The 53863-nt window shown below is 68.2% G+C and carries 62 protein-coding genes, 6 pseudogenes and 1 CRISPR repeat array (1 of these 69 running past the window's edge); of the genes and pseudogenes, 30 read left to right on the top strand and 38 right to left on the bottom strand.

What is annotated here, in order from left to right:
• Nucleotides 1–18 precede the first annotated feature (18 nt).
• The 3 genes from AB0L45_RS19965 to AB0L45_RS19955 all read left to right on the top strand — a co-directional run bounded on the left by AB0L45_RS19965 (nucleotide 19) and on the right by AB0L45_RS19955 (nucleotide 2795).
• Nucleotides 19–720 carry a TVP38/TMEM64 family protein gene (locus AB0L45_RS19965; protein WP_365841604.1) on the top strand — a complete coding sequence of 234 codons (702 nt, stop codon included), beginning with the start codon at nucleotides 19–21 and terminating at the stop codon, nucleotides 718–720.
• Between the two features lie 182 nt (nucleotides 721–902).
• Nucleotides 903–1790 carry an undecaprenyl-diphosphate phosphatase gene (locus AB0L45_RS19960; protein WP_365841602.1) on the top strand — a complete coding sequence of 296 codons (888 nt, stop codon included), beginning with the start codon at nucleotides 903–905 and terminating at the stop codon, nucleotides 1788–1790.
• Between the two features lie 612 nt (nucleotides 1791–2402).
• Nucleotides 2403–2795 carry a VOC family protein gene (locus AB0L45_RS19955; protein WP_365841600.1) on the top strand — a complete coding sequence of 131 codons (393 nt, stop codon included), beginning with the start codon at nucleotides 2403–2405 and terminating at the stop codon, nucleotides 2793–2795.
• Between the two features lie 68 nt (nucleotides 2796–2863).
• Here the strand turns inward: AB0L45_RS19955 and AB0L45_RS19950 are convergent, their stop codons facing one another.
• From AB0L45_RS19950 to AB0L45_RS19925, 6 genes are all read right to left on the bottom strand, one after another.
• Nucleotides 2864–3649, bottom strand: a complete 786-nt coding sequence (locus tag AB0L45_RS19950) for a class I SAM-dependent methyltransferase (RefSeq protein WP_365841598.1) — start codon at nucleotides 3647–3649, stop codon at nucleotides 2864–2866.
• Entirely contained in the window at nucleotides 3646–4206 is a 561-nt protein-coding gene (locus tag AB0L45_RS19945; protein ID WP_365841840.1) for an adenylyl-sulfate kinase, read from the bottom strand. The genes AB0L45_RS19950 and AB0L45_RS19945 overlap by 4 nt, the downstream gene beginning before the upstream one ends.
• 79 nt (nucleotides 4207–4285) lie before the next feature.
• Entirely contained in the window at nucleotides 4286–5719 is a 1434-nt protein-coding gene (locus tag AB0L45_RS19940) for an MFS transporter (RefSeq protein ID WP_365841596.1), read from the bottom strand.
• Nucleotides 5720–5729: 10 nt separating this feature from the next.
• Nucleotides 5730–6617, bottom strand: coding sequence for a sulfotransferase domain-containing protein (locus AB0L45_RS19935; protein ID WP_365841594.1), 888 nt, complete (start codon nucleotides 6615–6617; stop codon nucleotides 5730–5732).
• Nucleotides 6618–6929: 312 nt separating this feature from the next.
• The gene (locus AB0L45_RS19930; protein WP_365841592.1) at nucleotides 6930–7193 is read right to left on the bottom strand and encodes a hypothetical protein; all 264 of its coding nucleotides are present in this window, start codon (nucleotides 7191–7193) and stop codon (nucleotides 6930–6932) included.
• Nucleotides 7194–7285: 92 nt separating this feature from the next.
• On the bottom strand, nucleotides 7286–7660 hold the full coding sequence (locus AB0L45_RS19925; protein ID WP_365841590.1) for a MerR family transcriptional regulator: 375 nt from the start codon (nucleotides 7658–7660) through the stop codon (nucleotides 7286–7288).
• An 801-nt stretch (nucleotides 7661–8461) separates the two neighbouring features.
• On the opposite strand from AB0L45_RS19925, the gene AB0L45_RS19920 reads away from it, so the two are divergent.
• From AB0L45_RS19920 to AB0L45_RS19910, 3 genes are all read left to right on the top strand, one after another.
• Nucleotides 8462–8848, top strand: a complete 387-nt coding sequence (locus AB0L45_RS19920; protein WP_365841588.1) for an ATP-binding protein — start codon at nucleotides 8462–8464, stop codon at nucleotides 8846–8848.
• A 286-nt stretch (nucleotides 8849–9134) separates the two neighbouring features.
• Nucleotides 9135–9281, top strand: coding sequence for a hypothetical protein (locus tag AB0L45_RS19915; RefSeq protein ID WP_365841586.1), 147 nt, complete (start codon nucleotides 9135–9137; stop codon nucleotides 9279–9281).
• A gap of 119 nt (nucleotides 9282–9400) precedes the next feature.
• Nucleotides 9401–10027, top strand: coding sequence for a flavodoxin family protein (locus tag AB0L45_RS19910; protein ID WP_365841584.1), 627 nt, complete (start codon nucleotides 9401–9403; stop codon nucleotides 10025–10027).
• Nucleotides 10028–10740: 713 nt separating this feature from the next.
• Here the strand turns inward: AB0L45_RS19910 and AB0L45_RS19905 are convergent.
• Nucleotides 10741–10980: pseudogene (locus AB0L45_RS19905) on the bottom strand (helix-turn-helix transcriptional regulator); the annotation flags it as partial.
• 91 nt (nucleotides 10981–11071) lie between these two features.
• Here AB0L45_RS19905 and AB0L45_RS19900 point away from each other — a divergent pair.
• A pseudogene (locus AB0L45_RS19900) lies at nucleotides 11072–11380 on the top strand (zeta toxin family protein); the annotation flags it as partial.
• Nucleotides 11343–12407 (top strand): zeta toxin family protein, encoded by a 1065-nt coding sequence (locus AB0L45_RS19895; protein ID WP_365841582.1) that lies wholly within the window; start codon nucleotides 11343–11345, stop codon nucleotides 12405–12407. The pseudogene AB0L45_RS19900 and the gene AB0L45_RS19895, both read left to right, overlap by 38 nt.
• A 93-nt stretch (nucleotides 12408–12500) precedes the next feature.
• Here the strand turns inward: AB0L45_RS19895 and AB0L45_RS19890 are convergent, their stop codons facing one another.
• On the bottom strand, nucleotides 12501–13820 hold the full coding sequence (locus AB0L45_RS19890) for a lanthionine synthetase LanC family protein (RefSeq protein ID WP_365841580.1): 1320 nt from the start codon (nucleotides 13818–13820) through the stop codon (nucleotides 12501–12503).
• Nucleotides 13821–14097: 277 nt separating this feature from the next.
• On the opposite strand from AB0L45_RS19890, the pseudogene AB0L45_RS19885 reads away from it, so the two are divergent.
• A pseudogene (locus AB0L45_RS19885) lies at nucleotides 14098–15365 on the top strand (IS701 family transposase).
• Between the two features lie 551 nt (nucleotides 15366–15916).
• The gene (locus AB0L45_RS19880) at nucleotides 15917–16666 is read left to right on the top strand and encodes an SDR family oxidoreductase (protein ID WP_365841578.1); all 750 of its coding nucleotides are present in this window, start codon (nucleotides 15917–15919) and stop codon (nucleotides 16664–16666) included.
• Nucleotides 16667–16808: 142 nt separating this feature from the next.
• Here the strand turns inward: AB0L45_RS19880 and AB0L45_RS19875 are convergent, their stop codons facing one another.
• From AB0L45_RS19875 to AB0L45_RS19865, 3 genes are all read right to left on the bottom strand, one after another.
• Nucleotides 16809–17117 (bottom strand): hypothetical protein, encoded by a 309-nt coding sequence (locus tag AB0L45_RS19875; RefSeq protein WP_365841576.1) that lies wholly within the window; start codon nucleotides 17115–17117, stop codon nucleotides 16809–16811.
• Between the two features lie 959 nt (nucleotides 17118–18076).
• Nucleotides 18077–18214, bottom strand: coding sequence for a hypothetical protein (locus AB0L45_RS19870; protein WP_365841574.1), 138 nt, complete (start codon nucleotides 18212–18214; stop codon nucleotides 18077–18079).
• A 353-nt stretch (nucleotides 18215–18567) separates the two neighbouring features.
• Complete coding sequence (locus AB0L45_RS19865; protein ID WP_365841572.1) at nucleotides 18568–18735, bottom strand: DUF6233 domain-containing protein; 168 nt, start codon at nucleotides 18733–18735, stop codon at nucleotides 18568–18570.
• A gap of 424 nt (nucleotides 18736–19159) precedes the next feature.
• Here AB0L45_RS19865 and AB0L45_RS19860 point away from each other — a divergent pair.
• From AB0L45_RS19860 to AB0L45_RS19830, 7 genes and pseudogenes are all read left to right on the top strand, one after another.
• Nucleotides 19160–19920, top strand: a pseudogene (locus tag AB0L45_RS19860) (IS5 family transposase).
• A gap of 40 nt (nucleotides 19921–19960) precedes the next feature.
• Nucleotides 19961–20731: a transposase family protein gene (locus AB0L45_RS19855; protein ID WP_365841570.1), complete on the top strand. Its 771-nt coding sequence runs from the start codon at nucleotides 19961–19963 to the stop codon at nucleotides 20729–20731.
• 339 nt (nucleotides 20732–21070) lie between these two features.
• Nucleotides 21071–22078, top strand: coding sequence for an ATP-binding cassette domain-containing protein (locus AB0L45_RS19850; protein ID WP_365841568.1), 1008 nt, complete (start codon nucleotides 21071–21073; stop codon nucleotides 22076–22078).
• Nucleotides 22075–22893: an ABC transporter permease gene (locus tag AB0L45_RS19845; protein ID WP_365841566.1), complete on the top strand. Its 819-nt coding sequence runs from the start codon at nucleotides 22075–22077 to the stop codon at nucleotides 22891–22893. The genes AB0L45_RS19850 and AB0L45_RS19845 overlap by 4 nt, the downstream gene beginning before the upstream one ends.
• Before the next feature lie 102 nt (nucleotides 22894–22995).
• A pseudogene (locus AB0L45_RS19840) lies at nucleotides 22996–23908 on the top strand (IS982 family transposase).
• Between the two features lie 484 nt (nucleotides 23909–24392).
• Nucleotides 24393–25049: a DUF6879 family protein gene (locus AB0L45_RS19835; protein ID WP_365841564.1), complete on the top strand. Its 657-nt coding sequence runs from the start codon at nucleotides 24393–24395 to the stop codon at nucleotides 25047–25049.
• An 11-nt stretch (nucleotides 25050–25060) separates the two neighbouring features.
• Nucleotides 25061–25915, top strand: coding sequence for a helix-turn-helix transcriptional regulator (locus AB0L45_RS19830; protein WP_365841562.1), 855 nt, complete (start codon nucleotides 25061–25063; stop codon nucleotides 25913–25915).
• A 57-nt stretch (nucleotides 25916–25972) separates the two neighbouring features.
• On the opposite strand, the gene AB0L45_RS19825 is transcribed toward AB0L45_RS19830, so the two are convergent.
• Nucleotides 25973–26725: a GntR family transcriptional regulator gene (locus tag AB0L45_RS19825; RefSeq protein ID WP_365841560.1), complete on the bottom strand. Its 753-nt coding sequence runs from the start codon at nucleotides 26723–26725 to the stop codon at nucleotides 25973–25975.
• Between the two features lie 177 nt (nucleotides 26726–26902).
• Between AB0L45_RS19825 and AB0L45_RS19820 the strand changes: the two genes are divergently transcribed.
• The 5 genes from AB0L45_RS19820 (at nucleotide 26903) to AB0L45_RS19800 (ending at nucleotide 30315) form a co-directional block, all read left to right on the top strand.
• Nucleotides 26903–27358, top strand: a complete 456-nt coding sequence (locus AB0L45_RS19820) for an NUDIX domain-containing protein (RefSeq protein ID WP_365841558.1) — start codon at nucleotides 26903–26905, stop codon at nucleotides 27356–27358.
• Nucleotides 27283–28365, top strand: coding sequence for a hypothetical protein (locus tag AB0L45_RS19815; protein ID WP_365841556.1), 1083 nt, complete (start codon nucleotides 27283–27285; stop codon nucleotides 28363–28365). The genes AB0L45_RS19820 and AB0L45_RS19815 overlap by 76 nt, the downstream gene beginning before the upstream one ends.
• 386 nt (nucleotides 28366–28751) lie before the next feature.
• Nucleotides 28752–29378, top strand: coding sequence for a hypothetical protein (locus AB0L45_RS19810; protein WP_365841554.1), 627 nt, complete (start codon nucleotides 28752–28754; stop codon nucleotides 29376–29378).
• 66 nt (nucleotides 29379–29444) lie between these two features.
• Nucleotides 29445–29639: a hypothetical protein gene (locus tag AB0L45_RS19805; RefSeq protein ID WP_365841552.1), complete on the top strand. Its 195-nt coding sequence runs from the start codon at nucleotides 29445–29447 to the stop codon at nucleotides 29637–29639.
• A 475-nt stretch (nucleotides 29640–30114) separates the two neighbouring features.
• Nucleotides 30115–30315: a hypothetical protein gene (locus tag AB0L45_RS19800; RefSeq protein ID WP_365841550.1), complete on the top strand. Its 201-nt coding sequence runs from the start codon at nucleotides 30115–30117 to the stop codon at nucleotides 30313–30315.
• 51 nt (nucleotides 30316–30366) lie between these two features.
• Here AB0L45_RS19800 and AB0L45_RS19795 read toward each other — a convergent pair whose 3' ends face one another.
• Nucleotides 30367–30726, bottom strand: a complete 360-nt coding sequence (locus tag AB0L45_RS19795; protein ID WP_365841548.1) for a hypothetical protein — start codon at nucleotides 30724–30726, stop codon at nucleotides 30367–30369.
• Nucleotides 30726–31463, bottom strand: a complete 738-nt coding sequence (locus tag AB0L45_RS19790) for an N-acetylmuramoyl-L-alanine amidase (RefSeq protein ID WP_365841546.1) — start codon at nucleotides 31461–31463, stop codon at nucleotides 30726–30728. Before AB0L45_RS19790 ends, AB0L45_RS19795 begins: the two co-directional genes overlap by 1 nt.
• Before the next feature lie 149 nt (nucleotides 31464–31612).
• Here AB0L45_RS19790 and AB0L45_RS19785 point away from each other — a divergent pair, with 149 nt between their 5' ends.
• Genes AB0L45_RS19785 through AB0L45_RS19775 form a run of 3 tightly spaced genes read left to right on the top strand, consistent with a single transcriptional unit; the run spans nucleotide 31613 to nucleotide 33760 of the window.
• Nucleotides 31613–31933, top strand: a complete 321-nt coding sequence (locus tag AB0L45_RS19785; RefSeq protein WP_365841544.1) for a WXG100 family type VII secretion target — start codon at nucleotides 31613–31615, stop codon at nucleotides 31931–31933.
• Nucleotides 31933–33222, top strand: a complete 1290-nt coding sequence (locus AB0L45_RS19780; protein WP_365841542.1) for a DNA/RNA non-specific endonuclease — start codon at nucleotides 31933–31935, stop codon at nucleotides 33220–33222. Before AB0L45_RS19785 ends, AB0L45_RS19780 begins: the two co-directional genes overlap by 1 nt.
• A gap of 7 nt (nucleotides 33223–33229) precedes the next feature.
• Nucleotides 33230–33760, top strand: coding sequence for a hypothetical protein (locus tag AB0L45_RS19775; RefSeq protein WP_365841540.1), 531 nt, complete (start codon nucleotides 33230–33232; stop codon nucleotides 33758–33760).
• A gap of 75 nt (nucleotides 33761–33835) precedes the next feature.
• On the opposite strand, the gene AB0L45_RS19770 is transcribed toward AB0L45_RS19775, so the two are convergent.
• The 9 genes from AB0L45_RS19770 to AB0L45_RS19730 form a co-directional block, all read right to left on the bottom strand.
• The gene (locus AB0L45_RS19770) at nucleotides 33836–34870 is read right to left on the bottom strand and encodes a hypothetical protein (protein WP_365841538.1); all 1035 of its coding nucleotides are present in this window, start codon (nucleotides 34868–34870) and stop codon (nucleotides 33836–33838) included.
• Nucleotides 34870–35997 (bottom strand): DUF5047 domain-containing protein, encoded by a 1128-nt coding sequence (locus tag AB0L45_RS19765; RefSeq protein ID WP_365841536.1) that lies wholly within the window; start codon nucleotides 35995–35997, stop codon nucleotides 34870–34872. Before AB0L45_RS19765 ends, AB0L45_RS19770 begins: the two co-directional genes overlap by 1 nt.
• Before the next feature lie 56 nt (nucleotides 35998–36053).
• Complete coding sequence (locus AB0L45_RS19760) at nucleotides 36054–36329, bottom strand: hypothetical protein (protein WP_365841533.1); 276 nt, start codon at nucleotides 36327–36329, stop codon at nucleotides 36054–36056.
• Nucleotides 36268–37083, bottom strand: coding sequence for a hypothetical protein (locus tag AB0L45_RS19755; protein WP_365841531.1), 816 nt, complete (start codon nucleotides 37081–37083; stop codon nucleotides 36268–36270). Before AB0L45_RS19755 ends, AB0L45_RS19760 begins: the two co-directional genes overlap by 62 nt.
• Before the next feature lie 28 nt (nucleotides 37084–37111).
• Entirely contained in the window at nucleotides 37112–37612 is a 501-nt protein-coding gene (locus tag AB0L45_RS19750; protein WP_365841529.1) for a hypothetical protein, read from the bottom strand.
• 10 nt (nucleotides 37613–37622) lie between these two features.
• Nucleotides 37623–38177: a hypothetical protein gene (locus AB0L45_RS19745; protein ID WP_365841527.1), complete on the bottom strand. Its 555-nt coding sequence runs from the start codon at nucleotides 38175–38177 to the stop codon at nucleotides 37623–37625.
• On the bottom strand, nucleotides 38177–38446 hold the full coding sequence (locus AB0L45_RS19740) for a hypothetical protein (protein WP_365841525.1): 270 nt from the start codon (nucleotides 38444–38446) through the stop codon (nucleotides 38177–38179). The genes AB0L45_RS19745 and AB0L45_RS19740 overlap by 1 nt, the downstream gene beginning before the upstream one ends.
• A 7-nt stretch (nucleotides 38447–38453) precedes the next feature.
• On the bottom strand, nucleotides 38454–38849 hold the full coding sequence (locus AB0L45_RS19735; protein ID WP_365841523.1) for a hypothetical protein: 396 nt from the start codon (nucleotides 38847–38849) through the stop codon (nucleotides 38454–38456).
• A 68-nt stretch (nucleotides 38850–38917) separates the two neighbouring features.
• A complete protein-coding gene (locus AB0L45_RS19730; protein WP_365841521.1) occupies nucleotides 38918–39472 on the bottom strand; it encodes a hypothetical protein in 555 nt (184 codons plus the stop codon).
• A gap of 248 nt (nucleotides 39473–39720) precedes the next feature.
• Here AB0L45_RS19730 and AB0L45_RS19725 point away from each other — a divergent pair, with 248 nt between their 5' ends.
• Nucleotides 39721–40242 carry a hypothetical protein gene (locus tag AB0L45_RS19725; RefSeq protein WP_365841519.1) on the top strand — a complete coding sequence of 174 codons (522 nt, stop codon included), beginning with the start codon at nucleotides 39721–39723 and terminating at the stop codon, nucleotides 40240–40242.
• A 176-nt stretch (nucleotides 40243–40418) separates the two neighbouring features.
• Here AB0L45_RS19725 and AB0L45_RS19720 read toward each other — a convergent pair whose 3' ends face one another.
• The 12 genes from AB0L45_RS19720 to AB0L45_RS19665 all read right to left on the bottom strand — a co-directional run bounded on the left by AB0L45_RS19720 (nucleotide 40419) and on the right by AB0L45_RS19665 (nucleotide 47873).
• On the bottom strand, nucleotides 40419–40712 hold the full coding sequence (locus AB0L45_RS19720; RefSeq protein WP_365841517.1) for a hypothetical protein: 294 nt from the start codon (nucleotides 40710–40712) through the stop codon (nucleotides 40419–40421).
• Nucleotides 40709–40981 carry a hypothetical protein gene (locus AB0L45_RS19715; RefSeq protein ID WP_365841515.1) on the bottom strand — a complete coding sequence of 91 codons (273 nt, stop codon included), beginning with the start codon at nucleotides 40979–40981 and terminating at the stop codon, nucleotides 40709–40711. Before AB0L45_RS19715 ends, AB0L45_RS19720 begins: the two co-directional genes overlap by 4 nt.
• 904 nt (nucleotides 40982–41885) lie before the next feature.
• The gene (locus AB0L45_RS19710) at nucleotides 41886–42872 is read right to left on the bottom strand and encodes a transglycosylase family protein (protein WP_365841513.1); all 987 of its coding nucleotides are present in this window, start codon (nucleotides 42870–42872) and stop codon (nucleotides 41886–41888) included.
• A gap of 501 nt (nucleotides 42873–43373) precedes the next feature.
• Nucleotides 43374–43595, bottom strand: coding sequence for a hypothetical protein (locus AB0L45_RS19705; RefSeq protein WP_365841511.1), 222 nt, complete (start codon nucleotides 43593–43595; stop codon nucleotides 43374–43376).
• A 401-nt stretch (nucleotides 43596–43996) separates the two neighbouring features.
• Nucleotides 43997–44452: a CRISPR direct-repeat array (repeat unit 29 nt; unit sequence GTGGTCCCCGCGCGTGCGGGGGTGATCCC).
• A gap of 160 nt (nucleotides 44453–44612) precedes the next feature.
• On the bottom strand, nucleotides 44613–44867 hold the full coding sequence (locus AB0L45_RS19700) for a hypothetical protein (protein ID WP_365841509.1): 255 nt from the start codon (nucleotides 44865–44867) through the stop codon (nucleotides 44613–44615).
• A gap of 79 nt (nucleotides 44868–44946) precedes the next feature.
• The gene (locus tag AB0L45_RS19695) at nucleotides 44947–45342 is read right to left on the bottom strand and encodes a DUF6221 family protein (protein ID WP_365841507.1); all 396 of its coding nucleotides are present in this window, start codon (nucleotides 45340–45342) and stop codon (nucleotides 44947–44949) included.
• Nucleotides 45339–45701 carry a DUF6221 family protein gene (locus AB0L45_RS19690; RefSeq protein ID WP_365841505.1) on the bottom strand — a complete coding sequence of 121 codons (363 nt, stop codon included), beginning with the start codon at nucleotides 45699–45701 and terminating at the stop codon, nucleotides 45339–45341. Before AB0L45_RS19690 ends, AB0L45_RS19695 begins: the two co-directional genes overlap by 4 nt.
• Nucleotides 45698–45877 carry a hypothetical protein gene (locus AB0L45_RS19685; RefSeq protein WP_365841503.1) on the bottom strand — a complete coding sequence of 60 codons (180 nt, stop codon included), beginning with the start codon at nucleotides 45875–45877 and terminating at the stop codon, nucleotides 45698–45700. Before AB0L45_RS19685 ends, AB0L45_RS19690 begins: the two co-directional genes overlap by 4 nt.
• Complete coding sequence (locus AB0L45_RS19680) at nucleotides 45874–46590, bottom strand: hypothetical protein (RefSeq protein ID WP_365841501.1); 717 nt, start codon at nucleotides 46588–46590, stop codon at nucleotides 45874–45876. The genes AB0L45_RS19685 and AB0L45_RS19680 overlap by 4 nt, the downstream gene beginning before the upstream one ends.
• 475 nt (nucleotides 46591–47065) lie before the next feature.
• The gene (locus AB0L45_RS19675) at nucleotides 47066–47329 is read right to left on the bottom strand and encodes a hypothetical protein (protein ID WP_365841499.1); all 264 of its coding nucleotides are present in this window, start codon (nucleotides 47327–47329) and stop codon (nucleotides 47066–47068) included.
• Nucleotides 47326–47532: a hypothetical protein gene (locus tag AB0L45_RS19670; protein ID WP_365841497.1), complete on the bottom strand. Its 207-nt coding sequence runs from the start codon at nucleotides 47530–47532 to the stop codon at nucleotides 47326–47328. The genes AB0L45_RS19675 and AB0L45_RS19670 overlap by 4 nt, the downstream gene beginning before the upstream one ends.
• Before the next feature lie 134 nt (nucleotides 47533–47666).
• Nucleotides 47667–47873: a hypothetical protein gene (locus AB0L45_RS19665; RefSeq protein ID WP_365841495.1), complete on the bottom strand. Its 207-nt coding sequence runs from the start codon at nucleotides 47871–47873 to the stop codon at nucleotides 47667–47669.
• Nucleotides 47874–48242: 369 nt separating this feature from the next.
• Here AB0L45_RS19665 and AB0L45_RS19660 point away from each other — a divergent pair, with 369 nt between their 5' ends.
• From AB0L45_RS19660 to AB0L45_RS19650, 3 genes and pseudogenes are all read left to right on the top strand, one after another.
• Nucleotides 48243–48434 (top strand): hypothetical protein, encoded by a 192-nt coding sequence (locus AB0L45_RS19660; protein WP_365841493.1) that lies wholly within the window; start codon nucleotides 48243–48245, stop codon nucleotides 48432–48434.
• Nucleotides 48435–48592: 158 nt separating this feature from the next.
• Nucleotides 48593–48877, top strand: a complete 285-nt coding sequence (locus tag AB0L45_RS19655; protein ID WP_365841491.1) for a hypothetical protein — start codon at nucleotides 48593–48595, stop codon at nucleotides 48875–48877.
• 236 nt (nucleotides 48878–49113) lie between these two features.
• Nucleotides 49114–49230, top strand: a pseudogene (locus AB0L45_RS19650) (glutathione peroxidase); the annotation flags it as partial.
• Nucleotides 49231–49569: 339 nt separating this feature from the next.
• On the opposite strand, the gene AB0L45_RS19645 reads toward AB0L45_RS19650, so the two are convergent.
• The 3 genes from AB0L45_RS19645 to AB0L45_RS19635 all read right to left on the bottom strand — a co-directional run bounded on the left by AB0L45_RS19645 (nucleotide 49570) and on the right by AB0L45_RS19635 (nucleotide 52709).
• Entirely contained in the window at nucleotides 49570–49947 is a 378-nt protein-coding gene (locus AB0L45_RS19645; RefSeq protein ID WP_365841489.1) for a hypothetical protein, read from the bottom strand.
• A gap of 670 nt (nucleotides 49948–50617) precedes the next feature.
• Entirely contained in the window at nucleotides 50618–51643 is a 1026-nt protein-coding gene (locus AB0L45_RS19640; RefSeq protein WP_365841487.1) for a Mu transposase C-terminal domain-containing protein, read from the bottom strand.
• A gap of 139 nt (nucleotides 51644–51782) precedes the next feature.
• Nucleotides 51783–52709: a hypothetical protein gene (locus AB0L45_RS19635; RefSeq protein ID WP_365841485.1), complete on the bottom strand. Its 927-nt coding sequence runs from the start codon at nucleotides 52707–52709 to the stop codon at nucleotides 51783–51785.
• A gap of 909 nt (nucleotides 52710–53618) precedes the next feature.
• Between AB0L45_RS19635 and AB0L45_RS19630 the strand changes: the two genes are divergently transcribed.
• Nucleotides 53619–53863 carry the 5' portion of a hypothetical protein gene (locus AB0L45_RS19630; protein ID WP_365841483.1) on the top strand. The gene runs 1375 nt beyond the window's last position, so the window shows 245 of its 1620 coding nt (coding positions 1–245); its start codon is at nucleotides 53619–53621; the stop codon falls past the right edge of the window.

Raw genomic sequence — 53863 nt, 5'->3', positions numbered from 1 at the left:
GTCGGTTACGCTCCCGGGATGCTCGAACCCGCCGCAACGCCCGACGGCCTCGCCGCGCGCTGCACGCGTGTGCTCTTCTCCCCCTGGGCCCGCCTCGCCGTACTCCTCGTCCTGCTCGCAGGCGCCGCCGCCGCCATGCTCGTCTGGCAGCCGCAGCGGCTGCTGGCACACGGCTGGCCGCCCGAGTGGGCCGGCGGCGGCGCCGTGGTGCTCTTCGGACTCGCGTACGGGGTGTGCACCACCGCGTTCGTCCCCCGCCCGGTTCTCAACCTCGCCGCCGGGGCCATCTTCGGCAGCCTGTCCGGCTTCCTGTCCGCCCTGGCCGGCACGGTCCTCGGCGCTGGCCTGGCCTTCGGGCTCGGCCGGCTGCTGGGCCAGGACGCCCTGCGCCCCTTCCTGCGCGCCCGCTGGCTGACCGCCGCCGACCGGCAGCTCAGCGACCACGGTTTCCGCTCGATGCTGGCGATCCGGCTCTTCCCCGGCCTGCCGTTCTGCGCCACCAACTACTGCGCGGCGGTCTCCCGCATGGGCTGGGGCGCGTTCCTGCTGGCCACCACCCTCGGCAGCGTGCCGAACACCGCCGCATACGTCATCGCCGGCGCCCGGGCCTCGACGCCCACCTCGCCCGCCTTCCTGATCTCCACCGGCTTCATCGCGGTCTCCGGTCTGGCCGCGGTGCTCGTGGCCTGGCGCAAGCGCGCGTCACTCCGGGGGCGTTGACCGGCAGGCGTCCGGAAAGAGCCCTTTGACCCCTCGGACACTTCCGGGCGCTACGCTGCCCCTCGACCGGTCCCTGATCCCGCCGACCGCACGTTGCCCTTCCGCCCTTTCCGCCCTCGTGCCGCCCGTCCCGCGTCTTCGCTGGGTAAGCGCTTGATCACCCTCTGGATAGCGTAGCTTCGATGCACTGGTTTGAATCCTTCATCCTCGGCCTGGTCCAAGGGTTGACCGAGTTCCTGCCCATCTCCTCCAGCGCGCATCTGCGCCTGACCGCGGCATTCGCGGGCTGGCACGACCCCGGCGCCGCCTTCACCGCGATCACGCAGATCGGCACCGAGGCCGCCGTACTGATCTACTTCCGCAAGGACATCGCACGGATCGTCTCGACCTGGGCGCGCTCCCTCGTCAACCGCGACCTGCGACACGACCACGACGCCCAGATGGGGTGGCTGGTCATCGTCGGCTCCATCCCGATCGGCGTCCTGGGCATCACCCTCAAGGACGCCATCGAGGGCCCCTTCCGCGATCTGCGCCTGATCGCGACGACCCTCATCGTCATGGGCGTCGTCCTGGGCATCGCGGACCGCCTGGCCGCCCGCGACGAGTCCGGCGGCCGCCACCGCGCCGTCAAACAGCGCAAGACCCTCACCGACCTGAACGTCAAGGACGGCCTCATCTACGGCGTCTGCCAGGCCATGGCCCTGATCCCCGGCGTCTCCCGCTCCGGCGCCACCATCAGCGGCGGCCTCCTGATGGGCTACACCCGCGAGGCGGCGGCCCGCTACTCCTTCCTCCTCGCCATCCCCGCCGTTCTGGCCTCCGGCGTCTACGAACTCAAGGACGCCTTCGGCAACAACGCCACCACAAGCCACGTCTCCTGGGGCCCGACCATCTTCGCCACGGTCATCGCCTTCGTCGTCGGCTACGCCGTCATCGCCTGGTTCATGAAGTTCATCACCACCAAGAGCTTCATGCCCTTCGTCATCTACCGCATCCTCCTGGGCATCGCCCTGTTCGCCCTGGTCAGCGCGGGCGTCCTGAGCCCCCACGCCGGCGAATCGGCAGGCTGAGACGACCGTTCCGGGCCCCTGGATCTACCAGTTCCTGCTCGCACCAACACGCAGGAACCAGCAGATCCCGGCACCTCCGCGCGGGCGATTTCCATGGTCGACTCCCATTCGGCTCCCAGTTGACCTTGCCCGTCGGCGGCCGGTGTGTCACCGGACCGCCGCTGCGAGGCGGCCAGCCGCACCCTGAGCCCCCCCGACCCGGACGCGATGAGGACACAGGGGTGAAGGAGGCGCATCCGCCGGCCCGGTAACTACGGCGAGCACGCCCACGGCGATGCGCACCACTGCCGCGCCCGCCGCCGACGAACACCGCAAGACCCCGGTCTGACCAGGCCGCATCCAAGATGCGGCCCAGCCCCAAGCCCCCGGGCTCACCGCCTCCTACCTCCCCTTCATCCAGCGGCCCCTGGACACGCCCGCCGCACCCTGCGCGAGCACGCCCAGGCGCAGTGAACGCCGACTTCGTCCCTGCGTCCGGCCCCCGTGCGGTCGCTGCACCGGCTTCAACTCGGCAGGGCACCCAAGACCCCCGACAGAGTCACTCACTTAGCGAACCGCCTGTCCGTACTGCCGGACCTGCATGTCTGACGATCGGCAGGGTACTTCGCTCAGATGACAGAATCGCAATCTCCTGCACCGTATGCGCGCATACGGACCACTGTTCTCGACTGCCCTGACACGCTGACCTTGGCCCGCTTCTACCAGGGCCTCCTGGGAGGACGCATCTCGGGCCGCAGTGAGCAGTGGACCGAGTTGCATGTGGAAGGAGCCCCTCACCTGTCCTTCCAGCAAGCTCCTGGCTACAAGCCTCCGGCCTGGCCGGACCCGGACCGGTCGCAGCAGTTGCATCTCGACTTCGACGTCGAAGACATCGAGGCGGCTGAGAGGCACGCATTGGCGCTGGGGGCAGTGCCGCTGGACGTGGACGACGACGGAGGCGCCCGGCGTTTCCGTGTCTACGCCGACCCGGCGGGACATCCTTTCTGTCTGATCCGCCCGGCCTGAGGGTTGAGGCGAGCCTGCGGCGTACGGTCCGGCACCGCCCTCGCGGGGGTGCCGGACCGTACGCCGGTTTAGTCGGCGCGGCGGGCGGCCCAGGCCCGTGTCAGATAGGTGGTCTCGACGGTCTCCAAGTCGACGAGCCGTTCTTTTACGTAGTCCAAGAACTTGCGGAAGTTCTCCTCGCCGAGCTGAACCTGGACATCGTTGACGGACTTCCACACGCCCAGGTAGTGCTCAACGCTTTGCTGAACGGTGTGCCGGCCTTCGAGGAAGACGACGTCCTCGAAATGGGGGCAGGCTGTCAAGCGGTCGGTGAGGGTTTCGTTGAGTCCCGTTCGAGCCGATGAGACGCGCCGCAGGTCGGGCTTGAGGCGGGTCAGTTCTGCCTCTATGTCCACGAGCAGCGGATTGTCGTCGATGTGCCGGGGGTTCCACAGAGCGACGAACCACCCACCGGGCCGCAGGAGGCGACGGAATTCTGCCGTCCCAAGGTCGAAGTCGACCCAGTGGAAGGATGAAGCCATGCTGACCAGGTCGGCGCAGGCATCCGGCAGTCCGGTGTCTTCTCCCTTTCCCGCTCGCCACTGGATGGGAAACTGCTTGGAGTCGCGCATGCCGGTGGTGCGCATTTCTTCGTTCGGGTCGACTGCGGTGACGGAGCGAAATCCTCCTTCCGCGAGCATGCGTGCCCATATTCCGGTGCCAGCGCCGACGTCTACGGCGTCGCATTGGTCGGCCGACCGATCCAGTAACCCGATGAGAGCCGACCTGACTGTGGGTGCGTACCCTTCCCGGTACTTGCTGTAGTTTTCAGCCAGACCGGTGAAGTCGCCGTGCTTAAGGCTTCCTGTGTTCACTTCTTCCTCCTGCTCACAGTGGTCGGGTGGGCGGTGCGCCAGGCGTCGCGCTGCGCGCAGAACTCGATGATTTCGCGTGCGGCCCGGTCGGGGCTGGTGTCGTCATGGTTGGCGATCACGAGGTCCGGATTTCTCGGAAATTCAGGGGTGACGCCGAGGCCGACGATTTTGTGACGGTCCCCGTGGCGGTAAATACCTTTGCTGTCGCGTTGGCGAAGGACGTCCAGGGGTACGTCGAGCAGGACTTCGATGTAACCGTCAATGTTTTGGCGGTTCCACTCCTGCACGTCGTGGAAGAGGGAGATGGTGGAGCAGACGACTGTGTGACCCTGGAGAGCGAACGTGCGGCATAACCGGGCATAGGTGAATGCCATACGGTGACGGCTTTCCCGGTCGTAGCCCCCGTGTACGTCCAGGGCTTCGCGCACGATGTCCCCGTCCAGGATGACCGGTGACATGCCTTGGGTGCGCAATCGGTCGACCAGGGTTCGGGACACCGTCGTTTTCCCCGCACCGGACAGGCCGGTTATCCATATGACCGGTCCGCCTAGCGTCACCTGCTGCTTTTGTTCCAATGTTGTTGGGGACGCCAAAATGTCCTCCGATTCCTTTTATGCCGTAGGGCGGCGGTGGTGTTCAGTGGGAACGGGACGGGATCTGGACGGAGTTTCTGCCGAGCCAAAGGCAGAGTATGGTCCCGAAAGCCGCTGCTGCCGCAATAATGGCAAAGGCGGTCTGGTATCCCAAAACAGCGGACTGCTCAGCACCGCCGAAAGCCGCGATCACCGTTGCCAGCATCGCTACGGACATCGCTCCGGCGACATGGGTGCTGGTTTCGAACAAGCCGTACGCGGTTGATTTCTCCCGGTCGTGCACATGCTCTCCTGCCGCAGCGTTCAGGGTTACTGCGGCGATTGCGATACCGAAGCCGACCAGCAGCTGCGCGGGCAAGAGGGTGAAAGCGTAAGGGCCTGAGTGTGCTGCCAGCGCGATGCTGGTCATGCCGAGGGCACAGGCTGTCAGTGCTCCGGCGGACACCGACCACCGCGACCTGGAGCCGCTCAACAGGCGTGAAGCGACCGGCGATCCGGCGAAGGCGGCCAGTCCCAGCGGGACGAAAGCAGCTCCGGCTTCCAGTGTCGAATAGTGCCTGACTTTTTGAAAGTACAGCAGCGCAACGTAGACGGTGCCGTTGTAGGCGAACACCTGGGCAGGCATGACCAGCATGGCGATACGCAGGGTGCGTACGCGCAAGACCGCGAGTGGTACGAGCGGTATGCGCGCACGCCGCTCCCTGAACACAAAACTGGTGAACACCAATCCGGCACCTGCCAGCGCAAGCAGGGTCGAGGGTGCCACCAGAGAAGATCTCTCCACATTGGTGACAGCGAAGACCAGGAGCATGAACGCGGTGGCGAGTAGGGCCGCTGCCGGCACATCCATCTGGTGGGAGCGCTTGGGCTCCGGTTTGCTGTCGGCCACGGACCAGGGCACCGCGGCGGCGGCACACAGCGCTACGCATGCCGAGAGCAGAAAGACGAACCGCCAGCCCAGAGTCTGCTCGACGAGGCCGCCCACTATTGCTCCGCACGCACTGCCGCTGCTGCCTGCCACACCGGAGACAGCGAAGAGGCGGTTTCGCGCAGATCGGTCGGGGACACTACTGATGAGGGCGAAAGCGTTCGGGACGGCCAGGGCAGCTCCCAGCCCTTGGACGGCTCTCCCCGTCAGCATCCACGCCAGGTTTGAAGCCGCGCCAGATACGAGTAGCCCGCAGGCCAGCAGGCCAAGGCCCGTCGCCAGCATGCGCCGACGGCCGAACCGGTCACCGCTGCGCCCTCCCAGCAGCAGGCATCCCCCCAGCGCCACGGTGTACACCGTGATGATCCACTGGGCATCGAGGTTCCGCAGCCCGAGGCCGGTCTCGATGGCGGGCAAGGCCACGGTCACCACGGTTCCGTCGAAGACCACCAGGAAATTGGTGGCGGCCAGCACTCCTGCTGCCATGACCCCGGTGCCCTGGCGCCGGCTGCGCACCGCAACGTCCACCCCGTGATTCGCCTGTGTCATCGGCGTCGCATCAAGTCGAAGTTTCGAGGTCGTAACCGAAGCGACGAGCCAAACGGCGTAGCTCGGGGACAGCAAAGTGGTTGCCGAGTTCTGGTGTCATCCAGTCCCGCCAGCCGCCGACTTTTCCACTGCGCATGACCCGGGCTTCAGGCTGCCCAGGACCACTCACTGCTTCCTGTCGCTCAGTTTGCCGGGCGACTACGGCGTCCTCACGGGCCCGCATCGCCTCGTAAGAGCTGTGGTCGGCCGCCCGGCGCAATTCCGTCTCGTCCACGGCTATGGATAAGGCCGCGAATGCTTCTCGCATGGCCCTGGCCGCGTCTGCCTTCAGGTCCTCGAAGCGCAGGACGTGGCAGGCAGACGCCCGTTGAGCCGCGCTCAGCCAGTCGCGGTAGTAGATGGCCCACGCTTCAGCCGGCGGGCGGCCGGTGAAGAACGGCATCCTCAGGAACTCGGTGAAGGTGTCGGGTACCTTCTCCCACTCCAGCTGAGCGAATCCGCGGTGGTACCGGTACCAGGAGTACAACGCGTCCCTCGGATCGCGTACCAGGAGAAGGACGGAACCGAAGTTGTACCCGTCGAATTCCTCGGACGGCAAGTGTGTCTTCATCAAGCGTGGCCGTGGGCAATGAACGGCGTGGAGAGAGGGCTCGTGCGAACTCTGAACGGAGCCTTCAGCGGATGGTGGATAGCCCCTGATGCGGCGGCTGATGGCGTCGTCGGCCAAGTGGACAGTTGTGTCATCTATCAGCCGGTCACGGTTCAGGTCGATATACCCGAGTCCCAGTTCCAATATGATGTTCCCCAGCAGGGACGATCCCGCTCCGCCGATACTGGGCATGATGACATCGTCAGTCTGGAGAAAGGCCATGTTGTGGTAGTGCAGGCCGAATCCCATCTTGGTGAAGCGCCGTGCCCCAGAGGAATGAGGGTTACCTAAATCCCACACGCAGAGCTCCCACCTACGTATAGGCCCACGGTCGACGCCGGACACCTCGCTGGCCGTTTACCTCAGCTACATCCATGGTTCACCGTGGGCTCAGGCCTTGTTTCCTGTCCCAGCGGGTGCCCTGTCCACTCCCGGACAAACATGCCCAGCACAACAAGCTCGCGCCAACGGCCTGGCGCAAGGCGGTGTTCGCCCAGCCAGCCGGGATACTGCTCAGGGTTTGCGTCCCGAGCGGTCAAAGCGTCGTCCACGGCGGGGTGTTCAGGAACGCAGGTGGTGCTGCCGTGCGGTGACCGGGGCGCGCCAGCGGGCTCGTACGGTGGTTTCGCTGTCGAGCCACTGGACGGCAGGGGCCGTGGGTTGTGGCAGGTCGCCCATGGTGGCGGCGATGTTGACGTAGCAGGCGAAGTCACCGTTCGCGGCGGCTTCGCGGAGCCGGTCGAGGGTGGCGGTCAGGTCGTCGTGTGCGCCGCGTACGGCGTGGTGGAAGGCGAGGGCGGTTTCCGGCAGCGGGCTGCTCGGCACTCCCCTGCTGGCCTGACCGGAGAAAACAGCGGCGTGTCCTTTGTGGTGTGAGGCGGCTCCCGGCCCGGGCGAAGGAGCGCCGCGGGCAGCAATCACGAAGCTTGTGAAGACCGCCCGGCCTCACCGGTCTCAGGCATCGTCGGCGAGCTCGGCCGTTCGGTAGCGTGGCGGTATTCGGCGTTGATCCGCTGAGCTTCTTCGAGCTGGTCTTCGAGGATGATGATGCGGCAGGCGGCCTCGATGGGAGTGCCCTGGTCGACGAGCTCGCGGGCGCGGGCGGCGATGCGCAGCTGATAGCGGGAGTAGCGGCGGTGGCCGCCGGCGGAGCGCAGCGGGGTGACCAGGCGGGCCTCGCCGATGGCGCGCAGGAAGCCCTGGGTGGTGCCGAGCATCTCGGCGGCCCTGCCTATGGTGTAGGCGGGGTAGTCCTCGTCGTCGAGCCGGCCGTACGAGTCGTCTGCTGTCATCGAACCTCTTTCATGGAACGCGTCGAGGGGCCCGGATGCCGTACTGGCACCCGGACCCCGAAGGAACTGCTACACCATCTGCCGACCGTGATACCGCGTCGGCCTTCTGTATCCGCCGACCCAGCCGAAGAGCTGCCGGGACTGCGGGGATCGCGGTTGCTTGACCGGAGACCACCTCACTGTCGATGTCCTGCGGTACCCGGACCTCATACGTGCGCCCGGGCGATCCTGATGGCGACCGTTCCTCCGTTCTTCCCTCAGTGATCAACTGCTGTACTGCTGGTGATGCGAACTGCTCAGCGGCCTGTGACAGCGCCGCCTTCCGGCAGCCGGCCCCGTTGCCCGTCCTGCTCTGGCGTGGAACCTGCCGCCTTGCTTCTTGCTTCCCGGTGCGTGCGCTTGCAGCTGGCGCCTTCACCAGGGTTCTGCTCACGGCGGCCCCTGATACTGCGGGTCGCCCGGTGCGGCCGTCAGCCCCGTCGCCGTCCTGCTCAGCTATGGCTTCGGAACTCCACCGCCGCACCGTCCTGCGTGCTGCATGTGCGGGTCCTGCTGCCCGGCAGTTCGTCTCTGCCGGGCCCTTCGGTCTCTCTGGGTTACGAGAGAAACCATAACTACCCCACCATCCAATGTCTACTGCGGCCGACATAGATTTTCGGTCGGACGGTGGGGAGGTATTCGGCTCTGACTGGCGATGGGGCAGGGGTGCGGCCCGCACCGCCGGAGTAGCGGGCCGCAAGCCGGGCACACGCACCGGACGGGCAGAACCGGGCATTGACGATCCAGAGACCAGGTGAGCTGATGGACACGGTGAGCGCCAGCGGTGCCCCTGTCCGCTCCGGGAGATCCGCCGCCGCCCGCCTGGATGCTCGGGCCTTCCTGGACGGCCTCCTGCCTCCGGTCGCGTCCGAGGCCGCGGACACCGTGCTCCTGGTCGTCTCCGAACTCGTCACCAACGCCCTGCGCCACGCGGGCGGCACCTGGGCCCTGGAGCTGACCGCGCACCCGGACGGCATCGAGGTGGCCGTGCACGATCCCAGCCCGCGGACGCCGCGCCTGCGCACCCCCGATCTGAACGGCGGCACCGGAGGGTTCGGCTGGCCCTTGGTCAACCGCCTCGCCCGCACCACCGCGGTCACCCCCGGGCCGTTCGGCGGCAAAACCGTCAGCGCCCTCCTCCCCCGGTAGCTGCGGAAAAAATATTCTGCTGCCGGGTGGTGGCTGAGAGTGCCCGCTGGCTGGGCCGCCGTTCCGGCAGGGCGGCTCCTACGGGTTCGAAACGGCAGCCGTAGGAGCCGCCCCTGCCGGCCCCGGACGCGGGACAGCGGCCGGCCGGACAGGGGAGCCCGCATCAGCTGATGTCCAGCCTTGCCTGCGACAGGCATAAGACCTGTCTGGCGACCTTCACCACTACGTCCACTCCGCTCACCCCGGCCTGCGCTGGTTCAGCCCGCGTCGCACCAGGACGCGGTGGATGGTGGCCGGCACCGCAGCGGCCGCCAAGGCCCTCGGACGCATCGGCATCAGTGCCGATGTCTCACCCGCGTACACCCAGCTCGCCACTTGGCGCAGTCAGACCCTCCCCGACACCGTCCGCCGCCGCGCCGCCACCCGGCGCTGAGGCGGCACCAGCCTCCCGAGGCAGCGCATCTAAATAAGGTTCTTAGATTTTAGTGCTCCCCTTTGGCTAGTTGACCGCCTCGCCCCGCGCTACGCGGCACGATTCTGAGGAGCTCCGCCATGATCACGCCCGCCCCGACTGCTTCTTTCGCCGCTGTCGTCCCGCCCGTCGTCGCCGTCGCCTACCACTCGGGGTTCGGCCACACCGCGGTGCTCGCCGAGGCGGTGCGCGACGGTGCCGCCGGCGCCGGGGCGACCGTCCACCTGGTCAAGGTCGACGAGATCACCGAGGAGCAGTGGGACCTGCTCGACGCTGCCGACGCGATCGTTTTCGGCTCGCCGACCTACATGGGCACCGCGTCCGGCGCCTTCCACGTCTTCGCCGAGGCCACCTCGAAGCGCTACACGACCCGCGCCTGGCAGGACAAGCTCGCGGCGGGCTTCACCAACTCCGGCTCCAAGAGCGGCGACAAGCTGCACACCCTGCAGTTCTTCTCCGTGCTGGCCGCCCAGCACGGCATGCACTGGGTCAACCTCGGCCTGCTGCCCGGCTGGCACTCCACCACCGCCTCCGAGAACGACCTCAACCGCCTCGGCTTCTACCTGGGCGCCGCCGCGCAGACCGACACCGACCGGGGCCCGGACGGCGTCCACAAGGCCGACATAGCCACCGCCGACCACCTCGGCCGCCGCGTCGCCGCCCAGGCCGCGGTCTACGCCGCCGGCCGCGCCGCGGTCGCCGCCTGATCCGCTTGTTCCAGAGGCCGGTCGACGGCGGGAGGCCGGTTGCGCAGAGGCTGTGCGCGGCGGTGTCCTGCCGCCCGCCTGGCTCCTGCTGAGGCTGCCTGGCGCAACCAGCCCGCTCCCTCTTGCCGTCGCCCTTGCCACGGTGGCAGCAGCTGCGGTCGGCGCCGGGGCCTACATCCGGGACAACATCGACATCCGCCGCTAACCCAACCACGCCGGGGGCAGGCACCGCGGTGCCTGCCCCTGGCTACCAGGCCAGCATCGAACCGTACTTCCCGGCCCCGGCCTCCGGCCGTGCGCTCTCCCACGTACGGTGCGCACTATTCGCACACCCCGTTGGCCGTGACGGATAGCGCCGGGTGCCCACATCCCAGTCGGCGACCTTCAACGCGGTGGCCACCAGCGGCTGGGCGTCTCCTGCGCGAACGCCGACGGCATCGTCATCGCTTGCAGTCACACGGATCAGCCGGTCTCGGATGGCCCTTCGAGCTGCTCCATGATCTGGTCCACGATCGTCTCGCACAGAGCAGGGGCCTGGAGTGCGGCCTCGACGCTCCGCCTGATGAACTCACGCACTTCGATCTCCTGCATTGCTGTGATGAGGAGCCCCCGCAGGCCGGATCCGTGACCGAACCCCCTTCAGCAGCCGGGTCAAGGGCGGAGACCAGGGCCTCCACCACTCTCCGGGGGGCGAGGTGGGCCGGCGCATCCGTTGCGGGGTAGAGGAGCGCGAGCTGGCTCAGCAGCCGGGCGTAGGCCTCGCGCTGCGGCGGCCGCGGTTCGGTCTGCCCCTTTTCGCAGCTGACGACCGTGGCGCGGCGGACGTTCAGCACAGTGGTCACCTGGTCCTGGCTCAGGCCATGTGCTTTGCGCAGCCGTTCGCGTTCGGCTGGCGGGGGCAGGGCGGGCTGGCCCGTGACCAGGGCGTCAACCGCGTCGAACAGCTCGGACAAAGGGCGCCTCCTGCCCTGCAGCCTACCTCGATCGATTCTGGATCGTACTTATGCCGTACTTTTAGCGTGCAGTTCTGGTGATCGTTACTGGATGTGTGGAGGGTCGGGAGGGCCGGTGCGGGACAGGGACGTGGCACCGGCTGTGCTGGCGGAGACGGAGCACCAGGACATCCTGGAGACGCTCATCGCGCCGACGTGGACGAAGGACGCCGTCGTCCAGGAGCGGGCGGTGGTGGTCTTCGTGGCCGGTCCGCCGGGGGCCGGCAAGTCCGCCGTCGCCGACCTGGTGCACGAGGTGCTGGCCCGGCGCGGTGGTGCAGTACGCATCGGCAGTGACCTGTACAAATCGCTGCACCCGGCCTATGCGGCGCTGCTGGCCGCCGACGACCGGCGGGCCGGGGTCGCGGTGCGTAACGGACACCCGCCGGTGGCAGGAAGGTGTGGAGGCGTACGTACGTCGCCGCCGACTGGACGCCGTGGTGGAAACTGCGCTGGCCGATGCGGACACCTTCCGTGCCGCGGCCGCGGCCTACCGAGCGGCGGGGCACCGCATCGAGGTCGCGGTGCTGGCCGTGCCGGAGGCGGTCAGCCAGCTCAGCGTGCTGGAGCGCTACCTCGGCCAGGTTGAAGCCGCTGGCGCGGGACGCTACGTCTCCTTCGGCAACCACGACCTGTGCAGCCGCGCCCTGCTGGGCACCCTTCGCGTCATCGAGGCCGAGGACCTGGCGGACCGCATCCCCGTCTTCCGCCGCGACCGTGAAGTGCTGGCCAGCACCGAGCTGAACGGTGCGATACGCGGTGGTGAAGGGGCCGCGGCGGCGGTGGCCGCGGAGCGGTTACGGCCCTGGACCGCGCGCGAAACGCAGCGCTTTCGCCAGGCGATGTCCGGAGCCCAGCAGCGGGTGCATCCCGAGCGGATCTCCCGCGAGCGCCTGGCCTGGCACTTCGACACCAGCGTGCTGAAGGCCGAATCTGCTGTCGACGGCTGGTACCCACTGCTGACGTCCGTCCCCGCCGACCAGGCGGATGCCGGGCAGGCCCTGATCCACTACAAGGGCCAGGGCACGGTCGAACGCAGATACCACGACTTCAAGGGCCCGCTCGCGGTTGCGCCGGTCTTCGTCCAGCACAACCGGCGCGTCGCCGCCCTCATCCAGGTCATCTGCCTGGTCCTGCTGGTCTTCTGTCTGATCGAACGCCAGGTCAGACGGGCGCTCGGCCCCGAGCAGACCATGAGCGGTCTCTACCCCGACAACCGCCGCGTCCGCCCCACGGGCCGCATGATCTTCTACCACTTCGGCGAACTCACCCTGCAGGTCGGCAACATCACCGAGCCGCCCACCGCCCAGATCACCCGCAGCGTCCAACTCCACCTCCTCGACCTGCTCGACACCGACATCGGACAGACCCGCTGGCCGCAGACCTGAAACGGTGACCGCGAAGTCCGGGGCTAGAGGGAACCACGCCTCACACAAGGCCGAGATCGTTATGGATTACTTGTCTCGAATGGGACTGGTCGCTCATGCACCCGTACGTGTAATGCGCAGGTGTGCCGGCACGGCCCACCACTGGTCCGGGCGGTCGACGACCTGGGCGTCGGGGCCGGTCTCACCGTACCGGGCGAGGCGCAGAAGGTAGGCCGCGATGCCTGCCGCGCCCTGCATCCACGTCGTGCCGGGCGGCAGCAGCGGCGGGTCCTCGCGGTGTTCCAGAAAGCGCCAACGAGCGCCCGCGTCATCCCTGATGACCCGGGCGACCAACGCGTCACCCATCCTGTGCGCGGCCCGCAGCAGGGTCTGTCTCCTCTCCGGCACCCGGCAGTCCTGGGCCGCGTCCAGCAGGACGTCTCCGACGCCCGCCGTTCCGCAGCAGCGGCCGTCGTTGTCCCAGAAGCCGGGACGCAGGCGTTCCGGCACACCCGAGGTGAGAATCGAGGTCAGACAGCGCTGCCGCAGTTCGTCGACGTCGTGGCCAGCCACCTCGGTGACCCCTGCGTGCGCCAGCGCGGTGAACAGGTGCGAGGTGCCCGCCGGGCCGTGGCACCACGTGTACGTCACCGGTTCCACCTCCCGGCGCGACGGCGGGATCGTGTGCGGGACGACGAAGCCCGCATCCTCCAACGACCCCACCGAGAGGACGTGCCGGGCGCCCGCGACCGCTGCCTCGACGAAATCCTCGCGGCCCAGGGCAGCGCCCGCGACCGCCAAAGCGGCCGCGACCCCGGACGTTCCGTGCGAGTAGTTCGGCGCCCTCGACGCCGCCCCCGGTGTCGTACCCCAGTCGAGGCCCGCCTCCGTGCGGTCCGCCGCCCGCAGCAGGGCCTCGCCTCCCGTCGTCGCGATCACCTCGGTGAACTCGCTCTTCGCCCAGACCGCCGTCATCACCACGCCCGCGGTCCCCATGACGACGTCGGTGAGGGGCGCGTCGGAACCCGGCTCGAAGTCGAGCGTGGTCTTCCATCCGTCGCCGGTCGCCAGGGCGGCCAGCCGCCGCAGCGCCACCACTTCCTCACCCGGGGCGAGCAGTCTGAGCGCCGTCGCGTCGCCCGCGAGGCCGTCGTACAGCGAGGGCTCCGTTCGCTGCTCGGCCTGGGCCGACAGCCTGGTCACGATGCCGGTCACCAGCGCCGTTTCCCGCACGCCCAGCTCCCGGTACTGCGCGATCTCGGCCAGCACCGGGGCCAGGCCGGCGATCCCCGCGTACAGCGAGTCGCGGTCCTGGGCAGGTGACGCGGCATCAGAACCGCCCTCCACCAGCCACGGACCCTCGTCCTCGCACACGTGGTCCAGCACCCACGACCACGCGGCCTCGCCCACATCCCGATATACGTCGCTTCTCACCAAGCCACGCCCCAACCGCCGGATCACCGGCCCGTGCGGTGCGGTGTTGCCGCTCCGTCAGTTCCGGCGGTCGCGGAGGGCCACTTCAAGACGCTGACGCTGAGCCCGTGGCCGCGGAGGCCGGGAAGCCATCGACACACCCGATCCAACGCCACACCACCGGCCCAGGACACCACCGAACCGGTCACACCAAACGAATCAACGACCCACGAAGTACGGGGCTAGTAGTGCTTCGTTAGCTCTGCCGATCTTGCCTGTTCAGGGGCATGGTGGAGTGATGAGACTCGGGGAGGTGGAGCGGCTCCGGGGTGAGTCGGCGGACTTCGTTGCCGAGGTTTTCGGTTCGCTGCCGCGGCGGGACCAGCGGCGGTGGGGTGAGTGTTATCTGCGGGGTCTGATGCTGGACGGGTGGCGCAAGTCGATCCAGCCGATGGCCGCGCGGCTGCCGGACGGGAACATGCAGGCCCTGCAGCAGTTCGTGAATCAGTCGCCGTGGGAGTGGGAGCCAGTACGGCAGCGGATCGCCCAGCGGTTGTGCGAGGTGGTCCGGCCCGAGGTGTGGGTGGTCGACGATGTCTCCTTTCCCAAGTGCGGCAAGGCCTCGGTCGGGGTGGCCCGGCAGTACTGCGGGGCCTTGGCAAGCGGGCCAGCTGCCAGGTCGCTATCAGCGTGCACGCGGCCACCGACAGTGCGTCCTGCCCGCTGGAGTGGGAGCTGTTCCTGCCCCAGGAATGGGCCAAGGATGCCCGGCGGCGCCGGGCATCGGGGGTGCCCGGCGAGGTCGGCCACGTGGCCAAGTCACAGTTGGCCCTGGCGCTGCTGGACCGGCTAGCGACCTGGCTGCCGGCCGTGCCGGTGATCGTGGCTGATGCCGGCTACGGCCGCAGCGTCGCCTTCCGCCTCGCCCTGGAGAGGCGGGGCTGGTCCTATGTGGTGGCGGTCGACCCCAAGGAGGTCGCCCGGCCGGCCGAGGCGGAGCCGTACCTGCCGGCCTATGGCGGGCTGGGGCCGCCGGCTCTGCCGCGCTATCGAACCCCGGCCCGCCCCCTGCCCGACCTCATCGAGGAGGCCACCGCGTTCACCGAGGTGGCCTGGCGTGAGGGCAGCAAAGGGATACTGACCTCGCACTTCGCGGTGCTGGAGGTGCGTCCCTCGGGCAAGGAGGCCAGCCGCACCGCGCAGGAGCAAGGCGGCGGCCGCAACCGCTGGGACGGGGTGCTGCCCGCGCGGACGCTACTGGTCGAACGGCCCGAGGGCGCCCCGGAACCGACCGGCTACTGGATCTCCGATCTGCCTCCCACCGCCTCCCCGAAGGAGCTGGTGCGGTGGGCGAAGATGCGCTGGCGCATTGAGCACGACTACCGCGAGCTGAAGCACGGCCTGGGCCTGGACCACTTCGAGGGCCGCACCTGGCGCGGCCGGCACCACCATGTCACCCTCGTCACCGCCTCCCAGGCCTTCCTCACCCTCCGGCGCTTGGACCCAAAAGCCCACACACCGGCCTCACCCTCTACCAGGTCCTCAACGGCCTGCAGAACGTCCTGAGGTGTTGGACCGGCACCTGCACCACCTGCGGCCGCCCCCTGACCAGAGCCAGAACCTAACGAAGCACTACTAGGTCGTGACTTTTGGATCAGCTTGCGGATCAGATGAAGATGCCCGCGATGTGGAGTGCGGCCAGGGAGTCGGTGGCGGTCCGACCGGCGGGCCCTGCCCCGCGGCTCTGGCCCCACGTGAACCCGTACGGCCGGTTCGAGCTCGACAGGAACAGCCGCCCGGGCCTGTCCGTCCGGTCGACGGTGCCCGGCCCGCGCACCCCGCGGGGAGACGCAGTCGCAGCCCCACTGTGAGCATCAGGGCTGGCCGGACATATCCGCAGGTGGCGGCCGTGCAGGTGGCAGGAGCGCTTGGGGCGCCACTGTCGAGGAAGGCGGGAGTCAGCCGCTGGCCGGCGCTCCAGTGCGCTGGCTGGGGTACCGATGATGCCTGTGGGGCGATCCGACGCTTCTGTCACCCCATGCCCGGAATGTCCGCCTAGGCTCGTCCGTACTACGTGATCAAATCGATCGCCAGCAGGGACTGAGGGAGTGCGGAGCATGCCTGAGAACACGCTGCGGGACAAGGTCGCCGTCGTCGGCGGTGGCGAGAAGAATTTGGGCGGGCTGGTGAGCAGGACATTCGCGGAGGCCGGGGCGAGGGTGGTCGTGCATTACCACAGCTCCGAGAACGAGGCCGAGCAGACGGTGAAGGCGATCCAGGAGGGCGGAGGACAGGCCGTCCGCGTCCAGGGGGACCTGACGAAGGTCGCCGACGTACGGCGGCTCTTCGACACGGCGGTGGACACCTACGGCGGCGCCGACATCGCGGTCAACACCACCGGGATGGTGCTGCGCAAGCCGATCCTGGAGACCACCGAGGAAGAGTACGACCGCATGTTCGGCATCAATGCCAAGGCGGCGTACTTCTTCATCCAGGAGGCCGGGCGCCGGCTGAACGACCACGGCAAGATCATCAGCCTGGGCACGTCTTTGCTGGCCGCCTTCACCGACGGCTACTCCACCTACGCCGGCGGCAAAGCCCCGCTTGAGCACTTCACCCGGGCGGCCGCCAAGGAGTTCGCGGACCGCGGGATCTCCGTGAACACGGTGGCTCCGGGGCCGATGGACACGCCGTTCTTCTACCCGCAGGAGACCCCGGAGCGGGTGGAGTTCCACAAGTCGCAGGCGATGGGCAACCAGCTCACCCACATCGAGGACATCGTCCCGATCATCAGGTTCCTGGCCACCGAAGGATGGTGGTTCACCGGTCAGACGATGTTCCCCAACGGCGGCTACACCACCCGCTGACCCCGTGGTCTCCCGGCGTGGGTGCACCGGCCGGGTCAGTCCCGCCGGCGTCGGCGCCCTGCCTCCAAGACCGGGAGGTGGGGCCCGTTCCATGCCGGGCCGTGCCGTAGGTGTGCGCCACCACCCGTCGGGCGGTGGCGCACTACCTGTTCGTCAGCGGTGTCCCGCGGACGTCACCGGGGGGGCAGCGGCGTCCCCAGCTTTCGGTGTCGATGGCGTGGCGGTGCTGGTCGCGCAAGGTGGCGACATCGCGCTTGCTGTCCCACACGTGATCGCGGCGGTTCTGGAAGACGCGCTGGAGGTTGTCGTGGCCCCGGCCGGTGTGCACCCGCACCGTCTTGTGGCCGCCCAGGCGCAGGTGGTTGAAGCGGTAGGCCTGTGGCGGCTGTTGGACAGCGTCCAGCCCTTGAGGTTGACCGGGTGCCGGCCAGTGTTCTGGACCGTGATCCACTCCCCGTTCAGGCTGCGGTTGGCGCGGGTGTCCCGCTCGGGGCTGTCGGCCTGAACGGCGCCGATCACGATGGGCGAGCGGTGCCTGGCCGGAACGTGGTGGACGGTGGCCGACGCGGGCAGTGCCATGGTGGCGGCCAGGGCTGCCGAGACGAGGACGGTGGTGGCGAGACGTGGTGCGAAGCGGATCACGTAGACCTCCCGCGAACAGCCCCAGAGGGGGATGGTGAAAGCCGATGCCCGGGCCATCGCCGGACGAGGACCACAGGGAGGTCGCCGCGCCCATCACCTCGTTGAAAATGTGACTGGCCATTACAGAACACGGACATTGGCACACCAGATCCGCGACCAGCGCACACGCCCCCGCACCCGGCACCCCGCACGCGCCCCTTCCCCCGTCCCGCCCGCAACCGTGCTGACCAGCACAGCAGCACGGCTCCTGATCGTGCGGGGGATACTCCGCCATCACGTTCGAGAAGCCTCCCGTCCCCGTTCGCCGACGCCGCGAAGAAGGGGGACGCGAAAGCACAGCAGCCACGGCTGCTGCGCAGCCCGCGGAACACGTTCACAGGGGTGCGCCTCCCGGGCCGTTTTTCGGAGTACCCAGGGTGCTTCCGGATCGTCGGCGAGAGTGTGGTGCCCCGCTGGAGCACCGCCAAGAAGAGGAGTCCCTGTGCTTCCTGGTCACATTCACCGGATGAAGGGTGCCGTCGTGCTGGGCGCCAGCCGCCCCGGCGAGCACGGGCCCTTCGGAACCTGGGCGAACGACGAAGCCCAGCTCGACGACACCCCCAGGAGGACCCGGACGACGAGGGGCAACCCGCGCCTTCACGGCCCGTTGAAGCAGGTGCGCGACAGGCGCCGGGTGTGCGGCCATGGTTAGGCCCGGTGTACGGCCCGGCGCCCCGGACCATGAGCGCGCGGCGGCCGGATGCCGGTGACGACACCAGAGCGGCCCGCCTACGCCTCCGGGCGCTCTCTTCGCCGTCCTGGTCGTAGTTCGTAGTCCGACATCGGCAAGGGCTCGGCCTCCCGCATCAGCTCCGCCGTCCAGAACCGCTCCACCGCGGCGGGATCCTGCGCCGCCAGCGAGGTCACGGTGGGCCCGTCGGCCGCTGCATCCTCCGCCGGCCTGCCGAAGCTCGTCTTCGATGTGCTCGGTCCACTCGGTGTGGCCGGACTTGCGCAGCAGTTCGCGGCGCGGTCCAGTTCGAGGTCAGCGCCGCCGGTCAGCTGATGGAAGCGTACAGGTGGCCGCGGACCTGCTCGGGTGGTCTCCAGCGCCTTCGACAGGGAGCCGAGGGCTTCGACCGATTCGTCGCCGACACCGTCGGGACGCTGGTGGGCTGCGTCGAAGCCGTCGGTGCCCCCTGGGCACCGAGGCGTATCACGCCGAGTGCGGGCGCGGCGCCGATGGTGGCCTGCGTGCCCGCGCGGCCGCCGTTCGGCCGTCAGAACGCATCGTCCGCAGGCGGCAGCAGCGTACGCAGCACCGCCTTCGGGCGGCAGATCGCGCACGTGATGGCCACCTCCGGGCCCTGGGCCAGGAGCCGCAGGGCCTCCGCGTCGGTGGCCAGGGAGCCGCCTTCGGACCCGGCGGCGCAGTCCAGGCGATGCACCAGATGCCACCCGTTCCCCGTTACATCGACACGCCAACGGGTGCGCTTCTCCTGTGGCGGAGGATCCAGGACGGTGTAGTCCTCGCCCTCGAGGGGCCGCACAATCGGATACGGCGTGCAGCCACCGACAACGTGGGCTGCTGGATCGGGCCCCGCGGAGTATCCACCCGGCCGGGCAGCGTGAGCTCGTAGTCGTACCATCAGGGCGCCCGAGCGGTCGCGGCGTCAACGGGTGACGACCACCTGGACCGTCTGCCCGTCCGGCAGCGTCACCTTCACCAGGGGCCGTCGCCCAGTGCGCCGCCGTCTCGTTGTACTCCTCCACATCTCTGCCCCTAAGAGGAGCTAACAGAAAGCGTCAGTGTGGCCATGTCGTTGGCCGTGGCGGCTCGTTGCATGTGTTACGGGTAAGGGACCGCCGTGGCTGGTGTCGGACGACTTGTGGCTGAGGGTTGAGCCGCTGCTTCCGGTCCGAGCCCGGCGCAGGGAGCATCCGGGCCGGCTGCCGCTGGATGAGCGCAAGTGCCTGCAGGGCGTTTTGTTTGTTCTGCATACCGGCATCCAGTGGCAGTGGCTGCCGCAGGAACTCGGCTTCGGCTCGGGGATGACCTGCTGGCGCCGGCTGCGGGACTGGCACGAGGCCGGGGTGTGGGACCAGCGTCGCGGCGGCCCAAAACGGGGCCGAGCCCGGTCGACCGCGCCAGACCGGGCTCGAAACACCATGTGATCACCGATGCGCGCGGCACTCCGCCGGCCATCACGCTCACCGGCGGCAACCGGCACGATGTCACCCAGTTGCTGCCCCTGCTCGATGCGGTACCCCACCTCAAAGGCCGCACCGGCAGGCCCCGTCACCGGCCGCGGCAGGTTTTCGCTGACCGCGGTTACGACTTCGACAAGTACCGCCGCCTGCTGTGGCGGCGCGGGATCAAGCCGGTCATCGCCCGCCGCGGCGTGCCGCACGGCTCCGGACTCGGCACGGTCCGCTGGGTGGTCGAGCGTACGAACGCGTGGATTCACGGCTTTCGCCGTCTGCGCATCCGATGGGAGGTCCGCGACGACATCCACGAAGCGTTCCTGAAACTGGCCTGCTGCCTGATCACCTACCGACAAGCCCAAGCATTCTGTCAACTCCTCCAAATGGTCATCGACGTGCATATACAGTGCGGTCAAGAGGGCGTCTAAAGCGTGTTGCAGAAGGCTGTGATGCGGGCATTTTCTTGGTATGGCCGGTGTGTTGAGGGCTGATCGGGTGTGGGTGGAGACGTTCACGGGCCTGCGGCTGCGGCAGTTTGAGGGGCTGTTGCGGGCGGTGCGTGAGCGGGGCGGCAACGGTCCTGGTGGCGGCCGTCCGTGGTGCCTGCCGCTGGCTAACCGGGTCCTGCTGGTGGCCGTCTACTACCGCACGAACCTCACGATGCGGCAGCTCGCGCCGCTGTTCGGGATCTCGTCGGCGACCGTGTGCCGGGTCATCCAGCGGCTGCGGCCTTCGCTGGCACTCGAGCCGGCCGCCCGGCCCACCGATGCCGCGGACCGGCTGTGGATCGTGGACGGCACCCTGGTTCCGGTGCGCGACCGGACGGTCGGCGCATCGAGCCGTAATTACCGGTTCTCGGCGAACGTGCAGGTCATCATCGATGCCGACACAAAGCTGGTAGTCGCCGCCGCCCGGCCGGCTCCGGGCAACAAGGCCGACTCCCACATCTGGCGGAACTCCGGCCTGCCCGCCCAGTGCCAGGGCGTGCCCGTGCTCGGTGACGGTGCCTACCTCAACACCGGGCTCATCGTCCCGCACCGCAAACGCCAGGGGCGGCCCCTCCTGCCGGGCGAGGAGGAGGACAATGCCGAACACCGCAAGGTCCGCGCTCGCGTGGAACATGCCTTCGCGAGGATGAAGAACGACAAGATCCTCCGTGACTGCCGGCAGCGCGGCGACGGCCTCCACCACGCGGTCCAAGCGGTCGCCCCCATGCACAACCTCGCCCTGGCAACATGACCACAACCGCCGGAACCGGGCCCTGACCTGCCAGATCACAGCCTTCTGCAACACGCTTTAGTTCGGTCGTCACAACCCGATGCGGGACACCCTCCCCGCCTCCGTGAATCCCGCAATCGGAACTACTCGTCTAGACGATTGCTTCCGAGGGGGCTTTGGTCGTAGGTGTTCAGGATGCGGAGCGCAGGGGTCGGCACCGGGACTGGGTCTGGTGCACTCGTGTGCTAGCCTCTCGGGCGACTACTCGCCGTAGGGTCCAGCCCTCGCCATCAAGCCTCCTCGTGTCCGGTGACACCAGGAAGGCGGGAGTCACACCAAGTCCTGGCAAGGGGTGTGACGATGCGTGCCGTCTGTATAGCAGATCCGGCTGTGGAAGCCGTCGATCTGGTCAAGAGTTATCCGGCCGGCAGGAACAAGCCGCCCATCACGGCATTGCGGGGGTTGAGCTTCGCAGCGGCGAAGGGAACCGTATTCGGACTGCTCGGGCCGAACGGAGCCGGCAAGTCGACCACGGTGAAGATCCTCTCGACGCTCTCGGCTGCCGACTCGGGATCGGCTCGCGTGGCCGGGGTCGAGGCGGCGACGAGGCCCGAGCAGGTGCGCCGGGCGATCGGGTTCGTGTCGCAGAAGTCCGGCACGGACCCGATGGGCACCGCGACCGAGAACCTGCTGCTCGCCGGACGCCTGCACGGGATGTCCCGTCGGGATGCCATGGCCCGCGCCCGCGAGCTCCTGGACAGGTTCGGCCTGGCCGACGCCGCGAACCGGCTGGTGCAGACCTACTCCGGCGGTATGGCGCGCAAGCTCGACGTCGCGCTCGGCTTGATGCACCGCCCCCAGGTGCTCTTCCTCGACGAACCGACGACCGGGCTCGACCCCCACGCCCGCAGCGAAATGTGGGCCGAGATCGCGCGGATGGCCGGGGACGAGCAGATGACGGTGCTGTTGACCACGCACTATCTGGAGGAGGCCGATCACCTCGCCGACCGGCTCGCAATCGTCGACCAAGGCAGGGTGGTCGCTGCCGGCACCCCGAACGAACTCAAGAGCGGCCTGCGCGGCGACGCAGTGCACATCGAGTTGCCCCAGGCCGACCACAGGGCGCTCGCGGTCCTGCAGACGGTGCCCGAGCTGCGGGACATCACCATGGACGGGAGCACCGTCCATGGCCGAACCGATGACGGTGCCCGGGCGTTGCCACCCGTACTGGCCGCACTCGAGGAAGCGGGCATGGCCGTGACCTCCGCGACTCTCGCCCGGCCCTCACTCGATGACGTCTACCTGCGACACACCGGACACAGCCTCGACGCCGACGCAGACCCGAAGGCCCTGGAGGTGACGAAGTGACCACCGCACACCAGCACTTCACCGGCGCGCGACCACTAACCGTGCTCACGCACGCCGCGCTCCTGACCGGTCGGCTACTGCGCGCCCTTCGGCGGATGCCGACCTTCCTCCTCATCGGCCTGGTGCAGCCGGTGATCTGGCTGCTGCTGTTCGGACAACTGTTCCGCTCGGTGGTGGACCTTCCCGGGTTCACGCATGCAGGCGGTGGCTTCCTGCAGTTCCTCACGCCGGGCGTGGTGATGATGACCGCGCTGTTTCAAAGCGCGTGGGCAGGAACAACCTACCTGCAGGACATCGACCGCGGCGTGATGGACCGGATGCTCACCTCCCCCGCCAGCCGAGGCGCCATGGTGATCGCGACCATGGCCTACCAGGCGATCCAGACGCTCATCCAAAGCCTGATCATCGTCGCCATCGCCCTGGCCGTCGGCGCCCGGTTCCCCGGGGGCGTCGCCGGCGTCGGCGTCACACTGCTTGCCGCGGTGCTGCTGACCCTGACCTTCTCGGCGTTGTCCGACGCCGTGGCGCTGCTGACTCGCCAGCAGGCGACACTCATCGCGATCTCCCAATTCACCACGCTGCCAATGATGTTCCTCAGCTCGGCCGTGATGGACCTCGGCCTCGCCCCGGGCTGGGTCGGTGTCGTTGCCGACCACAACCCCATGGAATGGGCGGTCGTCGCGGCCCGAGAGGCGATGGGCTCCCACACCGACTGGGGCACAGTCTGGGAGCACCTGTGTCTGCTCGCAGCTGTGGCCCTCCTCATGGGCCTGCTGTCCACGCGTGCCTTCCGCGCCTACTGGAAGCAGGCGTGACGCAACCGGTCGGGCCCAGTGAGGGCGCGGCGGGCCTGCCGGGCATGGGCGAGGTGTCCGGGGTCAGTGTTGCGGGATGCTGAATCGTGGAGGATTCGGGTGCTGGAGGCAGATCTCGACATCCTCACGACCGCGCTCTACGGGCGGACCGCCGACCTGCTGCTGGAATTCCCGGACCTTACGCCGTGCCGTCCAGCGGTGGGGATCACGCCCAGGCTGTCCGACGCCGAGCTGGTCATGCCGTCGGTGATGCAGGCGCTGCTCGGGTTCACCTCCGAGCGGCGCTTCATCCGCCATGCTCACGCCCGGCTGCAGCGCCTGTTCCCGTATCTGCCCAAGGCACCGGGCTACAACGAGCGGCTGCGCAAAGCGGCCGGGATGATCCAGCGGGTCATCCGGCTGCTCGCGGTCGACACCACACTGTGGAGCGATGATGTGTGGGTGATGGACTCCACCCCGGTGAAGTGCGGTCGCTCCCGCGAGACCGTCAAGCGCTCCGAGTTGGCCGGCTGGGCCGAGTACGGCTACTGCGCCTCCCACTCCCGCTTCTTCTGGGGCCTGCCGCTCCACCTCGTGTGCACCCTGCATGGCCCCGGTGGCGTTCGCGCTGACCGGAGCCAAGGCCGACGAGCGCGAGACTCTGCTGGCGATGTTCGAGGCCGAGCCCGGCCTGCTCGCCGACCGCGCGGGACAGACACTGATCGGAGACAAGAACTACTTCGGGCGAGGCTTCGAGCAATGGCTGGGCGATCTGGGCCTACGTCTGTTGCGCCCGGCCCGCAAGGGCGAGGCCGAGCGGGCCGGTGCGGCGCTGTTCAAGCCGCTCCGGCAGGTGATCGAGTCGATCAATGAAACCTTCACGGGCCTACTCGGCCTGGAACGACACTGCGGCCGCACCCCCGCAGGCGTGATCGCCCGGGTTCAGCAACGCGTACTGGCGCTGACCGCAGCGATCTGGCACAACGACCACACAGGCCAGCCCCTGAAGCGCGCCCTGACCGCTTACGATCACTGACCCGCCTCGGAAGCAATCATCTAGTTCGGGCCGTACGCGTCCGTCATCGCGTACCGCCTGCCAGCCCGCTTCAACGGTGGCAGCGCCCGCTGCATGCTTGTCCATGAGCTCACCATGCACGAGGGGATATGAGTGGCTGAGGCTGCTTATTTGATCGAACAGTCCCGCGAAATTGATCGGTTGGCGTGGAAACCGCCGGACGTCGAGGCGGCCTTCGTCTGATCATGTACTCCGACCCAGATGCACCGATCAAGACGAAGGCCGTAAACGTGAGCCTGCCGCCTGGTCCCGCTTCCGGGGAAGCGTTCGCGCGAGCGTCGCCCCGCTCCCGGGAGGACCTGTCCGACTCCCTGACCGCGCGCGGGGACGCGCTGTTCGAGCTCGTGGACGCGTTGCTGTGTGCGGACGGGCCAGTGAGGGCGCCGGTGGACCTGACGCTGGTGGCCGAGCACCGGGCCGCTCTGGGATCGGGCCGGACGCCCTGGTGCCAGCTCCTGACTCCGTCCGCCTGGGCCCTGCCGACGACGTCGCCGAGATCACCGCCGCCCAGGTCCGCCGGGTGGCCACCGATCTGATTGAGATGGGCCGCCGGCACGTGGGTGACCGCGACATCCTCATCGTCTTCGACCTGGCAGGCATTCCTGCGGAGATCCGACCTGGAACACACCTTCCGCAGGATCAAACAGACCCTCGGCTGGGCCCGCCCGAAACCGCAGCCCCAGGGGCGGCGATCGCCGCCCCTGGCTCGTCATCGTCGCACACGCAACTCCGCCCCCTGCGGACGGCCTTGCCGGCGTTGTCCTGCACAGCAATCAAGTCGCGTATCCCAATGAGCGGCTGTGACCGTCACGGGCTCCGGGCGGCCAAGTCTTTCTGCCATCAGACGGCGACAAGCTCACTGCGCTACCCGGAGTCTTCCGGCGCGAACGCAGAGCGGCTGCGGCTGCCCGCAGAGGACTTCTGGATCTTCGACTCGCGAATGGTCGCGCTGCTGCACTTCGATGACGGGGACACCCTGACCGGCGTCGAGCTGATCACTGATCCGGCGCGGGTCGTCCTGTACGCACAGGTGCGTGACGCCGAATGGCATCACGCCGTTCCCTACGAGGAGTTCGCGGTGCAGGTGGCCGAGGCAGAGTAGAGAGTGAGCCGGTGAGCACGGACTACCAGCAGGCACGGGCAGCCCTCGGGGTAAGACTCCGTGAGCTGCGCCTCGCCTGCCCTGACGGCCGGCTCACCGGCACGCAGCTGGCTGAACTTCTCGGCTGGCCGCGGACGAAGGTCAGCAAGCTGGAGAACGGCAGACAGGCCGCGACCCCGGAAGACCTGAGGGCCTGGGCCGGGGCGACCGGCCAGCCGGAGCTGGAGGGCGAACTCCAGGCGCGGCTCAAGGGATTCGAGTCCCACATCAGATCGTTCCGTCGGCAGCTCACCGCGGGCTACCGGCCGGTGCAGGAGACATGGAACAGCGAGATCGCCAAGAGCAGGGCCGTCCAGGCCTGGGAGGGCACGGTCGTCGCCGGGATGCTCCAGACCGCCGACTACGCCCGGCACGTCCTGATCCGTTACGCAGACCTCCACCAGAACCCCCACCGCGACATCGATGACGCAGTCCGCGCGAGGATCCAGCGCCAGCAGTGGCTGTACCAGCCCGGCAAGGCGTTCCACATCATTCTGTGGGAAGCGGCGCTGCACGCTCTGGTCTGTCCTCCGTCGGTTCTCGCTGCGCAGCTCGACCGGCTCGCCGGCGCGATCGGCCTCGACACACTGACGCTGGGGATCATCCCCTTCGGGGCCTCGCTGAAAATTTCGTGCGCGGACGGCTTCCTGATCCTGGACGACCGGGTGGCGATCACCGAGGACTGGCACGCTGAACTGTGGCTCGATGACGCGGACACCGTCGCCACTTATCGCAGGGTGTGGGACATGCTGGGCGAGTCCGCCGTCTACGGAGCCGACGCCCACAACGTGATCAACAATGCACGGCGGTCGCTCGCCGCCGGATGACCGCGTGAAGCGGCGGCGCCTGCCGGTGCGGACGCCGCCTTGGTGAACTCCTGCCCGTCAGTCCCGCGGGCGCTGGTAGGTGTAGCGGGTGAGCCGGTCGCCCGAGCTGAGGTACTCGCCGTACTCGATCACATTGCCCTCGGCGTCGGACAGCGTGTTGTACCCGACGAGCAGCGCCGCCGGCCGCTCGGTCAGGCCCAGCAGCTCAGCTTCTTCGTCCGTCGCGACCCGGGCCCCGAGCAGGTCCACGCCGTCGTCCCAGGTGCGGCCGGTCGCCGCTTCGATCGCTCCCGGCGTACCATCGGGGATGCGCTCGGTCTCCAGCAGCGCCGGTACAGCGTCAGCGAGGTCAGCCGCGAACCACGACGTCGACACGGACACCGGCCCCGACTCGTTGCACGTCACCCGTCGGCGGCAGACGACCTGCGCGCCCTCTTCGACACCCAGGGCGAGGGCGACGTGTTCCGGCGCGGACACCAGGCCGGCCGACAGAATCTTCGCGTACTGACCAGGCGGGTAGATCCGTCCCGTGACGTCCGCCGACCGGAAGCGGTCGGACGGCGAGTGGTGCTGGGTACGGCGGGCGGTGACCACGGTGCCGACACCCTGCCGCGGTTCGACCAGGTTCTCATGGCGCAGTTCGTTCAGGACCTTGGTTGCGGTGGCCCGGGAGATGGACCAGTCCGTGGCGAGCTGACGTTCGGACGGCACGACGTCACCGTCGGCCAGTTCCCCGGAAAGGATCTGTTCACGCAGGTGGTTGACAACCTGCCGGTAGGGAGGAAGAGACCTCTCGATTTCAGGAGCCATGCTGACTGACACCCCTTCAGGAGTGGTGGGCTAGGCCACCAGCCTACTCGGGGCGGGGTGGTTTGTGGCCTAGGCCACAGGATATAACGTCAATACGCAGTGCATTTGGCCGATTACCCGCGATGCGCCAGAGTGATCCGCCTGACCGAGGCCCATCTCCCGGAAAGCAGGCCGACGTTGAAGAAGATCATTGCCAAGCTGTGGCGCATCATCCGTGGCCCGATGCAGTGGCGTGTCCTGTGGCTGGCCCACGCGAAATTCATGGTCGGCGTCACCGGCGTCATCCGCGACGACCAGGGGCGTGTACTCCTGCTCAAGCACCGGATGTGGCCGCCGGAACGGCCCTGGGGGCTGCCCACCGGATACGCGGTCAAGGGTGAGGAGTTCCCGCTCACCATCGTCCGCGAAGTCAGGGAGGAGACCGGCCTGGAGGTCAAGCCCGGCCGTCTCGTCCAGCTCACCAGCGGCTACAAACTCCGGGTAGAGGTGGCGTACGAGGCCGTCTGCACCGGAGGCACCCTCAAGATCGATACCTTCGAGATCCTGGAGGCACAGTGGTGCTCCCCGGACTCCCTTCCCGACGGGATGCAGGAGTCACACCGAGCACTGATTCACGGCACCACCACGCCCTGACCGGGCATCTGCTCGCCCCCGGCGAGCACCTGACGGGCACGGACACCGCGCCGCTGCTCCAGGCGCTGACCCGCCTGCGCACCGCCGACACCCTCACGCCGGAACATCCGGACCACACCTTCACCCCTCTGTCGCTCCTGCTCGACCAGTGGGAGGCGCAGGGGGTCAACACGGCCCCGTTCCACGACGGCCTCACCGTGGTGCAGACCAGGTATGCGGCCCTGGGCCTGCGTCAGCTCCTCCCGCTGGACCGCATGCTGGTCGCTGTCCGGTCCGTACGGGCCGGGGCCCGGGGTGGCTTCCACCACCCCAACCAGGGATACCGGCACTTGCAGATGAGGGCCCTGGTCACCGCGTACGGGGATCTCGCAGCACCCGAGCCGCACGCCGACGAGCTGACGGTCCTGGACCTGCTGCGCTCCTACGCCCACGACTGCCTGCACTTCGGCTCCTACCGCGCGTACCGGCTGGTCGGCGAACAAGCGGTCCGCAGCCAGTACGGCGTCAACTTCCGCCGTGCCGACGGGCGCAGCTACTCCGCCCCGGACCGCGCAGGTTCCCGCAGCACCCGCAACATCGGCACGGTGATGGAGGGGGCGTGCGACCGGGAGGCCCGTTCGGTCACCCGGCAGATCGCCTGCGGACACGGCATCCTGGCCTCCGGCGGCACCGACGGGTACGCCTTCCGGGACGTGACCGGACAGCTTGACAGCGCAGACGTGGCCGAACTGACAGGGCTGCCGGACACGGGCTCGGAGACCAGGGCGTACCTCGCGTCGATGGGCGGCTACGAGGCCAACATCAACGCGAGGTACCGGACGTTCCTGAAAGAGATCGGCGGAGACGAAGCCGAAGATCTGCACTCCGTGATCCTGGCTGCAATGATCAGCGGTGACGTTGCCGCGCTGAGCACATGGCTTGACCAGCGGCACGGTCCCAGCACGTTCGCCGCGCTGTTCATGTCACAGGTGTACATGGGGCAGATGGAACTGGTCCTCGCCAGCTAGACCGGCCCATGACGAAGCCCGGCACCTGGCCGGTGCCGGGCTTCGTCATGGGCCGGGATGCGGATCACGCCGTCCTGCCTGATCATCGGTTCATGGCAGTGCGCGTGGTGGTGCACCCGCCCTCCCCTACCGGAGGGCGGCGCGTCCATGCTGACTCCGTGATCCCGGGAACGGCGTACGGCGTAGCCGACCTGCTGGAATTCCTGCGACGCGCGGGGCTGGACCCGGACGACGTCGACCTGGACGATGCCTCCCTGATCGAGTAGCGAGCGGGCGGTTCCGGCGTGTGGTCACCCGACGACGCGGCTCCCGCCGGCTGATCCAGCGCTACGCTTTCCGGTTACCGCGCCGCGGGCCGGCCGCAGCGCAGGCTCCAGGGGGCAGCCATGCGCGTCACCCGAATGCTCGCCGTCCTCGCTGCTGCCGCGCTCCCGCTGACCGCCTGCTCGGACAGCGGTGAACCGGCGGGCAAGATGTCGTCCAGCAGCGCTGCGGTCCTGCCGACAGCACCGGAGATCGAAACCCCGAAGGTCGCCGGGCTCGGTACGACTGCGCACACGGCCGGCTCGAACCGCCCCATAGCCGGCTCCGGCGGAGGCGTACTCGACCTCACGCCGACCAGCATCGTGTACGTGCCCGGCTCCCGGAACCAGGTTCCCGAGAACGGGACGTACGCCGTCGTGGCGTATACGGCCCGCTCCTCCACCGCGGTCGCCGCGGCTGAGACGGCGCCGGCCGAAGGCGGCGGCTGGCAGTGGGTCGCGCCTGACGGCCAGTCCGTGTCCACGATGGACGGCGACGCGACCAGCGTGGTGCCCGACGGCTTCAACGGCTCGGGCGCCGTGGCACTCGGAAGCTACCAGTGGCGCAGCGTCACTTTTGACCTGACGAAGGCGCAGCACGGCGGCACCCTGGTCTACACGGACGGCGAGGGGCAGCAGCACCGGTGGGCGATGCCCGCGAAGGACAGCGGCCCGCAAGCGGCCAAGCTGCGGAAAGCATTGGAGGGATAGCAGCCCTGACCTGCACCGGGGCAATGCGGCCCAGACAGAGCCCGCAAACCGTGCCACCGTCACGGCATGAACGAGATCCCGCGCGAATGCACGCGCTCCGAGTGTCTCCGCCTGCCGTCCCGGCGCTGCCCGTACTGCCGCCGGGCGGTCCGCCCGCACTGGATAGAAGCGACAGGGACCTACGAAGATCCCATCACCCCGACCGGCGTCGTCGGTTACGCGTGCCCGGGCGAGCTGTGCGACGGCAATGGCGGGTTCTGACGGCATGAAGCTACCCGTTCCGAAGTCCCGGAAAGAATCACGCCTGACCTCCTAGGCAACCCAACACGTAGGGCTAATTATGGGTAGTGGAACAACTCGACAGCGAATGAGCCAAGAGGAACAGTGGCAGCCCACACCCCCGGCAGGGGGACGGGAGTACCGGCTTCGAAAGACCCGGTACCTTGCACTCTGGTGACAGAGAGACGCGGGAGCGACCCCCTCGGGCCACGGCACAAATTCACCGTCCCCAGAAACGGGGCTCCGGTAAAGCGGTAAGCGCGCCCTCCTCGACGGGGGAGGCGGCGGACGGTTCTGCCCGGCAGGGAGTGCCGCGAGCGCCCCGGAAGACCCGTCAGCCCACGGCTCATCCGCCCACCCCCGTCCGGAAGAGCGACGGCGGCACACCCGTAAAGGTCACGGCAACGGATTCGTCTCCCGGCCGGGGCTCGGCCGGTACACCAGCAAAGGAGAAACCGTGGAAACCACCTTCACCGACGCAGCTGGTACCGCGCTTCTCGCCCTGGACATCAGCGATGACGAACGGACCGCGTTGAAGAAGGCCGCATACAACGCGTCCCGGAACACGTGGGCCGTCGACGTCAGCCCCGAAACGGAACAGCATCTGATGGAACTGCTCCAGGCCGACAACACCGGGCCGCTCTACCGTGACTCGTGATCGCCTTGTGCGAAGAAGCCCCCTCCGCCCGCAGGAGCGAAGGGGGCTCTCTCATGATCCGGAGTCGTTGTACTCCTTGACCAAGCGGTGCGGCTCGGGCGGATCGCCGACCGGGTCGCGCGCCCAGCGGTAGAGGGCGTCCACCGTCCAGGAGTACGCCCTGACCAGCGCCTCGGTACGGGACATGCGGGCCCTGAGCGCAGCGTTCTCCTGGTCGACCCGGGTGACGGTGGCCGTCAGGACCGCGAGGTCACCAGCACGGTTGGCGGGCTCCGCGGCCGTCCGTGCCGCCGCCTCGTTCGCCGTCGCGGCAGCCGCGCCCGCGCGAATCGTCGCACGTGCGGCCAGCAGTCCGCACACGATCATGCCGACCGTTCCGCCGCCCGCAACCAGCCACGCCTGTACGTCCATTACCTTTTCGGGATCTTCAACACCTGGCCGACGCGGATCACGTCGGCGCCCTTCAGGCCGTTGAGCCGTGCGATCTCCGGCCAGCGCGCGAGGCTGCCCAGCAACTGAGCGGCGATGGAGGAGAGCGTGTCCCCCGCGCGCACCCGGTACGTACGCAGCGGCGCCAGGCGCTCCGCGATCCGGGCACGCATCGAGGCCATGGTGAAGCCGAGCGGGTCGACCTTCCCCGGCTGCCACTCGCGGTGCCCGATCACGCTGCGCTCGCTCCAGCGATGGAAGCGGCAGATGGCGGCCGACACGGCTTCGACCGCTTCGAGCTGAACGGCCGGCCAGGGATCCCGGCCGTCCCCGCGGTTCTCGCACTCGAACCCGTAGAAGTGCACGTTGCCGTCGGCGTTCGTCTCGTTGTCCGCAGGCAGCGGCCTCTCGGCGATGACCGCGTTCAGCACGTCCCGGTCCCCGCGCCCCGCGTGATTCGCACGGCCGCAGCCGACCAGGTGCACCCACCCGTTCTTCGCGATCACACCGTGGCACAGCGGTCCGGGAAGAGACGCATAGCCGTCGTAGCAGATCCGCACCGTGGCGTCCGTGCCCGAGGTGACTGTGTGATGGATCATCACGCCGTGCACCGGGCCCCAGTCGCCGTGCCCGGCACGGTTGTGCGTGCGCCAGTTGCCAACCTGGACGACGTGCAGACCCTCGTCCTTCAGGACGGCCAACAGGCTCGCGGCGGACATCGGAGGAGCCATGAGTTCTCACTCTCCCGATATTGCTTGAGTCGTGAACGACTTTCCGCCAGGCCCTGTGAAGGAAAGCGCCAAGAGCGCTGTCAGTGACTCGCGGTAGGTTGTGGGAACACGAGAAAGCACAGTTCCTGGGGGGACCTATGGCCGGTGACGGCTTCGACATAGACACGGACCAGCTCAAGTCCGCCGCACCGCGTTTTCACCGGGAAGCGGACGCGCTGGCGAAGGCGACAAGCAAACTCAAAGGCTCGCTGGACGGGCTCGGTTCGCCGTGGGGGGACGACGAGCAGGGCGAGAAGTTTCGGCACGCGTACGCTCCGCACCGCGAGCAGATTGAAAAAGCAGCCCAAGCCTTGGTCAAGGGATTGGAAAGTATTTCCAAGGCCATGAAGGACATGGCGGACAACCACCAGGAAGCCGACCGCTCTTCAGCTTCCGGCTTCGGCAAGGGCGGTGCGTGATGGGTGCCGCCGACAAGGCCAAGGAAATCGTTCAGGACCTGACCGGCATGTGGTGGCCGGAGGGCGACGAGGACAAACTGCGGGAGGCCGCCCGTGCATGGCGGACGTTCGCCGATGACGTGGAGGATGTCACCGCTGCGGCGCACAAACCTGCCCAGGATGTCATCGACAACAACAAGGGCCCGGGCATCGAGGCGTTCAGCGCCTTCTGGCGCAAGTACCACGGCGGCGGCAAGGGCTACCTGGACGACGTGGCGTCCGCCGCGCGGGACATGGCCAAGGCACTGGACAAGTTCGCCGACCAGATCGCCGAGGCCAAGAAACAGATCGAGCACGCGCTGGAAATCGCGGGCGCGGTCCTGGTCGCCGGGACCGCGCTGGCGCTGTTCACCGGAGGCATCAGCGAGGTCGCGGCGGCCGGTGCGACCGAGGCGATCGTCGCCGCAGCCAGTACTGCCGGAGTCGCAGTGTCCGCGACCGTCGCCGAGATCGCGGGCACCGTCCTGGCCACCGCTGCCATCGGCGGTGTCGAAGCGATCACGGTGGATGTGGTGGTGGCGCAGGGCGGCCGCAACCTGCTCGGCGACCAGAAGGGCATCAACGTCGCCGAGATCAAGGACGCCGGCGTCTCCGGTCTGCTGATGGGCGGAGCCTTGGGCGGTACCGCACGCGGCGTCAAGGCGATCCGTGATGCGGGCGGCATCAAGAACGTGTTCGGCAACATGAAGCTGGACGGTCTGCGCAACTTCGAATTGACACTGCCCAACTTGGGCGGCCCGCAACTGGCCATGGCCGGCATCGAGTCTGTGGGGCCTACCGGACGCCCGTTGATGCGGAGCGCTCAGCACGGTGGAGGCGGAGGTGGGAGGGCGCCTCAGAAACCGATCCCCTCGTACTGCAAGCCACCTGACAGCATGGGACGGGCCACCGGCGTCGAAACGAGGATTACGCACGACATGCTCGACACCGGCACCAAGGCATCCAGACGGGTGAAGCCACCGGGCTGGATCGGCGACACGGCCGGGCACACGCGCGGGCACCTGCTGGCGCGGTCGCTGGGAGGCGACGGCCGAGCGGAAGCCAACATCGTGATCATGTACGACAAGGCCAACAATGAAGTGATGGAAAAGCTGGAAGAGCGGATCTACGAGACCGTCAGTAAACGAGGTGACGTCGAGTATTCGGCGTCTCCCGTCTACGCCCACCCCGACGACATCATTCCTACAGGAGTGCATGTCAGAGCCGTGGGGCCCGGTTTGCACATCGACCAGACCATTATCAACAAGTAGGTAGGACATGGCTGATCTCGACACCTTGGCAGCATTTCCGGCAACAGGCGAACTCGGCCCGGTCCTGAACGACTGGGAGGAAGCCGAGACAGTCCTTGGCACCACGTTCCCGCCCGCCTTCAAGGCGTTCCTCACCGCCTTCGGAGGCGCGAAGTTCGATGACTTCCTGCGTGTCTACCGGGCAGGCGCTGAGAATGAACATGTGGACCTGGTCACCATGACGCTTGCAGCACGGAAGACGATGGAGGATTCGCGCCCCCACATCCGTGCCCTGTTGGAGGAGCGTGCGGTACAGCCCTCACAGCTCATCCGCTGGGGGGGAACGGACAACGCGGACATGTGCTTCCTGGTACCTCACGTTGACCCGGAGCGCTGGGCCGTCCTCACCGTCATCGGCCGCGGCAGGGAGTACGACCTGTACGAAGGTCCGGTGGAGAGCTATCTGCTGCGGGTTCTCCGCGGTGACATCGTGAGCGAGGTCTTCCCCGAAGACTTCCCTGACGAGGATCCCGGCTATGAGCGCAATCCCTGGATCTGAACCGAGGAAACCAACAACGGGCCCCCTCTGAGCCGCCCTGCCTTGCCGGAGCGAAGCAGGGCGGCTTGTGCAGGTTCAGTCGAGGAAGTGCTCGATACTGTTGAAGCTGATCCATGTCGGTGCAGAAGCGTTGTTCTCGTGACCGTGCGTACTCCCGCCGTCCGTGGATGTACTCCCCGTGCCGGCGGAGCCCGTCTGCCCGGTCCCGGCCGCTCCCGTGTCGTCCATCTCGTGCGTGTGGTTGAGCGTGTGCGTGTGGCTCTGGTTTTGGCCGCCGGTCGTACCGCCCGAGTAGCTGTGCGTGTGGGACTGCGATGTACCGCCTGTCGCGCCGATGTCCTGCTGGTGGCTGGTGAAGACCTGGTGCGTGTGGCTCGGGCCGCTGTGGGTGTGCGCCGGCCCCGAGTGACTGTGCCCGCCGATCGTGGCATCGGTGATGGACGGCACCACCGTCCCGCCGACCACATTGACGGTGCCGCTCGGAGTGAAGTCGAGCTTCACCGAGGTGGATCCGATCGCATCGCGGGCCGTGCCGACGGAAACCAGGCCCACGGGCCGGTATCCGACGTCCAGCGGGGTGGAGATGACCGCCGTTGACGCCCCCGTGCTCGCCGCACCCCCGCGCCACTGCATCTTGAAGGAGCCGTTGTCCCAGACCCTGCGGTAGCGCACGCTGCCGTTGCTGTTGCCATTGTGGGAGAAGCCCGGCCCGAGCGTTGCCGTCGTCCAGGTGCTGGCGCTGAACTGCCCGGCGATCTCGCCCAGAGCGACCAGGTCCGTGCCCTGCTTGATGACCAGGACCGTGTCGCCGATGACGGGCACATAGCTGTCGATGTAGCGAATGCCGGGGATCTCCGTGGTGTCCCCGGAGATCTGGATCCCCAGCGTCGGCGGCACGGCTGTGTCCGCGATGCTGGAGACCGTACCCTTGCGGATCGTCGCCGGGTCGAAGTCGAGCAGCGTCTGCTTCGCGATCTCTGTAGCGAGATCGCGGATCGCCTGCGTCTGCGCGGCCTGAGCGGCTTGTGCCGCCTGCTGCGCCTCCTGCGCCGCCGCCTCGGTCGGGACGATGGGCGGCTCCGCAGGCGTCGACTCGCCGGGAGTGGCCATCAGCCGGCCCGCCTCTTCTGGCGCAAGGTCAGGGTCTGGGTGCCCTTGGCGTCCAGCGGCACGGTGAACGCGTCGAGCGCATAGAGGCCGGACACATGGCTGCGCTCGCGTACGACTTCCACCACTGCGCCGGCTTCATACGCCGGGTTGACGATGCCGGAGACGGAGAGCTGCGCGGAGAAGCCGAGCAAGTTGCGCAGGAGCTGGTCGGCGGTCGCCTGCGCATCCTCGGTCGTCTTGATGAGCTGGTCCGTGACGAAAGTCGGCACCTCGCCGTACGGACCGAGATGGTACGTCGCGCTGGTCGGCTCGTCGTCCCAGGCCACCGCACGCACCGCGGGCAGTTCGTCGCCCGGCGACTCGCCGGTGAGCACGACTCCGTTGTATCCGGGCTCATCGGTGAAGACACGGGAGAGATCCAGCATCGTGCACTGCCGCCCTTCGACGTAGCTGAAGGCTGGGGTCGGCAGGGCGTCGATGTCGGTGGGCGGCGCGATGACCACCCAGCCTTCGACATCGAAGTAGATGTCACAGCCCAGGCTCAGCGCCAGCTTGGTGACCGCCTCCCACGGGTCGTCGCCGACGTCGTACACGCAGGGCGCCGTGGTCGTCCTGGTGGTACTGATCGCGTCATACGACAGGTCCGGGAAGGTGCGCGCCAGAACCGACCTGATGGCCTCGATGATGTTCGTCCCGCTGGGGATGACGTACGGACTGGTGAACTCGTCCCGAGCCACGGTGCGGCTCAGGTCGTACGCCTCCAGCTGGATGTCCGGGCTGCCGCCAGTCGTGTCCGAGACGCTGACCTTGGCGAGCCGGAACACTCCGAGCGGCAGCACGTCAACCGTTCCGGCGTCGTACTTCACGCCCCGGTACGGCCGCAGCTCCGTGCCGTACGGCGTCAGCAGGGACTCCGTGCCGCTGGGGACCAGCACCCCCAGAGGATCTACGCAGGTGGCCTTGCAGGTACGCCGGACCGCCGCCGTACGGTCGACGGTCACCTCTCCCCCGGTCGCGGACAGCCGCACCGTCTGCCGCGTCGGGGAGATCACGTCGATGTACGCATGGACGGTATGGCTGCGCCTGATCTCTTGAAGGAAGCGGTCCGAAGCATGCTGGACGGGCACAGCCACCTCCCCGGACACTCACAGATGCAGAAGGACCCGCCCGGATATTGGAGCGATCAACCGACGAACGCCTTCCACCCTTCGGGAACCCAGTCGCCGCCCCGCCGGAATTTGTCCGTGTCCAGCTGGCGAGCCCACCGCATCAGCTCACCCCATGCTGCGTCTGCCTCGCGCGACCAGGCGGCAGGCGCGTGCTCCACGATGTCCAGTGCCGCGCCGATGCGCTGCTGGGCTGTGGCGAGCTGTGCGCGGGCGCCCTCGGGAAGCATGTCACCCCGGGCGCCCAGCATGGCGTGCAGCCGCTCGCAGCAGTCCGCTAAGTGCTTGCGCATGGCTCGGACGTTCGTGCCCGTGGGGCGAGGCTGGACGCACTGCGGCCAGGTCGCCGACGGCCAGCGCCGAGCCGGTGAAAGCCGCCCCGACGGCGGGCGCGGTAACCGACAGCGCACCCAGGACTTCGGCCGTTCCGGAGGCGGAAGCGGACGGCGCCAGAGCGGTGGCTGCCAGGTCGCCCGAGACGGTGATCTCGGCCACGGCAGCGCCGACGGCCGTCGGCGCTGCCACGTCCAGGAGGTCCGTGAGCGAGCCGAAGAAGAAGGCCGTCGCAGCCGGTGCGTGGACGCGCAGCGCGTACGGCACGACCGCCGTGAACACCGCCACGGCAGCAGGGGCGGTGACGGCGAGGGCGGCGGAGGCCTCTGCGTCTGCGGCCAAGGAGCAGGCAGCGGCCGTCGCCATACCCCCGAAGCTGCCCGCAGCCGCCACCGCGGCCGTCCCGGCGACCGCAGCAGCGGCCGGCACCGATGCGAGGGCCCCGGAAACCTCGGCGGTTCCCCCGAAAACCGCCGTCGGCGCCGTCACCGCCGCCGTAAGGCTTCCGAAGGCCGAAACGGCGCCCGTGACACCCGTCGTGGCCGCCGGAGCAGCTGCGGATGCCGTGCCCGATGCTGTGACGGTCCCTGCGGCACTCGCAGCCGCAGCCGGTGCGGTAGCCGTCAGGCCGCCGTCGACGTCTACGGCGACGACCGGCGGCTGCATGAAGGTGACGTACGCGGCTGCGGGGTGGCCCCGCCCGAGCCTGGCCATGCCTCACCGCCCTACGCGTGGCGCCGGATCAGCACTCCTCGAAGACGACGTAGGCGAGGGCGGTCAGCGTGGCAGCGGTGTTGATGCGCAGCTGGCAGAACTTCGACGGGACGACGACGGGCTCGCGCCCGAGAGGCCACATCTTCACGTACTGGCTGGTCGGGCCGACAAACTGCACGTCGAAGACCTTGTCCACCGTTGCGGAGGCCACTGCACCGTTGCCGTAGCCGGATGTCGTGGTTCCCATGGTCAGGCGGCTGCCCGTGGTGCTGTCGCCGATCGACTGGACCGTGGTCGTGCTGTGTGCGCTGCTGCACGTGGACGCTGTGCCGTTCTGTACCAGCTCGCACACGCCCGGAGTACCGGCAGCGCTTCCGTTGAAGCTGACACCCCACTCCACGATCCGGATTTGCAGGCTGGAAGGTGTCGCCAGCTGAACGGCTACCTTCGAGCCTGCGGCATAGCTCGTGCCAGCCATCGTCGCGGTCGTGGCCCCGAACGCGGCGTTGTAGGCGACATACATGGTCATGAGCCGCCCCTCACCGGATCGACGCCCTGGTCACGGACTGCGGCATCACCAGGCACGAGCGCCAGATGCGGCGGCCGAAGAAGACGTCATCGAGGTACACGGTGGTCCCGGCCGCCATGCCGGAGACGCTGACCAGGGCCGGCCGGGCGAAGCCTGCGAGCGCTGGCGAGGTGGCGGTGAACGGGCCGGCCTTTGTCCACTGGTTCGGTGTCGCGGAGACGTTCGTTCCGGCGAAGGAGCTGATGTAGGTGCTGCCGTCGGCCTGGTACCAGTCCACGTCGGTTCGGAAAACGCCTGCGGCCGCCGAGGTGTAGAGCCAGTACTCGAAGAACCAGACTGCGGAAGCCGTCACCGGGAAGTCCGAGCCGCTGACCACCAGATAGCTGCCCGGTGAGACAGCGCTGCGCGTCACCTTGACCGAATATGTCCCCCGGTGGGCCCGGTCCGTGCTCGCTGCAGCGGCGCTCGCCTGGTCGCCCGTGGACCAGTTGCCGATGCCGCCCTCGAAGTCGGACCCGTCGGCCGTGGCGGTGCTGGTGTCGACATGACGGTCGCCGGTCGGCATCAGGCCGGGCCGGCGCAGCCGAAGGACAGCAGGAAGGCCGCGTCACGGGCAGCTCCCGCAGGAATGGTGACCACCGTTCCGGACACCGAACCGGCGAGAGCCGCGGCCACGGTGGTGCCGACCAGTGCGCAGCGCTTGACCACGGTGAACTGCTGCGACAGATCGACCGTGTCCCCGGCGCTGACATCCCGCAGCGCGTACAGGGCCGCGCGCTCGGACTGCCCGTCCTGCCACATCAGCGGGAACCGGGTGGCCTCCAGGGCTGCCATTCGTGTCTCACTCCCCGCTCGGCATGGTGAACGTACCGCTCGTGATCTGCACGTTGACGCCGACGGAAATGGTCGTCGTGTTGAGCTGGAGGTCACCGCCACCGCCCGTGGCGGTCACGGAGCCGTCGAAGCACGTTCCCGGCGTACTCGTGGCACAGCGGAACCAGGCCGCCGTCCCCGCAGCGGCGCCGGTCGTCGTGATGGGCGTACCGGCCAGCGTGGCGACGCCGGACGACGCGGCGCCGAACGCCGGGTTCTGCAAGCTGAACGTGGCCAGCAGCGTCTGGCTGCTGACCGCGGTGTTCGCACTGGACGGCATCGTGGCCGTATAGATCTTGATGGTGCCGACGCCCGCGCCGCTGTCGACGTAGTCCACCGCGGCGTCGCACATCGTGTTCTGCACGGCGTGGCAAGGTGCGTTGCCACGGGCCTCCTCAGTTCTTCGTCTCGCCGTGGCTCTCCGGTTGGCAGTCAGCACGTGCCGTCGGCATCCAAGGCCAACTGCGCGGCCTTGATGAACGCCTTTACCGCGCTGTCCAGTTCCTTAGCAGTGTCCAGCGCTCGTCTGTGAACCTCGTTGTAATCGTCCGCCGGGATACCTTCTCCCTCGGGGCTGCTGTCAAAGACCGCCATCCAGTGCGCTGCACGGGCTGCTTCGCGACATGCCCCTGCAACCTCTGATGCAGGAGCCCCCACTTCCTCGGGACCGACGAGCATGACGCGAAGCCAGTGTTCCCGCACGGCTGCTGTGCTGCTGGCCAGCCAATTGCGGACGTCCTGCCCTTGATGGGTCAGACCGCGGGCAGTGTCAAAGCACCGTCCGAGCACCACTTCTCTGACCTCGGAAGTCACAGCCAGAAAGCCGTGATAGATCTCGCGCCGCGGTTCCCGGCGCTGCCGCACGTGCTCAGCGCGGGCAGCGATTCTTGCCTGTTCCCGACTCGCCCAGCCCGTCACCAGTGCCGCCCCGGTGGTAGCCAACGCTCCGGCAACGGCCCCGAGTACTGCTGCCCATCCCGCGTCCATGGCATGGATCATCGCGTGTGCAGCGCAGACTCAAGGCAGTTCAGGCGAAGTTGCCCGCAGGCCGGGCTGAGGACGTATGTACGGCACGACCTGTGACGATGAGCTGGCGCTCAGCGTGATAGCCGAGCTGCATAGGGTATGACGAAGCAGCGCTGCCGAAGACAGCGCTGAGTGCAGTACGCACCTCGCGCCGGCACCGCCGAGGTCCGGCCATCGGCTGGACGAAGCGACTCAGACATACTGTGATCATGCATATGTCGGAGACTTTTGCAGGAACAGCCGCAGCACTGGCTCCCGTCATCATTCTGGTCGGGGTCGTTGAACTGAGAGCGCACGCCGACCGTTTCAGAGTCTCAGAAGAGGCCAACCTCACCTCTGCCCAGGATGCGCTGCACGCACTCGACAGCGCGACAACCCAACAAGAGCGCGAACAAGCATTCCGGCAATGGCAGAACAGTCCGTCACGTTCCTCACTGATTCAACTCACCATGGGCTTCATCTGGGCGACAGTGTCCATGCTGCTCACCGTCAACGTCTACGAATGTCTGGCTTACCTTGCCGATCCGTCGCGAGTTCGCGGAAGCGACCCTGCCCACTCCATCGTCTGGAACACCACCGCAGGGATGGCCATGCTGATCCTGTTCCCACTGGTCACCTGGGCGCGCACCACTTTCACCGCTCAGTGGCAGTCGAGCAGAACGCAATTCCAAGTCTGGCAGCGGATACGGTCACACCGGAGGGCTCAGCCTCCCTCCCCGCCGAGTCCCTGAAAGCAGCAGTCACCACCACCGGGACCTTCCAAGACCGCGGTCGGCTTCCAGCGGTGAGACTGCCGCTATCCCCTGTCGCCCTCCGTACCAGCGCCGCACGCCGTCCATCGAGATGTCCGGCCGCTCGGCGCGGCAGCGCTGTTCCACCACGTCCCGGCCCGGTCCACGGTGACGAGCTACGCCCGGTAGCGCTTGTACTTCGCCAGCAGCGCGGGCTTCGGCAGGGTGTGGATGATGAACACCTCGTGTGTGCCGGTGTGCCGCAGCGCCTCGCGGATCGCGGCCTCCCGCGCCTGGTAAGCCACGGTAGCCAGCGGGCGGCCCATGCCGCGGACAAAGGTGCTGCCCTCCGCCGTCAGGGCGTTCAGCAGCCGGTCGTAGTCGATGACGATGTCCCCGGTCACCGCGTGTGCCGCGACCCAGAACGTCTTCCCGCCGGCGGGCGGGCCCATGACGACGTAGAGGGTCACCGGTTCGTGACACGGATCGTCACCGAACGCTCGTCGGTGCACCCCGCAGAGGTCACGATGCGGTTCGCGACCAGGTACGGGGTGCCGGGAGTGCCGCCGGAGAGCCACGCGGTCGCGCTGGTCGGGCTGTAGGAGTCACTGGTGAGCACCAACCCGGCGGAGACCGTCATGACCGACGCCGTGATGGTCTCGCCGTCGGCCAGCCAGTCCGTCCAGTCCCAGCGCCAGTCCAGGACTGCGTCAGGATCCTTCTGCCAGTCGGCCGCCATGGTCGCCCCCTCTCGAACTCCGCATGAACGACGGGCGGACGAGTGCATAACACGACGCTGAATGCATATATGCGATGCATAAGCGGTCGCTGAATATGCGATCAGCCGTCATGCATAACGACTAAATGGAAACCGCACATTCGGTCAGGCGCTGACCTGGCGGTTCCTGCCAAAAATGATCAGAGGGTTTTTGAGGTTCAAAGGGCCCGTGGTCGCCAGGGAAGATCTTCACGTGATCAACCCGCCCCCCGGGTGATCGAGTAGCCGCGACAATCAGCCTCCGACCTGTATATCCCTTGGTCATCCGCTACCCCCATCCGGACTTTGCATACCCCCCCGGGGCAGCATAAGAACCCATAACATCGACTATTCATTCATGGATGCATACGCAGTATGCAGAGACTGTCATCACCATCGCCGCGAACCCACCAGCGGAATCGGCGCCCGTCCGGCACCCTTGATCAAGTTACAGCGCCGGTGAGCCGGCCTCAAGTTCGTTGCATCTACGGATCCCCACCACGTGACAGCGGATCAACATGATCAGCAGTCCATGACATCGCGTGTCGGTAGTCGAGTGACAGGTCGACCTCGGCACCGCAAATCCAGCACATGGGCTCAGCCTCACGGCGCAGGCGCTCTGCTGCCTTGCGCCATTGATAACCAGAGCGATGGGCACGAGCACCATCACTATTCGCCATGGGTACACAGCTCCTTGATGACAGGGCACTGCGTAACCATGGCGAACATCCAGGCAGCACAAGAGAAGTGCGGTAGCGGACGGTGGCTATCGGGGCAGGATCAGCACCTGACCAGAGTGGATCAGGTGCGGGTTGCTGCCGACGGTGCGCCGGTTGGCACGGTAGAGCACACGCCAACTACTGATGTTGTGGGCCCTGTCGATGCGCTACAGGCTGTCACCACGTTTGACCTTGTAGGGCTTGGCCGCGGCATGGGGGCGGGGCTCTGTCCTGCCCGGTGTGTTCGTACTCCCCCTGCTGTCACGGGTGCCCGCCCTCTGGTCACTGCCCCTGCTCTTCGGCTCCCCGCCCTGCTGGGCAGGGCCCGCCTGGGCAGAGCCCCCTGCCTTGACATCGGGAGCCCCCCGGGGGTGGGGGGTAGGGGGATGGGGGGTACCCCCACCCCCCGTTGTCGAGCCGTATGGGCGCACCACCCCGAGCACGGGCTGTGCGTTGAGCCTGGCCACGCGGACGCTACGCCCCGGGCGGGGTGCCTCCACCACGCGCCCGCCCCCGATGTAGATGCCGATGTGCGAGGCACCCCGGTAGTAGGCGACCAGGTCGCCGATTCGGATGGTCTTCAGGGACACGTGCTTCAGGCTGCGCCACTGGGCCTGTGAGGTGCGGGGGATGCGAACTCCTGCCACGCGCCACGCGGCCATGGTCAGCCCGGAGCAGTCGAAGGCGTACGGGCCGGTGGCTCCGTAGACGTACGGCTTGCCGACCTGCCGCAGCGCGAACGCCGCCGCTCTGGCCGCGGTACCGGCAGCAGCCTTCTTCGGCGCCGTCTTCGGGTACTTGGGCGCCACGGCCTTGGCCGGCCCACTGAAGGGTGCGGCCATGCCGCGGCGCAGTCCGGCGCGCACCGAGCAGACGGGCCACGCTCCCGGGCCCTGGCTCCGCAGCACGCGTTCCGCAACGGCGATCTGCTGCCTCTTGGTGGCGCGGTCGGCCCGGGAGGCGTACCGCTTGTCGCCGTACGCCCGCCAGGTCGACGGGGTGAACTGGAGCCCGCCGTAGAAGCCGTTGCCGGTGTTGATGCGCCAGTTGCCGCCGGACTCGCACTGGGCGACCTTGTCCCAGACGCTGACGGGCGCGGCGGACGCCTTGTCCGCACCCACGACAACGGCGCCGGTGCCCACGAGCCCAGTCACAGCGGCGAGGGTCACGGTGCACTTGGCGTGGACAGCTGTGGGCTTCCGGTGCCGTCCCGATGTGGTGCGGTGATGCCCCACGAAGTTCCCTCTCGGGTCATGGTCCGCCCCCGTACGAGACCGCGTGGTCCGCCCCGTGATCGGGCGGTCAAGAGCGGCCGTCGACAGCCGCGGACGCCGCCTTGCGGCGCAGCAGAAAGCCCCGCCGGCTGATGCGGACGGGGCCTGGAAACGCGTCAGGCGCGCCACTTGGGCACGCCTGGTACAGGCCCATAGTGCATATGATCAGTTAGGGAGTCAAGGAACGGCCTTTCCGGGGCAGAGGCGGCGGCTGGGGCAACGGGTGACCGGGGATGTGCGCGGGCAGTTCCGTCAGATCCCACAGGGGACGCCCCCGTGCGTCCCGGTGGTCCGTGATCCGCCCCTCGCGCCGCCAGCGGTACAGGACTTCGCGGGGGCGGCCGGTGTAGAGAACCGCGGCGTCGGTATCGGCGAGACGGGTCATCGCCGCGGCTCCGCGACGACGGTCACCGCCCAGGCTCCGGCGTACATGGCGGGCATCCACATCAGCACCAGGTTGCCGGTCCGGACGCCGGCCGCCCACGCGACCACGGACAAGGCCCCGAAAAGGAGGTGCAGCGGGACCGCGAACCGGCGGACGTGCCGCCACACGACGGTGTTCACACGCCAGTACCAGCGCCCGGCACGAAGCAGGGTGTTCATGGCGTCCACTCCTTCGGCAGTTGCTGATCGCAGGTACGGCACAGGTGCGCGACGACCGGGCCGTCATCACCGAGCAGATCCTTCTCGCACACGGGCACCATGTCGAGGCGATTGCACCGCCCCTTGATCCACTGGGGCGGTCCGCCTAGTTCCGGGATCTCTACCCACTTCCAGCGGGGGGTCAGGGTCGGTCATAGGCGCCAGCTCTCCTTGCACTCGGGATGATCGTCGTAGTCGGACACGAGCAGGGCCACGACACCGTTTGCCGTCACCCGCACGTAGTAACGTGATCAGGTCACTGCACTGCCTTCTCAAATGAACCATTAAGGGCGCAATGTCGGTTTTCTCGAAAGTCAGGAAAGTCCCGCACCTCGCCGGGTAGAACCGCTGGTCGCGCCCTGGTGGTCCCCGCGCGTGCGGGGGTGATCCCCGGCCGCAAGGCGCGGATTACGTTCCTGATCTGTGGTCCCCGCGCGTGCGGGGGTGATCCCGCCACCCGGCTTACGTCGCGCCCTGCTGGTGTGTGGTCCCCGCGCGTGCGGGGGTGATCCCTTCGGTTGAATTTCGGTGCTGTGGCAGGGCTAGTGGTCCCCGCGCGTGCGGGGGTGATCCCGGGAGCCGGTCCAGGCGCTGGAGCCAGGGCGAGTGGTCCCCGCGCGTGCGGGGGTGATCCCAGTGATCAACTAGATGTACGGCGCCCTTCCCGGTGGTCCCCGCGCGTGCGGGGGTGATCCCAGCACGGCCCGGACGACTCGGCCGTAGTGCGAGTGGTCCCCGCGCGTGCGGGGGTGATCCCCGTGAGTACAACAACATCACGAACGACATCGCGTGCTCCCCGCTCGTGCGGGGGTGGTCCGGGCCCTTGCCGACGTCATGGGCCCCATGGCGTAGTCCCCGCGCGTGCGGGGACGACTTCCGCCACTTCTCCGAGTCGCGCTCGGTAGAAGGCGATCATGTCATCGGTATCGCTCATGCCCGCCGGTTCTTCGGCACAGCAGCACTCTGGGGTTGGCACACTCACGGCCTCCTCCCCGACTCTTCCCCGGCAATCCGTGCGATCAGACTGGTGAGATCGCCGAAGCCCCCGTCCTCGAACTCCGCGCGCTTGCCGTGCCCGCAACTAATCACGGCCTTGACCGCAGCGTACCCGCAGCCCGGGCCGGAGGTGTCGACACTCGCCTCCTGGCCGACGCCCCTGACGGCCGGACAGCCCGCAAGGTGCCGGGCGTCGTCGCTCACCTGGCGGCGGCGCCGACGGGAGATGCTCGCCATGCCCTCGCGGGTGGCCTCCAGGAACTTCGCAGGAGGAACGCGCTCACCAGCGCGTCAGCGTGCTCCGCTGACGGGTCGCTCACGATCGCCACTCCTCCTTGAAATCGGGGGGGTCGTCGTAAACCTGCGCTGCGAGGCGTAGCACGTGCTCCCAGGAGTTCACGGCACCGGTCATCAAGTCGCGCACCGATTGCTCCGCGTGGGCATATGCCGTGAGGGCGCACTCGTACGCGTCAACAGCGCGCCTCGGTGCCTCGATCCGCCGCAGCACGCGAGCCGGATCATGGCGGGCGATGTGCTCTCCGCGCCACGAGCGCGTACACGCGACGACGCGTTCGATCGAATAGTCCACGTCCACCCGGCGTGTGCCGGTCCGCTCATTCTCCTCAAAGGCGGTCCAGGTCTCGCCGCTGCTGGCCAGCACGGCCTCTTCGTCGTACCGCGCCCGCAGGAACCCGATCAAGCCGTTGCTCACGGGCGCCACTCCTCCTTGAAGTCCGGATGGCCGTCATACGCCACGGCGAGCAGTCGCAGCGCCTCGATCTCATCCGGGTTCGTCCCCGGGCAACGGCCCGCCTCGATCTGCTCCGCATCGTGGCAGCAGCCCCACTCGCCATCGATCGTGGCTTCGTACCGGAAGATCTCTGTGACGAGCCTCTGCCTGGCCGGAGCATCCACCAGCACGCGTGCCGGGCCATGCCGTACGACGTGACGGGCCGTGGCATTGCTTTCGTCCACTGCCCCTAGGTCCCAGCCCGCAACCGCCGCATCTGCGGCCGTCTCGTGGTCCTCCATGATCCGCTCCCGCAGGAACACGAGCAGTTCTGCGCTCACGGGCTCTCCCCCTCGGTGAACAGTTCCCCAGCCCTGGCGTGCGGGCAGCGCGGCTCCGTCTCGAACCAGCCGTGCGCCTGGCAGTGCCCGTGGTGGTCGTACCAGCACGGGTCGGGGCCTCTCAACTGATCGATCAGTTCAAGCAGCTCATCGACCGTCGGCCGCTTCTCGCTCACGCGCTCCCGCTCCCTTCCAGCAGGTCAATCCACTGCCACCGGTAGTACCGCGTGCCGCACGGCGCCGTCTCCGGCGTGCCGATGCAGCGGACATCGGTGGACGCGTCGTCGGCGACGCTCAGCGCGCCGCCGCAGTCGCCGCAGACCGTCTCGGCCAGCATCCTGTGCACCACGTCGTAACCGAGGATGATCCTCGCGGTCCGTACGCGCCGGTGCAGGTCGCTCTTGACCTCGCGCACGAGATCCGGGCCGGCGTCCAGCGTTCCGTCGGCGGCCAGGGCGCACCAGTCCGCTATCTGACGCAGCGCGTTGGCCACCGACACCCTCACCGCCCGGTCGTGCGGGTACAGCACCTCGCGCAGCAGTGCGTAATGCCTGCGGACATCCGTCTCGATGGCGAACAGGCAGTCCAGTGCCTCCTGATTTCCGGGCGGGTTACTGTGCGGCCTTTCCTGGACACCCACGCTCCCGGTATCTCCGGTCGCGCTTCGTTCGCTCACGGCGTCCTGCAACTGACCGATCAGAGGAGGTTGGAGGCGGTCCTCGGCACGCGCCTCCGTGTGCACCGGGCGTTCACATTCGTGATGCCTGCGGCGGGCCGGTGTCACCGCGGCGCGCAGCGTCCGGCACACGCCGCTGTGGCGCTGCACGGCGACGTCGTACTCGATGTGCTCGCGCCACGTGCCGGCCAGTTCGGCGACGAGGCGGGTCACGGTCTCCGCGTCACCACCGGCGGTCTCGGCGGGCTGCGGCTGCGGGGTTCGGCGTCTGCGAAGTAGGCGGCCGGGTTGTTCTCCGCATAATCCTCGTCGAACCATGGGGCAGGGTCACCGGGAAAACGCGGGGCCCATACGACGTCGCGGTCGTCACGGGTACGGTGGATCTTCACCTGGCGGCGGATACCGTCGTCGTCCGTGTACGCCCACGCGTAGGGACTGGGCACGGCTGCCCCCTTCCGCATCAGAGGTCCATGGCGACTTCGAGCCGCCATACCGGGTCGTCGTCCGAGTGGTTGACCCGCGCGGTCTCGCCGTAGACGTGCCGCACCATCCGGCCGCGCCCGCCTCCGTCAGATCCAGGCCCGGCCGCTCGTCGGCCAGCTCCAGCGCGTTCAGCGCGTCGCACAGGTCCTGCCACAGCCGGACGCGGCCCTGGTGCCACCGCTCGGCGGCTTCGGCGGCCAGCGGCTCAGGCGCGGCCGGCTCCTTCGATCCGGCGCTCTCCTGATCCATCTTCCGTCGCGCGACCGCGCGGTTCCGCGGACAGTTCCCGCAGGTCGCCCATCGTCAGACCGGTGTGGACACCGGGGTGGTACATGCCGGATGTCGCCTGGATCATCAGCCGGTCGTCCGGCAGGTCCGCGAACAGTTCCAGCACGTGCGTCAGGGCTTCGTCGGCAGTGGCCAGTTCGGGGTGCCTGTCAATGAATGCGTGCCTGTCGCGGTCCTTCATGACGTTGCCTCCTTGACAACCTCGTAGACCGAGTACCAGCGGCACGGGCAGGTGTGGCAGTGGAACGTCAGGCCCACACTGCCGACAAAATCGATCAGGTTGACGGGCTTGCCCTTGGCCGTATCGGTGCAGTCTGGGTTGGGGCACTGCTCCTCAGGCCAGTCGCCCTCAAACTGCGTGCACAGCGGGATACAGACGCACATGACGCCCCCTTCGCAGGGCTGCGGGTGAAGAGCGAGACCGGCTTCCGGGCCGCAGCCCTCGCGGCCGGTCCCGGCTCAGTGCCCCGTGCGGGATTCGGTCCCGCGGCCTCGCGCCGCATTCCGGGGCTGGCGGATCAGGCAGAAAGCTGCCTAAACTCGTCGGCCATGTCCGGGGTGACCATGGCGTCCGGGACGTACGCGCCCCACAGGTCGGACGAGACGCGGAACCCGGCGTCCAGGAACGCGTTCACGGCCGCTGACGCCTCGTACGCGCTGGCCAGGTAAGCGGTCCTGCTGAGGCTTCGGTCGGTGACACGATCAGCGAAGATGTTGTAGGCCATGATTCCCCCTCGGGCCGGCTGGGCGTGCGGTGAGTGCCCGGCGGGGGAGTCGAACCCCTTGCCACGGCCCTTTGCGGGGCTGGCTCGCCATCGCCCTACCCGGGCAGGCTGGGTGCCCCTTGCGGAGCGGCGGAGATCAGGACTCCGCGAGCTTCACACGTCGAAACGTCTCGCTGTTTGTCGGGGTGGATGACTCCACTTCCCTCAGCACGTACCAGCGAACGGCCTCCCGAACGCCCCCTTCCTGTGCAGTGAGCAACGGGTAGCGCCCTTTCCACTGCTCGGGGTTGACGTCGACCATGAGCACCACACGGACCTACATCGGTCTACCTCCTCGTCGTCGCACTCCGTCGCGCATTCTTCGCAGCCGTGCTTGGGCTGCTCGGTGTCGCGGTGGTCGGAACACATTTCGTGGAAGCTGATCAAATCGGCGAAGTGACCGGCATCCGCCGCACGTTCTTTGACTGCTACCGCCTCGGCCTCGGCAAGGGTGTCCGCCACGTAGATGCAGCCCTCCTCGCTCAAAACCCCGAATTCGGCGACGGATCCCCCTCGAATTGACTGGACGTGCGGTGAGCGCCCCCTACGGGGATCCCCCTGTCGACTTCCGCCGACAACTCCACTACATACCCCTATGCGTAGGGCTGCCAATATCCCGATGCATTGGGCTCCGTGACTTTCTTCTTGACCCCGATGGGTAGGGCTGTAACATCAGCGGCATGGCTGACGCCTGGACCCTCGGCGAGGAGACCGCAGCGCGGTACGCGAAGTACCGCCGCGCCCTGAAGACCGCCCGCGAGATGAAGGAGGAGATCCGTCAGCTGGCACTCGAAGATCTGCGGGCCGGCGCGTCCACCGAGGCGCTGGCCGCACTGACCGGCGAGACCGCCGAGGTCTATCGGCGCCTCGCGCGGGCCCATGACATCGAGCCGCCCGCGGCGTACAAGGGACGCGCGGAGCTGTTCCGTCAGCGCGCCCGGCAGGAGGACGGGGAGGACGGCTGATCCGCTGCGCCGAGAGGAACGGACGGCTTGCACGATGCGGTTACCGGACCCTCCCCCGGCTGCCTCGTCTACTGCACGGGGAGACCGCGGCCCATCGCGCACGGACCGCGGTCATGTGCTGTTCGGTTTATCCTGAGGTCATTTTCGGAAACGGGAAACTTTGTCCGGCACCATGGAAACATCTATGCCAATGGCATTGCGTCGCCGCAGGTCAGCGGGGACGTGAAAAAGTCATGAACTTCGAGAAGTTCCTCATCGCTCCCGACGGCACCGTCGCCGCGCGCTTCACCCCCCAGACCGATCCTGAGGCTGATGAGATCACCGCAGCGATCGAAGCCGTCCTGCCTGGCTGAACGTCCCCGCCCCGAGGCGTCGCCACCACTGCCCCGGGGCACCATCGTCTTCCTCGCGACGGACGCGACCTCGAACCCTCTGCCTACGGCCCGCCGGGCCTCTCCGGAATGCGATGGGCGTGCAATTCTCAGAAAACGACAGTTCGGTTGATGCCTGGGGCCGGACCACAGAGCGGCTCCGTTGTCAGTGCACATGTCAGGGCTGTTCAGCAGTTGCGTGTGCCCTCCGCTGGCGTCGCAGACGTGCGGCTCCGTCTTGGAGTTCTTTGCGCCGTCGAGCCACCTCTTCCTTCATGAGGTCGTCGGTGCGGCTGCTGTGCCAGATGGTGCCTTCCCACTTCACGTACTGCGGTGTCCTCTCGCGCAGGAGAACGGGCTTGGGGTGGTTGTGGAACAGGAACGTGCGGCCCTGGTTTCGGTTGTTGCCGCTGTCAACCGTCCGGCGATCTGCCGGCCGCGGGTGCCGGCGAACAGGCCCTGGGTCTCGACGTCGATGCCCGCGTAGGCGAACGTGGCGGGCAGGCGTTCGGCGAAGTACTTCAGCTGGTCGGAGGCTTCCGCGCCGGAGCGGGTGGCCAGGTTGAGGTGGTGCAGCTCGTCGGCCAGGACGAGATCGACGTGGGTGTGGGCGGCAGTCGCGCAGACCGCGTCCACGAGGTCGGGGAGGGTGGACCCCCGCTTGGGGAAGGGCAGACCATAGAAGCGGGCGAACTCCATCACCGAGCATCTTCGGGGTGGCCGCCGGCGGGACGGTGACATAGATGACCGGCAGGCGGACCCCGTCGCGCGGATGGCGCTTGCGGGTGGCCAGCTCGTGCGCGCGGCCCAGCTGTGTCAGGGCGGTGGCCTTGCCGGTGCCGGAAGCGCCGGAGAGGATCATGCCCCGGCGGGCGGAGACCTGGTGGCGGTTGAGCTGGAACAGCAGCCGGGCGGTGGCGATGACCTTACCGATGCTCGGGGTGTTCACCACCGGCAGGTCCGCGTGATACTCCCGGCGCCACTCGTCCTCACGGGACCGTTCCCGGCCGGTCAGCGCGGCCCGCTCGGCAGCCGTCCGATGCTGCGGCGGGACGGTCTCGTGCTCGACGTAACGGCGCCAGCCCGCCTTGGCGGTCAGCGGGGAATCCGGCGGGGCTCCTTCGCCCGGCTCCGTTTGCGTCGACGGGACCGTTAAGGACGTGCTCATAGCCACCTTTCGGCTTCGGCGTCGGCGTCGAAGACCCCGAAACCCGCCACCTCGGCGGACGGGGAGCCCGCCACCAAGTCTTGTTCGGTGCCGGAGTGCTTTCGGTCTTGGGCGGTGTGGTCGGGGCCGGCAGGGCGGCAGCTGCCCGGGGGCGGCCCACCACGCGGGCCGTGGCGGTATCCGGTCCGTGCCCGGCGCGGGTCAACAGCGCGTCCAGGACGCGGGCAACGGCGGCCTCTTGGTGTCGTTCAGGCCGGTCTCGGCGGCCAGGCGGCGGGCATGGGCCCGGGTGAAGTCGGCGAACGGAGCGCTGACCAGCGGAAGGTGAACCCACGGCACGGTGATCCATCCGCTGTCGGTGCGGACGAAGACTTGCGAGAGGTCGTAAGGGTCGTAGTGCACCTCCCACAGCCCGCGCTTGCCCGCGTGGCCGGAGTGCTGACGTCGCCAGGGCCCCAGCTCGGCGGTGTCGTAGGTGCGGTGCGCGATCCGGATGCCGTAATCGTTGATCGCTCGCCAGGCCACTGGCAGCAGCTCCAGGTGGTCCTCCCCGCGCCGGACCAGCGGCAGGTAGCCGCAGGCCGCGACCGGGGAGGCGTACTTGTCGTTCGCTGATATCGCCTTCCCCGGACGGAACGGATCCCGCAGCGCGTCATGCGGCCGCATCTGCCAGCCGGCCAGCAGCCATTCATCCAGCAGGTCCTGCAGTTCGGGGATCGTCCAGACCGCGGCCTGTTCCACCCGCTCGCCGCGGCGCGAGACGTCCCGACCGGTGTAGCCGGCCAGGTGCTGGCAGAACAGCGTGTTGATCGCCGAGAACGTCGCCTCCACGATCGCCTTGTCCGTCGGCGTGCGCGGGCGGGCGCGTTGGACGGAGATGCCCCACCGTGCGCAGGTGCGGATTTTGCGACATCGGAGATGAACACCTTGCCGCCGTCGAATCACGACCGTGTCCGGCACGATTACCGGCTTCGCGGCGGCCTGTTCCATCCGCGCATCAGCATCCAGCAGCTGACGGTGCGGAATCCGCGAGGCTGCCATCCGCAAGGTCACCGGCCAGCTCGACCGCATCGGCTCCGGCACTAGCGTCCGCGCCAGCAGCAGCGCGGCGTCCACCGCCTTGGTGCCCACCGGCCGCAGCACCGCCGCGCAGATCGTGCGGGTGGCGACATCGACCGCGATGGTCAGATCCGCGCGGGCCATCACCCCCGAGTCGAGGACCACCATCACATCCAGCGGGGTGCGGCGCAGCGTGCCGGGTAGACGCCTGGTGCGCTGCGTCGCGCTACGCCGAGACGGGGGAGCCGTGCGGGCAGGGGCCGTGCTGGACGGCCGTTACCGGCTGATCGAGCCGATTCAGACGGGGTCAGTTTCTGTAGTCGATCTTCTTTTCCCGCATCAGCTTCTCCAGCTCTGTGTCCGACAAGGGGTGCAAGGTGCCCAGGAGATCGCGTAGTCCAGGTTCGTCGAGGGTCTGGCTGGTGACCTGAGCCTCCGCGTTTCCGAGGCGGCGGGTGAGGGTGACTTCGCGGGAGCCGCCGGGGAAGTCGCGGACCATGCGCATCTCACCGTGCGCGTCGATCGTGCAGGTCATGTGCTTGTCCGTAGGCTCGGGGCAGTGGAGCGCCGGCGTAAGCGGCGGACTCACGGTAAGGCCCACGTACCCGGCCTCGTACCCCGCCCGGACGGGAAGGTACTCGACGCTGAAGGAGGCCGGGCCGACCGCGGCCCGGGAGACCTGCATACCCGGCGGGGCAGTGCCCAGGTACAGCAGCTCCGGCTGCTCTTGGTACCGCGCGATCTCCGCCTCGTGCCGGCGCTGCTGGGCCTGGGCCGGGCCGATGAAGCCCCCGTAGGCCACCGCGGACGCCAGCACCGCCAGCGCCCCCAGCCGCACCCACCGGCCCGGCACGAAGAACGCCGCGACCACGGCATACGGAACTCCCGTCAGCGCGATTGCGGTACTGGCGCTCCCCAGCTCCACACCCCGGCCGTAGGCGGCCAGACCTGCCAGGACGCCGAGTGTGCCGAGGACGAAGACCAGCACTGCCCAGCCCAGCCGCTGTGACGCGGAGCCGCACAACGGCACCACGGTCCGCGCCAACAGGCCTGCCGTGGCCAGCAGGCCCACCGTCAGGGGCACACCCAATGCGAAGACCGGCACCGTCGCACCGGCCCCTCCATCCCAGGCCGACAGCACCAGCCCGAATCCGAGCGCCGGCACCACGGCCGCCATCAGCACCCAGACCACGAAGAGATGCAGGGCCGTCAGCGCCCTTCTGCCGCTGTTCATGTCGTGGAGCTTGCCAGCCGCCGTTCTGGCGCACATGAGTGTGTGTACTCAGAACGCTCTGACCTGCGATGCGCAGGTCGGGCGGCGTAGCCGGTGGGTTCGTCGTCTCCGTAGTCCTTGAGAAGATCTCGTTCATGACCGATGCACCGAGAGCAGCCTGGGCCGAGGGCAAGACCCTGTACGACGTCGTCCCCGCCCTCGACACTCTCATCGAGACCATCGGCCGGAATCCGGACCGCGACCGGCCCCAGCACCGTGAACCACACATGCCGCTCGTCCCCCGCAGCGCCGGCCATGGACGCCTCACATCCCGCATTCGGTGCTTCGGCTTGCCAGTCTTCCACGCGCGCGCCGGGAAAACCACGTAAGGACAACCGATGTGCGCCGAGGGTGAAGAATGGGCCAAGCTTTCGGGCGGGAAAGCTGCTGCGGCGCGGTCGGCCGGTGGGGAGGGAATGGGGGATGCAGGGAAAACCTTTGCCCGGCCGTCACATAAAGATCTGTGTACGCCACCTGTCGGGCGTAGGCCACTTCGCCTGTATACCGAACGAAGTCGCCGCGGCTGAGGTTCTGGCGACGGGCCGAACACTGCGGACGCCTTGATGCCGTACGTAGGCCCCTTACCCGACGGCAGATCACCTGCTGTAATCGACGGTAAGCGCATCAGCGCGCGAACGGGGGTTCGCGATGAATTCCGACTGGCCTGTCCCCTCCCCCGGGCCGCCCCTGCCTGCCGGCCCGCCCCGGCTCCGTCGGCCGCCCGAGCCGCCTGCCCCTTCACGTCAGCTGATCGAGCACCACGCCGGGCCCCCACGTGGCACCGCGACCCGCTACCTGTGTGCGGCCGGCTACCTGGACCGTACGTTTCGCGATGCCGTCATCGCGGAGCTGGTCGAGCATCCCTACCGCGTGCCTGCGCCGTCGCCCGGCACCGACCTGGTGCGGGTACTTCACGAGTGTCTGCGGGCCCGGCGCGCACCGTTCCTGGCGGGGCTGGCGATGCTGGGCGTACTGGCGTTCGGCGTATTCTCCGGGCATGGGAGTGCCACACTGCCGGCCCTCCTCACGGTGGCGCTGCTGCGGCTCGTCGGAGCAGGCACCAGTGCTGCCGTCGTCGTCCCACCCGACGAGGCCGTGCGCGTCCCCTCGTCCGC

Source organism: Streptomyces sp. NPDC052496 (assembly GCF_040679095.1).
Lineage (GTDB): Bacteria > Actinomycetota > Actinomycetes > Streptomycetales > Streptomycetaceae > Streptomyces.
The sequence above is the reverse complement of the archived record's forward strand: the minus strand, read 5'-3'. Positions and strand labels throughout refer to the sequence as shown.

Coding starts and splice junctions, on each gene's coding strand:
- AB0L45_RS19965 (WP_365841604.1), top strand. CDS start 19: ATGCTCGAACCCGCCGCAACGCCCGACGGCCTCGCCGCGCGCTGCACG.
- AB0L45_RS19960 (WP_365841602.1), top strand. CDS start 903: ATGCACTGGTTTGAATCCTTCATCCTCGGCCTGGTCCAAGGGTTGACC.
- AB0L45_RS19955 (WP_365841600.1), top strand. CDS start 2,403: ATGACAGAATCGCAATCTCCTGCACCGTATGCGCGCATACGGACCACT.
- AB0L45_RS19940 (WP_365841596.1), bottom strand. CDS start 5,719: ATGACACAGGCGAATCACGGGGTGGACGTTGCGGTGCGCAGCCGGCGC.
- AB0L45_RS19935 (WP_365841594.1), bottom strand. CDS start 6,617: ATGGGATTCGGCCTGCACTACCACAACATGGCCTTTCTCCAGACTGAC.
- AB0L45_RS19925 (WP_365841590.1), bottom strand. CDS start 7,660: ATGACAGCAGACGACTCGTACGGCCGGCTCGACGACGAGGACTACCCC.
- AB0L45_RS19920 (WP_365841588.1), top strand. CDS start 8,462: ATGGACACGGTGAGCGCCAGCGGTGCCCCTGTCCGCTCCGGGAGATCC.
- AB0L45_RS19915 (WP_365841586.1), top strand. CDS start 9,135: ATGGTGGCCGGCACCGCAGCGGCCGCCAAGGCCCTCGGACGCATCGGC.
- AB0L45_RS19910 (WP_365841584.1), top strand. CDS start 9,401: ATGATCACGCCCGCCCCGACTGCTTCTTTCGCCGCTGTCGTCCCGCCC.
- AB0L45_RS19895 (WP_365841582.1), top strand. CDS start 11,343: ATGCGGCGCTGCTGGCCGCCGACGACCGGCGGGCCGGGGTCGCGGTGC.
- AB0L45_RS19880 (WP_365841578.1), top strand. CDS start 15,917: ATGCCTGAGAACACGCTGCGGGACAAGGTCGCCGTCGTCGGCGGTGGC.
- AB0L45_RS19855 (WP_365841570.1), top strand. CDS start 19,961: ATGGCCGGTGTGTTGAGGGCTGATCGGGTGTGGGTGGAGACGTTCACG.
- AB0L45_RS19850 (WP_365841568.1), top strand. CDS start 21,071: ATGCGTGCCGTCTGTATAGCAGATCCGGCTGTGGAAGCCGTCGATCTG.
- AB0L45_RS19825 (WP_365841560.1), bottom strand. CDS start 26,725: ATGGCTCCTGAAATCGAGAGGTCTCTTCCTCCCTACCGGCAGGTTGTC.
- AB0L45_RS19810 (WP_365841554.1), top strand. CDS start 28,752: ATGCGCGTCACCCGAATGCTCGCCGTCCTCGCTGCTGCCGCGCTCCCG.
- AB0L45_RS19805 (WP_365841552.1), top strand. CDS start 29,445: ATGAACGAGATCCCGCGCGAATGCACGCGCTCCGAGTGTCTCCGCCTG.
- AB0L45_RS19795 (WP_365841548.1), bottom strand. CDS start 30,726: ATGGACGTACAGGCGTGGCTGGTTGCGGGCGGCGGAACGGTCGGCATG.
- AB0L45_RS19790 (WP_365841546.1), bottom strand. CDS start 31,463: ATGTCCGCCGCGAGCCTGTTGGCCGTCCTGAAGGACGAGGGTCTGCAC.
- AB0L45_RS19785 (WP_365841544.1), top strand. CDS start 31,613: ATGGCCGGTGACGGCTTCGACATAGACACGGACCAGCTCAAGTCCGCC.
- AB0L45_RS19780 (WP_365841542.1), top strand. CDS start 31,933: ATGGGTGCCGCCGACAAGGCCAAGGAAATCGTTCAGGACCTGACCGGC.
- AB0L45_RS19775 (WP_365841540.1), top strand. CDS start 33,230: ATGGCTGATCTCGACACCTTGGCAGCATTTCCGGCAACAGGCGAACTC.
- AB0L45_RS19770 (WP_365841538.1), bottom strand. CDS start 34,870: ATGGCCACTCCCGGCGAGTCGACGCCTGCGGAGCCGCCCATCGTCCCG.
- AB0L45_RS19760 (WP_365841533.1), bottom strand. CDS start 36,329: ATGCGCAAGCACTTAGCGGACTGCTGCGAGCGGCTGCACGCCATGCTG.
- AB0L45_RS19755 (WP_365841531.1), bottom strand. CDS start 37,083: ATGGCCAGGCTCGGGCGGGGCCACCCCGCAGCCGCGTACGTCACCTTC.
- AB0L45_RS19750 (WP_365841529.1), bottom strand. CDS start 37,612: ATGACCATGTATGTCGCCTACAACGCCGCGTTCGGGGCCACGACCGCG.
- AB0L45_RS19745 (WP_365841527.1), bottom strand. CDS start 38,177: ATGCCGACCGGCGACCGTCATGTCGACACCAGCACCGCCACGGCCGAC.
- AB0L45_RS19740 (WP_365841525.1), bottom strand. CDS start 38,446: ATGGCAGCCCTGGAGGCCACCCGGTTCCCGCTGATGTGGCAGGACGGG.
- AB0L45_RS19730 (WP_365841521.1), bottom strand. CDS start 39,472: ATGGACGCGGGATGGGCAGCAGTACTCGGGGCCGTTGCCGGAGCGTTG.
- AB0L45_RS19725 (WP_365841519.1), top strand. CDS start 39,721: ATGCATATGTCGGAGACTTTTGCAGGAACAGCCGCAGCACTGGCTCCC.
- AB0L45_RS19715 (WP_365841515.1), bottom strand. CDS start 40,981: ATGGCGGCCGACTGGCAGAAGGATCCTGACGCAGTCCTGGACTGGCGC.
- AB0L45_RS19705 (WP_365841511.1), bottom strand. CDS start 43,595: ATGAACACCCTGCTTCGTGCCGGGCGCTGGTACTGGCGTGTGAACACC.
- AB0L45_RS19700 (WP_365841509.1), bottom strand. CDS start 44,867: ATGGCGAGCATCTCCCGTCGGCGCCGCCGCCAGGTGAGCGACGACGCC.
- AB0L45_RS19675 (WP_365841499.1), bottom strand. CDS start 47,329: ATGAAGGACCGCGACAGGCACGCATTCATTGACAGGCACCCCGAACTG.
- AB0L45_RS19670 (WP_365841497.1), bottom strand. CDS start 47,532: ATGTGCGTCTGTATCCCGCTGTGCACGCAGTTTGAGGGCGACTGGCCT.
- AB0L45_RS19665 (WP_365841495.1), bottom strand. CDS start 47,873: ATGGCCTACAACATCTTCGCTGATCGTGTCACCGACCGAAGCCTCAGC.
- AB0L45_RS19655 (WP_365841491.1), top strand. CDS start 48,593: ATGGCTGACGCCTGGACCCTCGGCGAGGAGACCGCAGCGCGGTACGCG.
- AB0L45_RS19645 (WP_365841489.1), bottom strand. CDS start 49,947: ATGGAGTTCGCCCGCTTCTATGGTCTGCCCTTCCCCAAGCGGGGGTCC.
- AB0L45_RS19640 (WP_365841487.1), bottom strand. CDS start 51,643: ATGGTGGTCCTCGACTCGGGGGTGATGGCCCGCGCGGATCTGACCATC.
- AB0L45_RS19635 (WP_365841485.1), bottom strand. CDS start 52,709: ATGAACAGCGGCAGAAGGGCGCTGACGGCCCTGCATCTCTTCGTGGTC.